The sequence below is a fragment of the Chryseobacterium sp. SC28 genome, assembly GCF_003932955.1.
GTDB lineage: Bacteria > Bacteroidota > Bacteroidia > Flavobacteriales > Weeksellaceae > Epilithonimonas.
Genome location: NZ_QOVY01000001.1, coordinates 115344 through 173014 on the forward strand (window position 1 = coordinate 115344; position 57671 = coordinate 173014).

At 40.5% G+C, this 57671-nt stretch carries 53 protein-coding genes (2 of these 53 cut by a window edge); 20 read left to right on the top strand and 33 right to left on the bottom strand.

Annotated features, from left to right (window positions below; genetic code table 11):
• From DTW91_RS00520 to DTW91_RS00540, 5 genes are all read left to right on the top strand, one after another.
• On the top strand, positions 1 to 93 hold the final stretch of the coding sequence (locus DTW91_RS00520; RefSeq protein ID WP_125201465.1) for a LysM peptidoglycan-binding domain-containing protein. Its footprint begins 1896 nt before the window's first position; the window shows 93 of its 1989 coding nt (coding positions 1897-1989); its start codon lies beyond the left edge, outside the window; its stop codon occupies positions 91 to 93.
• Positions 94 to 269: 176 nt separating this feature from the next.
• Complete coding sequence (gene fabD, locus DTW91_RS00525; protein ID WP_125201466.1) at positions 270 to 1145, top strand: ACP S-malonyltransferase; 876 nt, start codon at positions 270 to 272, stop codon at positions 1143 to 1145.
• 10 nt (positions 1146 to 1155) lie between these two features.
• The gene (locus DTW91_RS00530; protein WP_125201467.1) at positions 1156 to 2058 is read left to right on the top strand and encodes a GYDIA family GHMP kinase; all 903 of its coding nucleotides are present in this window, start codon (positions 1156 to 1158) and stop codon (positions 2056 to 2058) included.
• Between the two features lie 115 nt (positions 2059 to 2173).
• The gene (pckA, locus tag DTW91_RS00535; RefSeq protein ID WP_125201468.1) at positions 2174 to 3787 is read left to right on the top strand and encodes a phosphoenolpyruvate carboxykinase (ATP); all 1614 of its coding nucleotides are present in this window, start codon (positions 2174 to 2176) and stop codon (positions 3785 to 3787) included.
• A 346-nt stretch (positions 3788 to 4133) separates the two neighbouring features.
• A complete protein-coding gene (locus DTW91_RS00540) occupies positions 4134 to 4907 on the top strand; it encodes a dihydrodipicolinate reductase C-terminal domain-containing protein (protein WP_125201469.1) in 774 nt (257 codons plus the stop codon).
• A 42-nt stretch (positions 4908 to 4949) separates the two neighbouring features.
• On the opposite strand, the gene DTW91_RS00545 is transcribed toward DTW91_RS00540, so the two are convergent.
• The 8 genes from DTW91_RS00545 to DTW91_RS00580 form a co-directional block, all read right to left on the bottom strand.
• Positions 4950 to 5948: a 2-hydroxyacid dehydrogenase gene (locus DTW91_RS00545; protein ID WP_125201470.1), complete on the bottom strand. Its 999-nt coding sequence runs from the start codon at positions 5946 to 5948 to the stop codon at positions 4950 to 4952.
• Between the two features lie 55 nt (positions 5949 to 6003).
• Positions 6004 to 6345: a DUF3817 domain-containing protein gene (locus tag DTW91_RS00550; RefSeq protein WP_125201471.1), complete on the bottom strand. Its 342-nt coding sequence runs from the start codon at positions 6343 to 6345 to the stop codon at positions 6004 to 6006.
• Between the two features lie 56 nt (positions 6346 to 6401).
• Complete coding sequence (gene nadD / locus DTW91_RS00555; protein ID WP_125201472.1) at positions 6402 to 6992, bottom strand: nicotinate (nicotinamide) nucleotide adenylyltransferase; 591 nt, start codon at positions 6990 to 6992, stop codon at positions 6402 to 6404.
• A 62-nt stretch (positions 6993 to 7054) separates the two neighbouring features.
• The gene (gene ctlX / locus DTW91_RS00560; RefSeq protein ID WP_125201473.1) at positions 7055 to 7975 is read right to left on the bottom strand and encodes a citrulline utilization hydrolase CtlX; all 921 of its coding nucleotides are present in this window, start codon (positions 7973 to 7975) and stop codon (positions 7055 to 7057) included.
• A gap of 29 nt (positions 7976 to 8004) precedes the next feature.
• Positions 8005 to 8919: a dimethylarginine dimethylaminohydrolase family protein gene (locus tag DTW91_RS00565; protein ID WP_125201659.1), complete on the bottom strand. Its 915-nt coding sequence runs from the start codon at positions 8917 to 8919 to the stop codon at positions 8005 to 8007.
• A 185-nt stretch (positions 8920 to 9104) separates the two neighbouring features.
• Complete coding sequence (locus DTW91_RS00570) at positions 9105 to 10391, bottom strand: citrate synthase (RefSeq protein WP_125201474.1); 1287 nt, start codon at positions 10389 to 10391, stop codon at positions 9105 to 9107.
• Positions 10392 to 10617: 226 nt separating this feature from the next.
• Positions 10618 to 11910, bottom strand: coding sequence for a phosphopyruvate hydratase (gene eno, locus DTW91_RS00575; RefSeq protein ID WP_125201475.1), 1293 nt, complete (start codon positions 11908 to 11910; stop codon positions 10618 to 10620).
• A gap of 118 nt (positions 11911 to 12028) precedes the next feature.
• Entirely contained in the window at positions 12029 to 12442 is a 414-nt protein-coding gene (locus DTW91_RS00580) for a septal ring lytic transglycosylase RlpA family protein (RefSeq protein ID WP_125201476.1), read from the bottom strand.
• A 121-nt stretch (positions 12443 to 12563) separates the two neighbouring features.
• Here DTW91_RS00580 and DTW91_RS00585 point away from each other — a divergent pair, with 121 nt between their 5' ends.
• The 4 genes from DTW91_RS00585 to DTW91_RS00600 are packed head-to-tail and all read left to right on the top strand — an operon-like array spanning position 12564 to position 15297.
• A complete protein-coding gene (locus tag DTW91_RS00585) occupies positions 12564 to 13331 on the top strand; it encodes an enoyl-CoA hydratase/isomerase family protein (protein WP_125201477.1) in 768 nt (255 codons plus the stop codon).
• A gap of 9 nt (positions 13332 to 13340) precedes the next feature.
• The gene (locus DTW91_RS00590; RefSeq protein ID WP_125201478.1) at positions 13341 to 13772 is read left to right on the top strand and encodes a deoxycytidylate deaminase; all 432 of its coding nucleotides are present in this window, start codon (positions 13341 to 13343) and stop codon (positions 13770 to 13772) included.
• Between the two features lie 35 nt (positions 13773 to 13807).
• A complete protein-coding gene (gene xerD / locus DTW91_RS00595) occupies positions 13808 to 14719 on the top strand; it encodes a site-specific tyrosine recombinase XerD (protein WP_125201479.1) in 912 nt (303 codons plus the stop codon).
• A 59-nt stretch (positions 14720 to 14778) separates the two neighbouring features.
• Positions 14779 to 15297 (top strand): NUDIX hydrolase, encoded by a 519-nt coding sequence (locus DTW91_RS00600; protein ID WP_125201480.1) that lies wholly within the window; start codon positions 14779 to 14781, stop codon positions 15295 to 15297.
• 55 nt (positions 15298 to 15352) lie between these two features.
• Here DTW91_RS00600 and DTW91_RS00605 read toward each other — a convergent pair whose 3' ends face one another.
• Positions 15353 to 15928: a thioredoxin family protein gene (locus tag DTW91_RS00605; RefSeq protein ID WP_125201481.1), complete on the bottom strand. Its 576-nt coding sequence runs from the start codon at positions 15926 to 15928 to the stop codon at positions 15353 to 15355.
• Positions 15929 to 15994: 66 nt separating this feature from the next.
• Positions 15995 to 16894 carry a tRNA (adenosine(37)-N6)-dimethylallyltransferase MiaA gene (gene miaA, locus DTW91_RS00610; RefSeq protein WP_125201482.1) on the bottom strand — a complete coding sequence of 300 codons (900 nt, stop codon included), beginning with the start codon at positions 16892 to 16894 and terminating at the stop codon, positions 15995 to 15997.
• 219 nt (positions 16895 to 17113) lie between these two features.
• Here miaA and DTW91_RS00615 point away from each other — a divergent pair, with 219 nt between their 5' ends.
• Complete coding sequence (locus DTW91_RS00615) at positions 17114 to 18268, top strand: methionine aminotransferase (RefSeq protein WP_125201483.1); 1155 nt, start codon at positions 17114 to 17116, stop codon at positions 18266 to 18268.
• Between the two features lie 15 nt (positions 18269 to 18283).
• A complete protein-coding gene (locus tag DTW91_RS00620) occupies positions 18284 to 18850 on the top strand; it encodes a DUF2911 domain-containing protein (protein WP_125201484.1) in 567 nt (188 codons plus the stop codon).
• Positions 18851 to 18982: 132 nt separating this feature from the next.
• Here DTW91_RS00620 and DTW91_RS00625 read toward each other — a convergent pair whose 3' ends face one another.
• The 16 genes from DTW91_RS00625 to DTW91_RS00700 all read right to left on the bottom strand — a co-directional run bounded on the left by DTW91_RS00625 (position 18983) and on the right by DTW91_RS00700 (position 40989).
• Positions 18983 to 19756, bottom strand: coding sequence for a sulfite exporter TauE/SafE family protein (locus DTW91_RS00625; protein ID WP_125201485.1), 774 nt, complete (start codon positions 19754 to 19756; stop codon positions 18983 to 18985).
• Between the two features lie 3 nt (positions 19757 to 19759).
• Positions 19760 to 20191: a DoxX family protein gene (locus DTW91_RS00630; RefSeq protein WP_125201486.1), complete on the bottom strand. Its 432-nt coding sequence runs from the start codon at positions 20189 to 20191 to the stop codon at positions 19760 to 19762.
• 85 nt (positions 20192 to 20276) lie between these two features.
• Positions 20277 to 20612, bottom strand: a complete 336-nt coding sequence (locus DTW91_RS00635) for a helix-turn-helix domain-containing protein (protein WP_125201487.1) — start codon at positions 20610 to 20612, stop codon at positions 20277 to 20279.
• 290 nt (positions 20613 to 20902) lie between these two features.
• The gene (locus DTW91_RS00640; RefSeq protein ID WP_125201488.1) at positions 20903 to 21667 is read right to left on the bottom strand and encodes an HNH endonuclease; all 765 of its coding nucleotides are present in this window, start codon (positions 21665 to 21667) and stop codon (positions 20903 to 20905) included.
• A gap of 446 nt (positions 21668 to 22113) precedes the next feature.
• On the bottom strand, positions 22114 to 24390 hold the full coding sequence (gene bglX / locus DTW91_RS00645) for a beta-glucosidase BglX (protein ID WP_125201489.1): 2277 nt from the start codon (positions 24388 to 24390) through the stop codon (positions 22114 to 22116).
• A 33-nt stretch (positions 24391 to 24423) separates the two neighbouring features.
• A complete protein-coding gene (locus DTW91_RS00650; RefSeq protein ID WP_125201490.1) occupies positions 24424 to 25806 on the bottom strand; it encodes a sialate O-acetylesterase in 1383 nt (460 codons plus the stop codon).
• 9 nt (positions 25807 to 25815) lie between these two features.
• Positions 25816 to 27798 carry a cellulase family glycosylhydrolase gene (locus DTW91_RS00655; RefSeq protein ID WP_125201491.1) on the bottom strand — a complete coding sequence of 661 codons (1983 nt, stop codon included), beginning with the start codon at positions 27796 to 27798 and terminating at the stop codon, positions 25816 to 25818.
• An 88-nt stretch (positions 27799 to 27886) separates the two neighbouring features.
• A complete protein-coding gene (locus DTW91_RS00660) occupies positions 27887 to 29008 on the bottom strand; it encodes a glycoside hydrolase family 26 protein (RefSeq protein ID WP_125201492.1) in 1122 nt (373 codons plus the stop codon).
• Between the two features lie 39 nt (positions 29009 to 29047).
• Positions 29048 to 30067: a carbohydrate binding domain-containing protein gene (locus tag DTW91_RS00665; protein ID WP_125201493.1), complete on the bottom strand. Its 1020-nt coding sequence runs from the start codon at positions 30065 to 30067 to the stop codon at positions 29048 to 29050.
• A complete protein-coding gene (locus DTW91_RS00670; RefSeq protein WP_125201494.1) occupies positions 30064 to 31254 on the bottom strand; it encodes an AGE family epimerase/isomerase in 1191 nt (396 codons plus the stop codon). The genes DTW91_RS00665 and DTW91_RS00670 overlap by 4 nt, the downstream gene beginning before the upstream one ends.
• A gap of 78 nt (positions 31255 to 31332) precedes the next feature.
• A complete protein-coding gene (locus DTW91_RS00675; RefSeq protein WP_125201495.1) occupies positions 31333 to 32511 on the bottom strand; it encodes a glycosidase in 1179 nt (392 codons plus the stop codon).
• A 29-nt stretch (positions 32512 to 32540) separates the two neighbouring features.
• Positions 32541 to 33968, bottom strand: coding sequence for an MFS transporter (locus tag DTW91_RS00680; RefSeq protein ID WP_125201496.1), 1428 nt, complete (start codon positions 33966 to 33968; stop codon positions 32541 to 32543).
• Positions 33969 to 34075: 107 nt separating this feature from the next.
• A complete protein-coding gene (locus tag DTW91_RS00685) occupies positions 34076 to 35143 on the bottom strand; it encodes an IPT/TIG domain-containing protein (protein ID WP_125201497.1) in 1068 nt (355 codons plus the stop codon).
• Positions 35144 to 35155: 12 nt separating this feature from the next.
• Positions 35156 to 36757: a RagB/SusD family nutrient uptake outer membrane protein gene (locus tag DTW91_RS00690; RefSeq protein WP_125201498.1), complete on the bottom strand. Its 1602-nt coding sequence runs from the start codon at positions 36755 to 36757 to the stop codon at positions 35156 to 35158.
• Positions 36758 to 36769: 12 nt separating this feature from the next.
• Positions 36770 to 39718, bottom strand: coding sequence for a SusC/RagA family TonB-linked outer membrane protein (locus DTW91_RS00695; RefSeq protein ID WP_125201499.1), 2949 nt, complete (start codon positions 39716 to 39718; stop codon positions 36770 to 36772).
• 392 nt (positions 39719 to 40110) lie between these two features.
• Positions 40111 to 40989, bottom strand: a complete 879-nt coding sequence (locus DTW91_RS00700; protein WP_125201500.1) for an AraC family transcriptional regulator — start codon at positions 40987 to 40989, stop codon at positions 40111 to 40113.
• A gap of 152 nt (positions 40990 to 41141) precedes the next feature.
• Here DTW91_RS00700 and DTW91_RS00705 point away from each other — a divergent pair, with 152 nt between their 5' ends.
• Together DTW91_RS00705 and DTW91_RS00710 are read left to right on the top strand one after the other, a co-directional pair.
• A complete protein-coding gene (locus DTW91_RS00705; RefSeq protein ID WP_185144710.1) occupies positions 41142 to 42425 on the top strand; it encodes a glycoside hydrolase 5 family protein in 1284 nt (427 codons plus the stop codon).
• Between the two features lie 71 nt (positions 42426 to 42496).
• On the top strand, positions 42497 to 43606 hold the full coding sequence (locus DTW91_RS00710) for a glycoside hydrolase family 26 protein (RefSeq protein ID WP_185144711.1): 1110 nt from the start codon (positions 42497 to 42499) through the stop codon (positions 43604 to 43606).
• 188 nt (positions 43607 to 43794) lie between these two features.
• Here DTW91_RS00710 and asnB read toward each other — a convergent pair whose 3' ends face one another.
• On the bottom strand, positions 43795 to 45456 hold the full coding sequence (asnB, locus tag DTW91_RS00715) for an asparagine synthase B (RefSeq protein ID WP_125201503.1): 1662 nt from the start codon (positions 45454 to 45456) through the stop codon (positions 43795 to 43797).
• Between the two features lie 475 nt (positions 45457 to 45931).
• Here asnB and DTW91_RS00720 point away from each other — a divergent pair, with 475 nt between their 5' ends.
• The 7 genes from DTW91_RS00720 (at position 45932) to rplT (ending at position 52590) form a co-directional block, all read left to right on the top strand.
• Positions 45932 to 47218: an adenylosuccinate synthase gene (locus DTW91_RS00720; protein ID WP_125201504.1), complete on the top strand. Its 1287-nt coding sequence runs from the start codon at positions 45932 to 45934 to the stop codon at positions 47216 to 47218.
• Positions 47219 to 47350: 132 nt separating this feature from the next.
• A complete protein-coding gene (locus DTW91_RS00725) occupies positions 47351 to 47899 on the top strand; it encodes a YMGG-like glycine zipper-containing protein (RefSeq protein ID WP_125201505.1) in 549 nt (182 codons plus the stop codon).
• Positions 47900 to 47960: 61 nt separating this feature from the next.
• Positions 47961 to 49565, top strand: a complete 1605-nt coding sequence (locus tag DTW91_RS00730; protein WP_125201506.1) for an LIC_10190 family membrane protein — start codon at positions 47961 to 47963, stop codon at positions 49563 to 49565.
• 71 nt (positions 49566 to 49636) lie between these two features.
• Positions 49637 to 50659: a Holliday junction branch migration DNA helicase RuvB gene (gene ruvB, locus DTW91_RS00735; protein ID WP_125201507.1), complete on the top strand. Its 1023-nt coding sequence runs from the start codon at positions 49637 to 49639 to the stop codon at positions 50657 to 50659.
• Positions 50660 to 50715: 56 nt separating this feature from the next.
• Positions 50716 to 51681: a 2-hydroxyacid dehydrogenase gene (locus tag DTW91_RS00740; RefSeq protein WP_185144712.1), complete on the top strand. Its 966-nt coding sequence runs from the start codon at positions 50716 to 50718 to the stop codon at positions 51679 to 51681.
• 247 nt (positions 51682 to 51928) lie between these two features.
• Positions 51929 to 52126: a 50S ribosomal protein L35 gene (gene rpmI, locus DTW91_RS00745; protein WP_034965196.1), complete on the top strand. Its 198-nt coding sequence runs from the start codon at positions 51929 to 51931 to the stop codon at positions 52124 to 52126.
• A 119-nt stretch (positions 52127 to 52245) separates the two neighbouring features.
• The gene (rplT, locus tag DTW91_RS00750; protein ID WP_125201509.1) at positions 52246 to 52590 is read left to right on the top strand and encodes a 50S ribosomal protein L20; all 345 of its coding nucleotides are present in this window, start codon (positions 52246 to 52248) and stop codon (positions 52588 to 52590) included.
• 105 nt (positions 52591 to 52695) lie between these two features.
• Here rplT and DTW91_RS00755 read toward each other — a convergent pair whose 3' ends face one another.
• The 6 genes from DTW91_RS00755 to DTW91_RS00780 all read right to left on the bottom strand — a co-directional run.
• A complete protein-coding gene (locus DTW91_RS00755; RefSeq protein ID WP_125201510.1) occupies positions 52696 to 52995 on the bottom strand; it encodes an ATP-dependent Clp protease adaptor ClpS in 300 nt (99 codons plus the stop codon).
• 15 nt (positions 52996 to 53010) lie between these two features.
• Positions 53011 to 54366, bottom strand: a complete 1356-nt coding sequence (locus DTW91_RS00760) for a hemolysin family protein (protein WP_125201511.1) — start codon at positions 54364 to 54366, stop codon at positions 53011 to 53013.
• Between the two features lie 151 nt (positions 54367 to 54517).
• Positions 54518 to 55384 carry an ATP synthase F1 subunit gamma gene (gene atpG, locus DTW91_RS00765; RefSeq protein ID WP_125201512.1) on the bottom strand — a complete coding sequence of 289 codons (867 nt, stop codon included), beginning with the start codon at positions 55382 to 55384 and terminating at the stop codon, positions 54518 to 54520.
• 89 nt (positions 55385 to 55473) lie between these two features.
• Positions 55474 to 57051 carry a F0F1 ATP synthase subunit alpha gene (gene atpA, locus DTW91_RS00770; RefSeq protein ID WP_125201513.1) on the bottom strand — a complete coding sequence of 526 codons (1578 nt, stop codon included), beginning with the start codon at positions 57049 to 57051 and terminating at the stop codon, positions 55474 to 55476.
• A gap of 11 nt (positions 57052 to 57062) precedes the next feature.
• Entirely contained in the window at positions 57063 to 57599 is a 537-nt protein-coding gene (gene atpH, locus DTW91_RS00775) for an ATP synthase F1 subunit delta (protein ID WP_125201514.1), read from the bottom strand.
• 5 nt (positions 57600 to 57604) lie between these two features.
• Positions 57605 to 57671, bottom strand: the 3' end of a protein-coding gene (locus DTW91_RS00780; protein WP_125201515.1) for a F0F1 ATP synthase subunit B. It continues 431 nt past the right edge of the window; 67 of the gene's 498 nt are visible here — the last part of the coding sequence; its start codon lies beyond the right edge, outside the window — the gene reads right to left on this strand; the stop codon is at positions 57605 to 57607.

The window sequence follows — 57671 nt, forward strand, 5'->3', positions numbered from 1 at the left end:
ACCCAACTTGCCACAAAATTCGAATTCGCAAAAGCAAAACCCAATGGCGCGTACATCAACAAGGGTTATAGAGTGGTAAGATTGGTACAGTAATACCTACAAAATGACAGGAAAAATCACAGAGATGAAATGCGACCGCTTTTCATCATAAAAAAGAACAATTGCTGCTGAGCCAAAGAGCTTCAAGTTTCAATCTCCATCAAAAATCAATAAAAAAATCGGATGACACGCTATAGATGTTTCCATTTACCAAAAAAAGTAATCCTTAAATGAAAGCACTTGTATTTCCCGGGCAGGGGTCGCAATATGTAGGAATGGGCAAAGAATTGTATGATGCCCGAAAAGACGTAAAAGACCTCATGGATTCCGCCAACGAGATTCTCGGTTTCGACCTTGTTTCGATGATGTTTGGCGGCACGGAAGAAGATCTCAAAAAAACCAGCGTGACGCAACCCGCAATTTTCGTACATTCTGTTGCCGCCGTAAAAGTAGCCAATGGTCTTGGCGCTGAGATGGTTGCGGGACATTCTTTGGGAGAGTTTTCCGCCTTGGTGGCCAACGGCGTTTTGTCATTTGACGACGGACTGATTTTGGTGAAAGCAAGGGCTGAGGCGATGCAAATGGCTTGCGACAACAATCCCGGTTCTATGGCCGCCATTCTCGGTCTGGAAGATGCCAAAATTGAGGAGGTCTGTGCTGAAATAGAAGGCATTGTGGTGCCGGCGAACTATAACTGTCCGGGGCAATTGGTAATTTCCGGCGAAACGACCTCCGTAGAAAAAGCGTGTGAAGCCCTGAAAGCAGCAGGAGCAAAAAGAGCGTTGATCTTGTCCGTAAACGGAGCCTTTCACTCGCCTCTGATGATGCCGGCTCAGGAAAGGCTGGCAATTGCCATAGAAAATACCAAGTTTCGAAAAGCAACAATTCCGGTGTATCAAAATGTTACAGCCACGGCAGTCTCCGATCCGGATGAGATCAAAAAAAACCTGATGGCGCAATTGACCGGTCCGGTGAAATGGACACAAAGCGTGCAAAATATGATTAAAGACGGCGCTACCACCTTCGTAGAAGTTGGACCCGGGAAAACGCTACAGGGCTTGATCAAAAAGATCAATCCGGAAGTTTTTGTATCTTCGGCCATATAAAACTGAAGCTATGAACAGAATATTTTCGCCTGGAAAGCTAATGCTGACCTCAGAATATGTTGCTGTTGATGGCGCTCTTGTCTTGGCTCTTCCCACAAAGCTTGGACAGTCGTTTTTTTTTGAAGAAAAAAATGATGACCAATCGCTAATCTTTTGGATCGCGTATCATCAAGACCAATTGTGGCTGGAGACTATCATTGACTATAAAACCTGGACAATCTTAAAAACCAACGATCAGAAATCGGCGGAATTCATTCTAAAAGTTCTGAAAAACGTTCAAGATCTTTCGGAAACCAAATTCAAAACCAACGATTCTTATCATCTCAAGACCAATCTCGAGTTTCCGCCGGACTTCGGGTTGGGCAGCAGTGCTACTTTGATGAGCAATCTGGGACAGTGGGCAGCAGTAAATCCATTTCTTCTAAATGAGCAAAGTCTCGGCGGAAGTGGTTACGATGTGGCTGTAGCCAAGGAAAAATCTGCCGTTTTGTACAAGCGCTTTCCCGAAAGAATTTATAAAAGGGTTAATTATGAGCCGGCTTTCAAAGATGAATTAATTTTCGTTCACCTCAATCAAAAGCAAGACACCCGCGAGGGCATCAGGCATTACCAATCAAAACCGAAGTCGCAAGATTTGATTAAAGAATTTGATGTGTTGACCGAAGCCGTTTTTCGGAGTCAAATTTTGGAAGAATTTTCCGAATTAATGACGATCCACGAGCAAAAATTGTCCGATTTTCTCGAAATGCCGACTGCGAAAGAAAAATATTTTCACAATTATCCGAACTTCGTCAAAAGTTTAGGAGCCTGGGGAGGAGATTTCGTTCTGACGGCTAAATCCGGCGATTACAAATCCTATTTTAACCGGCAGGGCTATCACCAAATCTTTTCTTGGCAAGATTTAATGATGTGAGTTTTAACTAATTATGATATTTAGCTTTTCTGATGAATATCACTTAAAAAATAAGGCGATAATGCGCTGATATTTATACATTTGTCTTAGAATTTAATCTTCAAAAAAATATAAAATGGACAAGCTAAAATCTTACCTGGAACGTCAGGGCATTTCGAATCCCAAAGAAATTTTCTACAATCCAACCTACGAAGAAATTTTTCAGGCTGAAATAAATCCTAAAAACTCTGGTTTAGCGAGAGGCGTTCTTACCAAGTCCGGAGCTGTTGCTGTAAAAACCGGAAGATTCACCGGAAGATCACCTAAGGACAGATACATCGTCAAAGATGATATTACGAAAGATACCATTTGGTGGGATGGCGTCATCAACCACCCGACTACCGTAGAAGTTTTTGACGAGTTGAAGGACATCGTAACCCAAGACCTGTCCGGCGAAAGCCTATACGTCATCGATACCTATTGCGGATCCAATCAAGATACGAGGCTGAAAGTAAGATTCATAACAAAAGTCGCTTGGCAGGCACACTTCGTCATGAATATGTTCATCCGTCCTTCTCATTATGATCTTCAAAATTATGGCGAACCCGATTTTCTTGTTATCAATTCATCGGAATCTGTAAATCCCAATTGGAAGGAGCACGGCCTCAATTCCGAAGTTTTCGTGATGTTTGATTTGACCAAAAAAATTCAAATCATTGGTGGAACGTGGTATGGCGGAGAGATGAAAAAAGGGATGTTCTCTATGATGAATTATTATCTTCCACTGAGGGGAATGGCTTCTATGCACTGCTCTGCAAATGTGGGCGAAAAAGGCGACGTGGCGGTTTTCTTCGGACTATCCGGCACGGGCAAGACCACACTTTCTGCAGATCCTAAACGATATTTGATTGGCGATGACGAGCACGGCTGGGATCACAACGGCATCTTCAACTACGAAGGTGGATGCTATGCCAAAGTGATCGACCTAAGTCCTGAAAAAGAACCCGACATCTATGGAGCCATCCGGAGAGACGCCCTTTTGGAGAATGTGGTTATAGACGACGAGGGAAACGTAGATTATTCCGACGGTTCTATCACAGAAAATACGAGGGTTTCCTATCCCATTTATTATATCAACAAGATTGTGCTGCCTTCTAAAGCGGGCCACGCCAATAAGATTATTTATCTTTCCGCAGACGCGTTCGGAGTTTTGCCTCCGGTTTCTATTTTGACAGAGTCTCAGGCGCAGTACCATTTTCTTTGTGGCTACACCTCCAAATTGGCAGGAACAGAACTCGGCATTACAGAGCCAACGCCTTCCTTTTCTCCGGCATTTGGAGAAGCATTTTTGACGCTTCACCCAACGATGTATTCCAAAACCTTGATTGGAAAAATGAAAGAACACAACGCGAAAGCATATCTCGTAAACACCGGCTGGAACGGCACCGGCAAAAGAATTTCTCTCAAAGATACAAGAGCCATCATCGATGCCATCATAGACGGCAGCATCGAAGAAGCCGAGACAAGTTGCGTTCCAATTATGAATCTCACCTTCCCGGTTTCGCTACCGAATGTTTCCGAACATATCTTGGATCCGCGCGACACTTACGAAAATGCCTCAGATTGGGAAACCAAAGCCAAAGACCTGGCTGCCAGATACATCAAATATTTCGAACATTTTGCAGACAACGACGAAGCAAGAGCTTTGATTCCATCGGGACCTGTGCTCTCGGAGGCTCATCAATCTTAATCACCAAAATCCCGCCGTTTCTTGGAACTTGGCGGGATTTTTCTTTTAAAACTTTCCGTTCATCTGCTCGCTCGGTATGTGGCAGTTCTGAATCTAACGTAGCATTTTTCCAAGGGATTTCAACTTTCGCCGCTTTTGGGTGACGGTAGCTCGTTGCTGAATTGGAAATGGTTATAATTTGCCGATTCGAAGATTTTGTCATTATTTTTTTAAATTTGGTAGTTTCGGACAGAACATATATTTCGTCAATTCGCTGGGAGTCATCCGACTAAGTGTTTTCAATCCATTGATTTTTTTTTTGTATTATTATTTTCTAATTTCAGAACGGTTTCAAAAAATAATTATAATGAAGAAAATTGGATTAATAGGATTCGGCAAAGCCGGAAAAGCAGTTGCCAATGTGATACTCCGCAACAGCGATTTTTCTTTGGAATGGGTGTTGAGAGACAGTACAATAATGGAAAATTCATCGGCCAAAGAATTTCTAGGAATATCGGTGCAAGATCCGGGAGTAATACATTCACGGCAGAACACAGATTTGGACGACTTGCTATCGAGTCATCCGGTAGATTTCATCATCGACTTTTCCGGCGCCGAAAGCATCTTCGGCTATGGCAAGAAGGCTGCCCAAAAGAAGATTAAAATTATATCTGCGATCTCTCACTATGGCGATGATGAGATCAAATTACTGAAGGATTTGGCTTTAGATACTGTCGTTTTCTGGTCGCCCAATATTACCTTGGGCGTCAATTACTTATTGTTTGCAGCGTCCTTGTTAAAAAGTATTGCGCCAGGCGTGGATATTGAAGTTATCGAAGAGCATTTCAAATCCAAATCGGGCGTTTCGGGAACCGCCGTGAAGATTGCCGAAACTTTGGATATCGAAACCAAAAGCATCAACTCGATCCGCGCAGGCGGAATTGTCGGAAAGCACGAAGTCATTTTCGGATTTCCTTATCAGACGGTGAGACTCGTTCACGAATCTATTTCGCGCGAGGCATTTGGAAGTGGTGCCTTATTCGTTGCTGAAAACCTTAAAAATAAACTAAACGGATTTTACAGTTTTGATGACATCTTAAGACCGTACTTTTTCGGCCAAACGCAAACTATCCTGTCCTAAAAAAGTAGCGTTCTTTGCGAATCTGCATCCAAAAAAGCAATGTCAAACCAAGACCGCTTGGGAATTTTCAAAGTCCTTGTTTTGGCCGAAGTTTGAAAGACTCGTCAAAGTGGAACTTGCAATCTGAAGCAGCGCCTCCGACGTAAAGAAAGCCTGATGCGCAGTTACCAAAACATTGGGAAAACTCATTAACCTCTGGATGGTGTCGTCCTCAATAATCGTATGCGAAAGATCTCGGAAAAATAATTTCTCCTCCTGCTCATAAACATCAATACCGAGATAACCGACATGTTTGGACTTCAGCCCATCGATTACCGATTTGGTATCGATCAAAGCACCACGGCTGGTATTGATAATCATAACGTTTTCTTTCATCTGACCAATCGACTCTTTATTAATCAAATGATGCGTGGCCTCCATCAGCGGACAATGAAGCGAGATGATGTCGGACTGTGCCAGCAGATTGTCTAAGCTGACATACTCAATTCCCAACGCCTGCAAACCCTCGCTTGGTGCCACGTCGTAAGCTAAAACTCGAGCACCAAATCCTTGTGCTATTTTCGCAAATGCTTTCCCGATATTTCCGGTTCCGATGACTCCGATGGTTTTTTGGTAAAGATTAAATCCCATCAATCCGTTCAAAGAAAAATTTTGCTCGCGAACCCTGTTGTAAGCCTTGTGCGTTTTTCGGTTTAGCGTCAGGATCATTGCCATCGCATGCTCGGCCACGGCTTCCGGCGAATAAGCCGGCACTCTGCAGACGCGCAGACCGAGACGTTTGGCAGCCTCCAGATCTACATTGTTGAAGCCGGCACATCGCATGGCAATATATTGTACGCCCTTTTGAGACAGAGATTGCAAGACTTCGGCATTCAAATTATCATTTACGAAAGCGCAGACCGCATCAGAATGATCGATGACATTCAGAATGTGCGGACCAAGATGCGTTTCGAAATAATCGAGTTCAAAATTAAAATCCTTATTGACTTTGTCAAAGAATTCTTTGTCGTACGGCTTGGTAGAGAAAAAGGTCACTTTCATAATGTAAAGTTATAAAAATCGGTTCTAAAAGAAATTTTAGCGTATTGATTTTTCATCATTCATCCCTATTTTTCATTGCCAACTTTTTATCGATCCAAATGGTTGCGAAGGGGAAAAATGCTGCCATCAAAGCAAATACAAATTCCTCATCGTCCCAGGCAAAGATCTTCCTGCCGGGTAGCAGAAGCAAAAGGTACAAACTGAAAAATAATCCGTGGATATTGCCGATAATGATGATATAAATCGTTGGGAGCAACTCATCGTGATTGGTTCGGATCCAGATCATTGCAGTAAAAAGCAAAAACCACGAAATGGCTTCTGCAACGCAAATCTGGTGGAACCATTTGATGATTTTTTCTTCAGGATATTTTGAAAAAAATTTTTGGATGATGTTCATATCAAGGCAAAGATAAGGGAAAAACGGAGACTTCAGAACGAATTGCGATCAGCTTTTTATTTGTAAAACGAAGAACCATCGAGATATTCAAAAACTTCCGGAGGCAGCATTGGGCGCACGTTTTTGCCAGATTTTATCATATTACGGATCTCTGTGGCAGACAATTCTATAATCGGTGCATCGATGAGATGAATATTTTCGTGTTGCAGATAATCGTTTTTTGTTTTGTCATCCGAAATCCTCGGATACACGATTATTTGATATCTGTCCAACAACAATTCGTGGTTTTTCCATTTGTGAAGATTTCCCAGATTGTCTTCTCCCATAATTAAGGCGAAGGAATAATCCGGATATTTTTCTGTCAAATACGTCAATGTATCGATCGTGTAGCTGGGAACCGGCAACGAGAATTCGACATTCGAGGCACGCATTTTCGGATAATTTTTGATGGCCAATTGCACCATATCCAGACGATTATGGTCCCGAAGCAAAGATTTTTTGTCCTTCAGTGGATTTTGCGGGCTGACGACAAACCACAGCTCGTGCATATCAGAATTTTCAAGAATATAATTTCCCAAAATCAAATGCCCAATGTGAATGGGATTGAAAGTACCAAAAAAAAGGCCGATCTTCTTGCGGTTTTCCAAAATTTTAAGCGTTTTTTGAACCTCAAATTTAGAGAATTAAAATGTCTTGATAAAGTATTCTCTCACCATTTCTTCGGCAAGAAAACCTCAGCCAGCATACATCTCGCGCTGCCGCCGCCGTTGGTTTCTATGGTTTCCAAATCCGAATAGACGATTTGGCAATAATTTTTGATGGCCGAGATTTGGTTTTGATTTAAAGATTGATAAGCCCTTTGACTCATTACCAAAAATTTTTCGCCCGACCTATTTTGAACTTCGAGCATATTTCCTGCAAAATGCTGCATCTGCTCTTCTGAAATCTCCAATAGTTCTTTCCCCGATTTTTTGATAGTATCGGCCACCTTTTGACGTTCTGCTTCATCATCGATGCAATTCAAACAGATCACGACAAAATGCTCTGCAACGCTCATCATCACATTGGTATGGTAGATGGGCAATCTTTCGTTTCCGGCATTTTGGTAAGAATGGAAGACGACCGGTTGGAAGCCAAACTCGCTGCAGAATTTTCTGAAAAGACCTTCATCCAGCCGCAAAGAAACCGATCCGTACGCGATTTTGTTTTCGTGGTCGAAAATCATACTGCCTGTACCCTCTAAATATTTATTGTCTTTTTCCGCACTTGAATAATCCACCACTCTGCTGACCTCAAATTGTTCTTTGATCTTGTCGATAATATCAAGCCGCCTTTCCAAGCGTCTGTTTTCGGCAAACATCGGATAGAGAACGACCGTTCCGTCGTGGTGAAAACTGACCCAGTTGTTTGGAAAAATAGAATCCGGCGTTTCGGGATCTTGCGTATCTTTTATGACGATGACCTCAATGCCTTTTGAGCGCAGTTTCTCTACAAAAGCGCGGAACTCTGCAAGTGCTTTTTTCTGAACATCGCCTGTCTGCCGCTTCTGGAAGTAATTATTGACTGCTGTTTGCGTATTAAAACCGAATGCCACGGGCTCGATCATTAGAACCGTATCTGTAGTTTGCATTTTTAAAATTCAATAAAATATAAGTAAAATTATTCTCTAACCAGTGGAAGCGTAGAACATCGCAATAGTCCGCCCATTTTTGAAATCTCCCGATAAGGAATTTCTTCCACCGTGATGCCCCATTCGTTGCGAAAATGATCGTTCATCCGGGTGAAAGTTTCATCGGAAACCACAACATCTGGCGCAATGGAAAATACGTTGGGGAACATCTGAAACATCTCTTCAGTATTGATGTGAAAGCAGTTCTCTTCTCCAAAAATATCTATCACCAATTGGTAATCGTCCTCATCTACAAATCCGCCTTTGTAAATCACACATTTGTCTTTTCCGATGGGATTAAAAGTGCAATCCAAATGCAAAATGCCCTCGTACGGATCGGTATCATTTTTTTTAAGATCGAGGTCGATGATTCTTTTCTTTGGAAAATATTCTTTCAATATTTCAATGGCATATTCGTTGGTTCTGGCGGTTTTCAGGTTTCGATAATCCGGGCTGTAGCTGGTCCCGATGAACAGAAACTCGTCCCAAACGATGACGTCGCCGCCTTCGATGTGCGCTTTTTCCGGAAGATTGATGACGTTTCTCCAAGAGACTTTGTCGATGATATGCCGGTAAGCTTCCTGCTCATCGGCGCGATCTGGGATGATATTGGAAATAATCATTTTGTCCTCGATGACGAAGGCGACATCGCGGGCAAAAACCTGGTTGTAATCTTTAATAATTTTCGGCCGGAAGACCTCCACGTCATATTTTTTCAAGACCTTTTCGAATTGGGTCATCTCGAAAATGATGTCTTCTTCTTTGGGATAGGTATTATGGGCGATGCTGTAGTAGGATTTGGCATCGTAGCTTTCTGCAAGCGTAGGAATCGGACCGATGGATTTTGGTTGTCCTAGAACGACGGATTTCAGCTTTCCTGTTTCGTTTTTAATATTAAGTTGGATTGACATAGGATTGTAAGTGGAGCAAATATAATTAAAGCATTCCAAAAAAGGAAGAATGCGCAATAATATCTCATTACAAGCAGTATCGGGGGTTTCTGCGTGAAGAATATTAACTATGTTGACAAAAAATAATCCCCAAAACAGCGTTTCAGGGATTATCAATCGTTTCAGAAAGAGAATATCTATTATCTGTTATTCATATCCACATAATCTCTTGGTGTAGCACCTTGGTAGATTTGTCTTGGTCTGCCAATCGGGTCACCTTTGAGTCTCATTTCCCGCCATTGGGCAATCCATCCCGGCAATCTTCCTAAGGCGAACATGACGGTGAACATTTCAGTCGGGATTCCTAAAGCTCTATAAATGATTCCTGAGTAGAAATCTACATTCGGGTATAATTTTCTTTCGATGAAATAGTCGTCTTCCAGCGCCACTTTTTCCAATTGCATCGCGATGTCTAAGGCTTTATCGTGAACTCCTAAGGAATCAAGAATGTCGTCGGCCGCTTTTTTGATGATTTTCGCTCTTGGATCAAAGTTTTTGTAAACGCGGTGTCCGAAGCCCATCAGACGGAAGCCATCGTTTTTGTCTTTGGCTTTTTCCACCCATTTGCTCACGTCGCCCCCATCTTTTTCGATCAGTTCCAGCATTTCGATTACCGCTTGGTTGGCACCGCCGTGCAACGGACCCCAAAGTGCAGAAACGCCCGAAGCAATCGATGCGAAAAGTCCCGTATGTGCGGAACCTACCATTCGTACCGTAGAAGTCGAGCAATTTTGCTCGTGATCGGCGTGTAGGATCAGCAATTTGTCCAAAGCCGCTACCACGACCGGATCCATCTGGAATTCCTGATTAGGAAGTTTAAATGTCATTTTGTAGAAATTTTCTACATAATTCAGGCTGTTGTCTCCGTGGTTGATGGGCAGGCCTTGCGTTTTTCTGTACGTCCACGCACAAAGGTGTGCAAATTTTGCAATCATTAATTCCGAGGCATGATCCAGATCTTCTTTGGATTTAACATTCACGGCAGTGGGATTAAAAGCCGTAAGCGCAGAGGTCATAGAAGAGAGAACGCCCATCGGATGGGCAGAACGAGGAAAAACATCGATTAACTTTTTAAGCTCGTCGGCAACAAAATTATATTTCTTGATGCTGTTTTCGAAGTTGGCGAACTGCTCTGCGTTGGGTAATTCTCCGTGAAGCAAAAGATACATTACTTCCGTAAAATTAGAGTGTTCCGCAATCTGCTCGATTGGATATCCTCTGTACAGCAGTTCTCCTTTATCGCCATCCAGATAAGTGATTTCACTGATTGTAGCGCCCGTATTTTTGTAACCAAGATCCAAAGTGATTAGTCCCGTCTGATCTCTCAGTTTGGAAATATCTATGCCTCTGTCTCCGATGGTGCTTTCTACGATCGGGTACTCGTAATTTTTCCCGTCGTAATTTAATATAACCTTGTTGTCTGACATTTTAAAAACTTATTTTATTGTGTTAAATATAACACTTTATGTTGAAATAGTCAACTGAGAAAAGTCATATCAGGCAATTGATTTTATGGATGCCTGTAATTGAGCAATCTAAAGGACATCAACTCCTCAAACTTATAAGTATAATTAATTGATTATCAATTGTATTAAATTAAAAAAGCATTTGAAATATTCCAAATGCTTTCCATAGTGATTTTTGGTAAAAATCTTATCTTTTGATTTTGAAAGCGTCTAATCCCGGGAAAATGGCAGTTTCTCCCAATGCTTCTTCTATTCTGAGGAGCTGATTGTATTTCGCCATTCTGTCGGATCGGGAAGCTGATCCGGTTTTGATCTGTCCGCAGTTTTGTGCCACGGCAAGATCGGCGATGGTAGAGTCTTCCGTTTCTCCGGATCGGTGAGACATCACGGTGGTATATCTGTTCTGTTGCGCCATTTGCACGGCAGCCATCGTTTCGGAAAGAGAACCGATTTGGTTTACTTTCACCAAAATTGAGTTTGCAATGCCCTGATCAATACCTCGCGCAAGTCGTTCCACATTGGTCACGAAAAGATCATCGCCCACAAGTTGGACTTTGTCTCCAAGTTTGTCTGTCAGCAATTTCCAACCTTCCCAGTCGTTTTCCTGCATGCCGTCTTCGATGGAGATGATCGGATATTTATTTGCCAAGTCGGCCAAATAAGAAACTTGCTCGCTGCTGCTAAATTGGGCGGCATCCGGTGTTTGGAATTTTCGGTAATCGTAGATTCCGTCTTTGTAAAATTCTGAACTGGCGCAGTCCAAGGCAATCATCACATCGTCGCCGGGTTTGTATCCAGCCTTCTCGATCGCTTGCAACAAAGTATCCAAAGCGTCTTCCGTTCCTTTGAAAGTGGGTGCAAATCCGCCCTCGTCGCCAACAGCTGTGGACAAGCCTCGGCCGTGAAGGATAGATTTCAAGTTGTGGAAGATTTCGGTTCCTTTCCTCAAGGCGTGCGAGAAAGAATCTGCTTGCACCGGCATTATCATAAATTCCTGAAAAGCGATGGGCGCATCGGAGTGCGATCCGCCGTTGATGACGTTCATCATCGGGACGGGCAGTGTGTTGGCATTGACTCCGCCTACATATTTGTAAAGCGGCATTCTGAGTTCATTGGCCGCTGCTTTTGCCACGGCTAAAGAAACACCCAAGATCGCGTTGGCGCCTAATTTTCCTTTATTAAAAGTTCCATCAAGATCGATCATCACGGCATCTATCAAATTTTGTTCGAAAACCGGCAGACCTATCAATTCCGGAGCGATGATTTCCTTTACATTTTCTACCGCTTTCAAAACTCCTTTTCCAAGGAATTCCGGCGCACCGTCTCTTAGTTCGATGGCTTCGTGCTCACCTGTAGAAGCGCCAGAAGGCACTGCTGCACGGCCCATTGCTCCACTTTCTGTGAAAACGTCCACTTCTATCGTGGGGTTTCCTCGGGAATCTAATATTTGTCTTGCTTCGATAAATGAAATGTAACTCATTGTCTTGATGTTGTTTTAAGATTTTTATTTTTGACTTTTGTTTAAAGCATGACAAATTTAAGCATTTTTAGTGTTATGAACTGAATGACTTTTTACATTTTAATGCTATTTTCACGGACTATTTCAGTATTCTGTACTTCACTTTTACGATGCCGTCATTCAGATTTGCTATTTTTTTGAAGGCTCCTTGGCTGAGGTCGAATGCCCGGGAAGGCTTTAGAGGACCACGATCGTTTACTTTGATGACCACCGACTTATTGTTCGCAATATTGATGATTTCTACCCTGGTTCCAAATGGAAGTGTTTTGTGGGATGCGGTGAGTTTAGAATGCCGATAGGTTTCCCCGCTCGAGGTTTTCCGGCCGTCAAATTTATTGGCATAATAGGAAACGGTTGTGGTTTTATATCCTGAAAAGTTTCTGGAATCGCGGCTCGCACTGCAGGAAATAATAAGTCCTAAAAAAAGCAAGCAACACGTTTTAAACAAAGTTTTAAATAAAGTTTTTTTATTTTCAAGCAAGGTTTTGTTCATTGGAATTGGGATTAATATTGCAATCAGAGTTCAAGTGCGTGGTTCTATTTTGTTTATCTTGCAAAAACTTCTATCTTCGAGACAAAATTAAAGAAGAACCTCGAACATAATTATTTTTAAAATGAATTACGAAAGTATAAAATTAAGCATAGAAAGCAAAATCGCAGTGGTAACCATCAACCGGCCGGAGAGTCTCAACGCTTTGAATGCCCAAGTCTTCAATGATCTGGACAGCGTTTTCGATGATTTGGAATCGGAACCGAGCGTCAATTGTATCATTATTACGGGAAGCGGCGAAAAAGCCTTCGTGGCGGGCGCTGACATTAAGGAATTCCCTTCCTTGAACCAAGATCAGGCAAAACAACTTTCCAAAAGAGGTCACGATGTCTTCAATAAAATCGAAAATCTCAGCAAACCGGTTATCGCAGCCGTTAATGGATTTGCGCTCGGCGGCGGATTAGAATTGGCGCTTGCATGCCACATCCGATATGCCTCAGAAAATGCCAAATTAGGCTTGCCCGAAGTCACATTGGGACTGATTCCCGGCTATGGCGGCACCCAAAGATTGCCCCAATTAATCGGAAAAGGATTGGCAAACGAAATGATCTTCTCCGCTAAAATGATCACCGCAGAAAAGGCAAAATCTATCGGTCTGGTGAATGAAGTGTTTTCTCAGGAAGAGCTGATTTCCAAGACAAAGGAATTGGCAACGCTGATTGCAAAAAATTCGCCACAAGGGATTGCAAAAGCCATCAAAGCCGTCAATGCCAGCGACTCGGACAATGGAATGGAAACAGAAATCAATTCTTTTGGAGACCTCTTCGGCCAAGAAGATTTCAAAGAAGGTGTTTCGGCTTTTTTGGAAAAGAGAAAGCCCATTTTCAAATAAATTTTGATAATGGATTACAACAAATTCGATATCGCCTATCTCAAAATGGCGGCAGAATGGCGAAACCTGTCTTACTGCAAGCGGAAAAAAGTCGGCGCACTGATCGTAAAAGACCGGATGATCATCTCCGATGGCTACAACGGCACACCCTCCGGATTTGAAAATATATGCGAAGACGAGCAAGGCAAAACGCACTGGTACGTCCTTCATGCAGAGGCCAACGCCATCCTCAAAATTGCAAGCAGCACGCAATCCTGCAAAGATGCCACACTCTACATCACGATGTCGCCCTGCAAAGAGTGCAGCAAACTGATCCTGCAAGCGGGCATAAAAAAAGTGGTTTATATGACCAATTATTCAGACGACAGCGGACTGGAGTTTTTAAAAAATGCCGGAATCGAAATTCTAAACATTACGGAACAGGAACTTTATCTTTTGTGAACAAAAACGCATAAAAGAAAACTAAAAATCACAAAATGAACTGGGCCGAAAAAATAAACGATTTCTCCAATTTCCTTCGGTTTGAAAAAAATTTTTCCGACAACACTATGGATGCTTACCTTCGAGACATCAAAAAACTCGAAAAATTCGCGAATACGGATTTGGACGAGATTTCTCCGCAAGACATCAGCTACGAAAACCTGCAAGAATACCTTTATCAATTATCAAAAAAAAGGATGAGCGAGCGCTCGCAAGCCCGCGGCATCTCCTCTATTAAAGCATTTTTCAAATTTTTGCTGGAGGAGGAATACCGAGAGGACAATCCGGCGGCACTCTTGGAAACCCCGAAACTGGGGCTCTACCTACCCGACACCTTGAGCATAGAAGATGTGGACAAAATCATAGACAGCATAGATACCGACACCGATATTGGAATAAGAAATCATTGTATTTTGGAAGTGCTATACGGCTGCGGTCTTCGCGTTTCGGAGTTGGTGAATCTCAAAATCTCCAACATCAACTTCAAAGAAAACTATCTGCTGGTAGAAGGAAAAGGCGACAAAACACGGCTCGTGCCACTGGCGACCACCACCGCCGGCTATATTCTAAATTATATTAAAACCGTCAGAAGCCAAGCCAAAATCAGCAAAAAATCGCAGGATATATTATTCCTGAACAACCGCGGAAACCGTATGTCCCGCGTCATCGTCTTTATCATTATAAAAGATTTGGCGCAAAAAGCAGGCATCAACAAAAATATTTCGCCGCACACCTTCCGGCATTCTTTCGCCACGCATCTGCTGCAGAACGGCGCCGATCTTCGGTTTATTCAGGAAATGCTGGGCCACAGCAGCATTACAACCACTCAGATTTACACGCATCTGAAAACCGAGGAGTTGAGAGACGTCATCATCCAATTTCATCCTCGAAACAAAAAAGCGATCTAAATTCTGAGGAAATCGGCTCAAGTGGGATTTTTCGCATTTTTTTTCAGTAATTTTATACGATGAAAAATCTGACATTCTGCCCCAAATGCGGACAAGAAACTTTACAATGGGATCACATCAGCAAGTTCAGTTGCAGCCACTGCGATTTTGTGTTGTTCCACAATACCGCCGCTGCAGTAGCCGTGATCATACAATGTGAAAACGAAATATTTTTTACCGTGCGAAATCAGGAACCGGGCAAAGGAAAACTCGATCTACCGGGCGGCTTCAGCGATCCAAAAGAATCTGCCGAAGAAACCTGCGCCAGAGAACTAGACGAAGAATTGGAACTGAAAATTGATATTCGAAAGCTGAAATATCTGGGCAGCCGACCCAACATTTATCCTTATAAAAACGTCGATTACAACACGATGGATTTATTTTTTCTTTATAAAGTGGAAGAAAAGTTCGAGATCCAGTTGGAAGAATCTGAAATATCAGCCGGCACTTGGATTGCAATTTCTGAAATCGAAATTGACAAGATTGCTTTTGAGTCGCAGAAAGATTTTATCAAAAATAACTTGGAAAAGTTTCAATAAAAAAACCGGCTCGTAGGAAAACGAAACGGTTTGCTTTTACCGAAAAAATTCCAAATTAATTTCGGGCTTCTTTCTTTTTCCACTTAATGTTGCAGCCCAAGCTCGGTCTTTGCAAATCTTCTTGCGCTTGTCCTGCCAAATGATTTTCGAAGGCGATAATCAAATCTTCGCCGGTGATTTCCTTTTGATTTCCGGGTCGCGAGTCGTCCATCTGCCCGCGGTAGATCAGTTTTAAATCGTCATCGAAGAAATAAAAATCGGGCGTGCAAGCGGCATCATAAGCCTTCGCAACATCCTGACTTTCATCAAATAGATAAGGAAAGTTGATGTTTTTTTCCTGTACAAATTCCACCATCTTCTCCGGAGAATCCGCCGGATATTGATCCGCATCGTTGGCGTTGATGCCAATAAATTCGATGCCTTGCGATCGATAATCTTCGTACAATTCCTCCAGTTTATCAATGATATGAAGCACAAACGGGCAGTGATTGCACATAAAAACTATTAAAGTTCCTTTTTTTCCTTTCAACGAATCCAAACTTTGAATTTCGTTGTTTTTCGCGGGATTTGGAAGGCTGAAGTCCGGCGCTTTTGTGCCTAAAGCCAGCATATTGGATGGTGTGTTTGACATAAATTTTTTGTTTAAAGTAAGATATAACAATTTACCAATTCGCAAAATGGTCTCACTAATAAGTATTTAGGGCATAATGGATGGCAAAGATAAGGCTTCTGAAAGAGAATTATCAAAACGGACCCAATTCACATTTTCCAATTTGCGATTCCAAGTCATTTGACGTTTGGCGTATCGGCGCGAATTTTTCTTGATTTCGGAAACGGCGAACTCCAAATCCCATTCGCCATCAAAATATCGAAACAATTCCGCATAACCGACGGTTTGCAGCGCCACTTTATCTCTGTCTGCAATTAATCCTTTAGCCTCTTCCAGCAAACCTTTTTCCATCATTTGATCCACACGGCGGTTGATTCTTTCGTAGACGATTTCTCTCGGCGCGTCGATTCCGATTCTGATGGTTTCGAAATCCCGTTTTGGTTTTGGCAAACTAAGATTTTCGGTGTAGGTTTTTCCCGTTTGCCAGATGATGTCGATCGCACGCAGAAGTCTTCGCGGATTATCTTTATCTACCGTTGCAAAATATTCCGGATCCATTTCTTGTAGTAATTTTTGCAAGGCTTCGATGCCTTGATTTTTTAAAATTTCATTCAATTTTTTTTGATGATCTTCGTCCGCTTCTGGCAGATCGTTCATTCCTTCGACCACGGCTTTTTCGTACATTCCGCTGCCACCGACCATTATGGCGATATCTTTTTCGGCGAAGATTTCGTTGAGTTTTTTCAAAGCATCTTGCTCATATTGCCCGATGGAATAATAATCATCAATGCTCAAATTGCCCACAAAATAATGTTTTGCCTCTTCCAATTCAACTTCGGTTGGCATTGCCGTTCCGATTTTCAGTTCCCGATAGAATTGTCGCGAATCGCAGGAAATAATCTCTGTGTCCAGACGCTTTGCCAAATCGATGGCCAATCTGGTTTTGCCGATTCCGGTAGTTCCGATGATGGATATGAGACGCTTCAAGCAAAATATTTTTGCAAATTTACAAAATGAGATTCACTTTTTTAATCAGCACAACAGTCGCATAAGACATTTGTAGATAAGCCCCAAAAAGCATAGTTGAAACTTTTTTATAACTTTTTGGTTGCTATTATTGATAAAAACTTTGTGACTTTTAGGGTAGAAAAACATCGGTAATATGATTAGAAAGTTTCTCAATTATTACTTAATTTTACCGTCATTATGGCTTTAAGACTTCCCAATTCCAAACTTCCAAATGTTGGAACCACCATTTTTACAGAAATGTCTATGTTGGCTCAGCAGGAAAACGCCGTGAACCTTTCGCAGGGATTTCCGGATTATCTGCCGGATGAAAATTTATTAGAATATTTGGGTGATTTTGCAAAGAAGGGTTACAATCAGTATGCGCCACTGTTCGGGATTATAGAACTGCGCGAAGCGATTTCTGCAAAATTCAATTCGCAATATCAAGTGGATTATCATCCTGCTTCCGAAATTAATATCACGGCTGGCGGAACGCAAGCCATTTTCACAGTGATTTCTGCTTTTGTGGAAAAAGATGACGAAGTGATCATCTTCGAACCCGCTTACGATTGCTATGAACCGGCGATTATTCTGAACGGAGGCGTTGTCAAAAATGTCAAAATGCATTATCCGGATTATGAAATCCGTTGGGAAGAAGTGAAAAATCTAATAGGCGAGAAGACAAAAATGATCATCCTCAATAATCCCAATAATCCAACGGGGAAAATCTTGAAACAAAACGATATTGATGAATTAATCAAACTGGTAAAAAATACAAACATCATAATCCTTGGCGACGAAGTTTATGAAAGCATTACTTTCGACGGGAAAAAGCATTTGACCTTAGCCCGATATCCCGAGCTGAAAGAAAGAACCTTTGTTGTAGGCTCTTTTGGAAAATTACTTCATATTACCGGCTGGAAAATTGGATATCTTGCCGCGCCCGAAGAGTTGATGAAAGAGTTTCGGAAAGCGCATCAGTTCAATGTTTTTTGCGTGAATACGCCGGCGCAATATGCGATTGCGAAATATTTGGAAAATATGAAAGATTTTTCCGAAATTTCTACTTTCTTCGAAGAGAAAAGAAATTATTTCAGGAGTGCATTATCAGCAACGTCTTTTCAATTGTTGGATTGCGAAGGGACTTATTTTCTATCCGCCCACTTTGGTTCGATTTCTGATAAGCAAGACAAGGATTTCTGCCATTGGCTGACGAAGGAATATAAAGTTGCGACCATCCCATTTTCGGCGTTTTACCAAGATCAAACCGACGAAAAAGTGATTCGGTTTTGTTTTGCAAAAAAACAGGAAACGCTGGACAAAGCGATAGAAAACTTATTAAAAATAAACTAAAAACAATCAAAATTTATGAAAAATTTACTTTTAGCTGCCGCATTACTGATCGGCGTCAGCGCTTTTTCTCAAAGCAAAATGAATCCTACCAAAGTATCCTACCCGCCTGCCGATGCGAGTCCGATGGATGCGACTTATTTTCCACTTCAGGTGACGTCTTCCAAAACAGAAACCCCGAAAGTGAAAGTCTTGTACTCGCGACCGCAAAAAAAGAACAGGGTCATCTTTGGAAACCTCGTGAAATATGGAGAAATCTGGAGAATGGGTGCCAATGAAAACACGGAAATCAAATTCTACACACCGGTAAAAGTGGGCGGAAAAGACATTGCTGCCGGGACTTACAGCCTCTTCGCCATCCCCAATGAAAAAGAATGGACCATTATCCTGAATTCGGACATCGATAAGTGGGGCGCTTATTCCTACGACAAGAGCAAAGATGTCGTACGGTTCAATGTGCCGGCTGAGAAAGTGTCCTCGCCTATTGAATATTTTTCGATCTCGTTTGTACCAACCAAGTCGGGAGCCGATTTGTACGCCGCTTGGGACAATACGCAAGTGAAGTTCCCCATCGAGTTTCAGTAATATTTTTGAGCTTAATCATCGATAAGTCTTATCATTTTTTGATAGGACTTTTTTATTTGTTAAAGCACTGAAAACTTTTGTCGATTTTTGCCAAGGGGCAGCTGTGTTGCATTTATCTTCGAACCAAAAAGGTCAAATAAGTCCCGCTCCTAAGGCTAATGAAATTATGATTAACATTACTGCCACGAGTGTCTGTATAAATTTCAACGTCACCTTTTTCAGAAGGCGGTTTCCAATGAATGCGCCGAGAATTCCTGCGAGGGTCGCCGGTATTACGACCTTAAGATTTTCAGTAAGTCCCGCTTTTGTGAATCTTGTTGCATAAACAGATAGGCGCGTGAAGTCCACAAATGTGGATACGACTACTGCTGTGGCAACAAAAGATTCTTTTGATAGCCCGGCTCTAATCAGAAATGCACTTCTCAGCGCGCCCTGATTGCCCGACAGTCCGCCGAAGAAACCGCTTAGAACACCGCCCAGCGCTAATTTGTCTCTACCAAATTGAAGTTTGCCAAAATAAGGAATAAGATCCATGCTCGCAAAGATGATGAGAAGTACGGAAATAATAAATTTGACGGGATAAACTTCAAATGTATTTCCGTTTATTTGATAAGTGAACAAAGGATGGCTGTCGGGAATGTGCAGTAAAAGCAAAGCACCTACAAATGCCCCCACTACTGCAGGAATACCAAAGCGCAACAAGACTTGCTTGTCCGCATTTTTGCCAACCAAAACCAATTTGAAAATATTATTAAAGAAATGCACGATGCCCGTTAAGGCGATGGCTAAATCTACCGGAAAGAAAATCATAAACACAGGCGTAAGGATGGTTCCCAAACCAAAACCTGAAAAGAAAGTGAGAATGGCCACTAGAAATGCGGCAGCAGAGATGATAATAATTTCCATTTTCTACGAATTCTTGAGTTTTCTGTCAAGAGACCAATAGCCGGCGCCTTTGATTATTAAAAAAATAGTACCGATGGTCATCGCGAAGTCTGCTCGGTATTCGTGTGCCATCGTCCAAAAACCCTTATCTATGAGAATGGGATATTTGGTGGTGACGAAGGCGACGAGCATAATGATCAAAAGAGGTACGGAGGCAAGCCGCGTAAGGAAGCCCAATAAAATCATAGTGCCGCATAAAATTTCAAAAGAGGCGGTGAACTGCGCCCAAAACCCGGGATGGCAAAACCCTATTTTTTCAAAACGACCCGCTCCCAGAAGCTCCGGGAACGTCAATTTCTGAATACCTTCCGACAGAAAAACGGCTCCTACGAGCAACCGAATCAAAATCGTGCTTTTTGAATAATCTGTACTAATGATTTTATCGAAAAATTTCATTATGATTTGTTTTTTGAATTTAGTCGGGGCGGAATAACTTAGTTTTTGCCGAAATTAAAAAAAATAGCTGTTGGCAGTAGTAGTTTTATCCTGCAATTTTTACCTTGCTGTTTAAGATTTCTACATTAAAATTCACTTTAGCTTTTAACGCACTAAAAACTCTCAAAATTGTTTCGACTGTAACGTTTGTAGGATTGTTTTCAAGTTTTGATATTTGTGCTCTTTGAACTCCGATTAATTTTCCCAGTTCTTCTTGCGTCATATTTTTTTCAAGGCGGACTTTTTTAATTAAATCCCCGAGAATTTCCATTTGAAGTTCTTGTTCGTAAAGCGTTCTTTTTGCAGTTCCAACTTCGCCCATAAATTCATCTTTTATTTTGTCGAAAGAGAACATTTCTAATTCTTTTTCTTTATTTTTCATTTTGCTTATTTTTAAATTTAAAATATCTCAATCTTATTTTTTCTGCTTTTTCTATTTCTTTTTCAGGGGTTGATTTTTTTCGTTTTGTAAGAAAATGTTCTTTAGGGATTCTGAGAAACTATTTCTGCCAACATTTACGAACTTGCTTACAATGTAGATCCCTCAACATCAAGCCATTACAAATATACACCAAACTTTAATGTTGTGCCAAGTTCAATCCGAGAACTGCAGTTGAATTTTGCACTGAACCCGCAACTTTTACCACACCGCTGTTGGCCGGTGCTGTTCTATCAGTCGTCATTTTGTTTAATAATGTTTTTTAGTTCGTCTATTGTCAATGGTGGTTCTTGCCGGTGTAGCATTGAATGACAATTTGGGCAAACTGGAATTAGGTCGTTAATTGGATTCACTTGATATGCTTTTCCAATTTGCGAAACAGGTGTCAAATGATGAACGTGTATAAAACCTTTACCAATTTCTCCATATGTTTTTTCGAAGTCAAAAGTGCAAACGGCACAAATGGCTTTCCAATGCTTTACGCAAAGTTGTCTAGCCTTTGAATTTCTTTCGTATGAGTTTACCGTTATTGTCCGCTTAATACCTTCAAAGAGTTCTTCTGTAATTTCTGTTGGAAGTTCGTCCGGATAAATTTCCTCTCCTGTCAAGCCTGTTGCTATTAAGGCTTCAACTAATTCAGGTCGTAATTGCCAAACAAATTTTGTCCCTTCGTACCAGCCGTTAAAAAACAAATCCCAAAACTTGAATTTTCCAGAACTTCTTGCCGTAAATTCTATGTGATAATGTTTCGCAATACGTTTTGCATAGCGTCCAATTTCAAGATTTAGTGGGGGGTGAGTTGTTTCTAAAATTAAGGCAATTTGACTTGCATAAGCTTTGTAATCTTGAAACGAATACAAGGCTTGAAAAATTGCTAAATCAAGTTCATGCGTTAGTTTTTCGTTCCGCAGTATTTCAGTCCATTCCAAACTGTTTGGTTCAGCTGATTTTGAAAATATTGTCTTTAAGTTCTTTTGTTCGCTCTTCTTTCTCGTCATTTTTTTCAAAGATTGGTTTGGATAGTGTTTCCTTAATTGTAACTCTCATTTGGCTTCCAAGTTTTAGCTTTCCCGAATGGAAAAAGCAAAGCAAAGTTTATCATCAAAGTTTGGTTTTTCGTTTTCAATTTTACGCAAAACTTTTCAGCCTTCAACTTTAAGAAAATATAATGCGTATGGCCTCTTATTCGAAAGTTTATGATTTTAATTTAGGACTTAAGCCCTAAAAATTGCTGGGTATTGCGAAATCTTAATAAAATACACGAGCTAAAAGTGCGTTAAACTATATTTTTTGTAATTATTTTTTACCTGCTAACTCAGGCTTGTGATCTCAATTTTGTTTTTAAAAATGATAATTTAGGCCAGCGGCAGGGAAAGTAAATTTGTCGCTTAAAAAGCTATTAGCAATAAACTGAAATATTACTAATCAATTTTTTTGGGAGCGACTAATTACCATATTCAAATTTCATTGATAATCCGGCATTAGAACTTCCTCCAACCATGACCTTGAAAGTTCCGGCTTCGACTACAAATTCGTGCTGATGATTGTAAAATCCAAGTTCTGCATCTGTTAGTGCAAACGTTATCGTTTTTGTTTCGCCAGCTTTCAGTTCTGCCAGTTCAAATCCTTTAAGTTCTTTTACAGGTCTTACCACAGAGGCAAACTCGTCGTGCAGATATAACTGTACCACTTCTTTACCCGTAACTTTACCTGTATTTTTCAGATCTACACTTACAATGATTTTTTCTCCTTTAGCAAAAGATTTTTTATTGACTTTCAGATTAGAATATTCAAAAGTTGTATAACTTAAGCCGTACCCAAAAGGGTAAAGCGGAGTCTTGTCGACATCGGAATAATGGCTCCAAAACACATTATTATCCTTGTCCATAAATCTTCCGGTACTGTAATGGTTGTAATAGATGGGAATCTGACCAACATTTCTGGGGAAAGTCATGGGTAATTTTCCACTCGGGTTATAATCCCCGTATAAAACTTCTGCCACGGCATTTCCTGTTTCTGTGCCCAACTGCCAGCATTCTAATATTCCGGGAATTTTCTCTGCTGCCCAGGAGATTGATAATGGGCGACCGTTGGTAAGGACTAAAACAATATTGGAATTAACTTTATAAATTTCTTCTAAAAATTCCTGCTGAAGACCGGGCAGATCAATATTGGTTCTGCTTCTAGCTTCCCCGGACGAAAAACCGTGCTCTCCTAAAACCATAACGACGATGTCGGCCTCTTTCGCCGCTTTTTTTGCTTCTTCAAAACCACTTCGGTCTGTCATATTATATTGCACTTCGGTTAAGAACGTTGGTTCTACTTTTGTGATTTCGAGCCCTTTGACATACTTTAAAGAATTGCCTTTATATTTCTGTAAACCCTCTAATACTGAAACGGCAGTATCATCGTCTGCTGCGATCCTCCAACTTCCCAAAGGCGAGTTTTTACTTTCTGCCAAAGATCCTAAAACCACAATGTTCTGCCCCGATTTTTTGAGCGGTAGAATGTTCTGGTCGTTTTTAAGTAATACAATAGATTTTTTTGCGATATCCAGAACCGCTTCCCTGTTTGCTTTGCTTCCGATGATTTCCTTTTCTCGTTTTTCATCCAGAAAGCGGTAGGGATCATCGAATAGTCCCAATTCAAATTTAACCCTCAAAATTCGGCGCACTGCATCATCTACGTGCTCTTGTTTTACTTTTCCCGTTTTTACTAAATCAATCAGATAAGGAACATAAATGCCACCTTCCATATCCATATCCGTACCCGCTTCTACCGCCGATTTTGCTGCTTCATTTTCGTCTTTTGAAAATCCCCAAGGAATCATTTCCTTAATGGAAGCCCAATCTGAAATTACAAATCCTAAAAATCCCCATTTCTTTTTTAATACATCCCGCAAGAGATATCTATCTGCGGTAGCGGGAATTCCATTGATGGTATTAAAAGAGGTCATCACACTTTTTATGCCGGCATCGACGGCGGCATTAAACGGGGGCAAAATCTGGTTATAAAGAGTATTGGTACTGATTTCAGCTGCATTGTATTCCAAAGCGCCGTCCACAAAACCATAGCCTGCGAAATGTTTCGCAGTTGCAGCAATTCTCAAAGGCGATTTAAATGTATTATCGCCCTGAAAACCTTTAACCCGTGCAATGGCAATTTTACTTCCCAGAAATGGATCTTCTCCCGCGCCTTCCATTACTCTGCCCCATCTTGGATCCCGGGAAATATCCATCATAGGACCGAATGTCCAGTTGATCCCAGACGCTGCAGCTTCGGAGGCTGCTATTTGTGCAGATTTTTCTATGGCTTTCAGATCCCAACTTGCAGCTTCTGCAAGAGGAATAGGACTTAGGGTTTTATAGCCGTGAATGACATCAAATCCAATAATCAAAGGAATTCCTAATCTGGTTTGTTCTACTGCAATTTTTTGGACGGCTTTCACCTCTGAAACCCCTCGCACGGTAAGCATAGAACCCACCAACCCTTTTTTGATATTTTCATATTTTTGTTCAGCGGTTCCGCCCACCGGCGCAGGACCCGTCACGTCCCAGAATCCGTTGTACTGATTCATTTGACCTACTTTTTCTTCTAATGTCATCTTAGACATCAAAATATCGATTTTCTTTTCTGTTTCGGGATTCAGCTGTTGTTGTGCATTTATCATAGTTGTCAAGCTCATCATCATTGTTATGGTAAAAAATTGGGTGAATTTCATTTGTTAAGTGTTTGTTAAATGTGTATTTAAAAATTATTTGATGGTTTCATTGCTGTACACCGAAGCTGGCAGACCGGCCTTGTTGAAAAGATCGGGAAATGCGTCGTTGCTCCAATTGTAGCGTACCAAAGCAGGATCTTTGACGCTTTTTGCTTCTAGAATAATTTGGTTCCCAATGATTTTAGCTTTTGCTTTCACAAAGTTTTTGTCACTTCCGGCTATTTCAAACTGGTCGGATGTCTTGTTTTTAAAATGTAAGCCGTCTGCAAAATCTAAAGTTAAGATGGCTTTATTACCTTTAAATTCTAAGGACTTCCAAGTAGGAAAACCAGCAGGAAGATCTTTATGATAAACATCTTTCAGCACCAAATTAGCAAGTCTAATGCCCACAGGCTTTTTTTCCTTTGGGTGAATATCGTCGATCATAGAATAATCTGAGATAACTACCAAACCTGAATTTTCTACATTTTGAGAAACTTTTCTTTGGATATTTTTAATCTGTGCTGTCGCGTCTCCAAATCCTTTGAAAGATGCTATCTGGATAATATAAAATGGAAATTTATAAGCTCTGTTTTGACGCCAGGAACCGATAAGAGAGGTCAAAAGCTTTTCGTAAGAATTCGGATTTGCGGTATTGGTTTCACCTTGATACCAAGCCGCTCCTGCAATTTTGAAATCATTAAAAGGTGCGATCATTGCATTGTACACAACAGAAATGTTGCTGGGGCAATATTCGTTTTTTGACGATTGTATCGTCTTGAAACTTTCCGCCAAATCGGGTTGCTGATCAAAAATGTATTTTGGCGTCCAAATTTCCGCTGCACTCCCTCCCCATGCCGAACAGATAACGCCGACCGGAACACCGACCAATTCGCTGTGGAGCTTTTGGGCAAAAAAATATCCGACTGCGCTGAAATTTTTAGCTGTCTCTGTTGAACAGATATTCCAATTTCCAATAATGTCTGTCTGCGGGCAATCGGCGGCAGATTTTCCGACGGTAAATAGACGTATATATGGGTAGTTGGCATTTGCCATTTCGCTGTCGCCATCTTTGATTCCCCAAGCTGCGCTCATTTCCATATTGGACTGCCCCGACATGAGCCAGACCTCTCCCAACATGACGTTCTGAAGAACCACCTTATTGTAACCTACTAAAGAAATAATGTAAGGCCCACCCTCGGCGGGGGTGTTGAATGTAATTTTGAAGGTGGCATCACTTTTTGCTGTCGCGCTGTACTCCTTGTCTAGAAAGTCTGCGTTGAGGGTTATTGTTTCTGCAGGATCTGCGTGACCCCAAATGGTTACTTCGGCGTTTCTTTGCAAAACCATATTGTCGTCGAAAATAGCAGGGAGATGGATATTTGCAAAAGCGAACCCGGTAATGATCAAGAATGAAAGTTTAAGAAATGATTTCATTTTAAAGTTTTAATTTTTGAGTAATTTTTCATAAAAAGGAAAAAGCAATTCTGCCATTTTTTTGTGGTCTGATGCGCTTGGATGATGGCCACAGCCTTCGGTTTTCATTTCCGGAAATTCAAAGATTTCGACAGGAGGATGCAGCTTATCATTGATAAAAAAACTTTTTATTTCACGGAGACATTCTACAAAAAGTTTGTTTCGCTCGCCGCCAACCATTGGGCTATTGAGTAAGGCAATTCTGGTGTTAGGATACAGCTTATATATATTTTGGATGAATTCTATATACTCCAGAACAAATCTACCCCTATCGAAGGGAGAGCGCTGTTTCGTACCATCGCCAAGGGACAAATCGTTTGTTCCCAGACATATGCTTACGAGATCAGGTTGGTAATCATTTTCAAATTTTTCTGGATTGTCTTTTCTTAAATATAAATAAGGATAGACTTCCGGTAAAGTATTTTCTTCTTCCGGCTCGGAATTCCAATTTCGGTATATGCCATATCCTGAAACGGAACTCAATAAAAAATTAGTCCCCAACATTCTTGAAACCACAGGGCCATAAGCCAAATAAGCGTTGTGCTGGTCAAACCACTGTCCTTGTCCACAAGGAAGCGCGGTTTCATCATTTCCAAATCCGCAGGTAATGGAGTTTCCTATGAACTCGATTTTCTTTTTAGCGAGTGCTGGGCTCGGAAGCGCTTCGATCTCGGAAACATCTACTATAACTTCTCCCATTGCGGCTTCAGTCGCTTTGAAGATCTTGATGTCATGGATATTTGTAGATTTATTGGCCTCAAAAGTAAATAACTTAAAATCATTGTTATCAACTTTGATTCTTCCAATATAAATTCCGTCTAATTCTACTGAAATATAATTGTAATAATTTTGATGTGGATTGTTTTTCAGTTTGATACCGGTGGAATTTCCTTTGAAACTGAATTCAACTGATGAAGCAGACCCCGAGAGTGTAGCTGTTGTATTTGATGTTTTTTCCACTCGGCCTTTCCATTGAAATGTCGGAATATACTCGCCTCTTCGATTGAATTGTTTTAAGTATTCTCTGGTTTTGATACCTGATTCATTCAGATCTGACTGTTTCCAGTTTCCGGTGGATGAAGCTGTGGGCAAAAGCATGGAACAGGTTTCTTTTTTGTCAGATATCGACCAAGTGATCCAGCTCAGTTTTCTTTTTTCCATCCAGTCAAAATATTTCTGCCATTCCCGATAATCAATTTTTCCGTCGCCGGTTGCTTCCATTCCTGCAGATTCTGAGACAAAAACGGGAATTCCGGAATTGATAGCAGCATCGGCCAGATCACGAAGTTCTTTTTTGTGGGTGCCGGCATAGAAATGCAACGTGTACATTATGTTGGAAACATTTTTTATGGGATTTTTTTGGACAAGATCAAGCCTTTGATCCCATTCTGGGGAAGGGACCAAAATCAAATTGTGGGGGTCATTTTTTCGGATGGTTCTAATAATTTCTTCGGCATATTCTTTTACCTCTTGCCAAGATTGTTGTTCGGGCTCGTTGAATATTTCGTAAATGACATTTGGATATTTACCGTACTTTTTAGAAACTTTGTCGAAGAATGTACCTGCTTCATCGGGGTGGATTTTATGGGTATGCCAATCGATAATAACATAGACACCTTCTTTGATGGCAGCTTCTACAACGGTTTCTATGTTTTTATAATTCTCTTTTGGATTTTGGAGATAAGCACCTTCTGGATCTATTCCTAATGCTGCACGAACTACATTGACATTCCAATCGTTTTTAAGCCATTTGACGGTACCTTTCGTGTAGAATCTGGAGTGCCAGTTGTTCCATCCGAAACTTGTGCCTACCAATCTTATCGGCATTCCTTTATGATCCGAGAGCTGAGTTCCGATAACGCGTAATTGCCCTATTTCGTCCACCGGCGTTTGTGCTAACTCGAGAGAAAAAACGAAAACATATAAGAGTAAAATTATTTTTGAAAATTTCATAATCATTGATTTTTTTTCAAAGTTTTGCGAGGTTTTCAGGTACCATAAGCGCGTATTGGGTCTTATGCAAATAAAATTGAAATCTGAATTACTGATAAAGTTTCATCTTTCTGGCATCCTTCTCAAACCATGTATTTTTGTCTTTATAGAATTTTATAAAATCCTTTTCTGCCGGGTGACCTCTAAATGGGAGATAATATTCCACTTCATTACGATCGGGTTTAAAGCCAGCGTTTCTCCAAAACAACACATACGAAAACTCATGCTTATCAAAAATAGGTTTTAAAATTTTCGTAAACCAATATTTGTCAGGTATTTTATTATAGCCTATCTCACCGATTGCGGAAATTTTCTGATGCTCTTTGGCTGCAATGTTCATCACTGAAAGCAGTGTGTCCAACTGTTGCAAAAATTTGTTTTCATCTTCTGATGCCGATCGTTGATAGGTATCAAATGAAAAAACATCTACATACTTATCACCCGGATATCTTCTAATAAATTCCTCCACCGTAGAATAATCTGCACTTGTATTATATTCGATAATGAGATTGTGTATTTTTTTTGTTATTCTTAAATAATCGACAGAAAACTTGAAGAGTTCTTTGTATTCATCATCCGAAGCAGAATTGACACCCCACCAAAACCAAGTTCCCGTGTGCTCATGAAATGGGCGCCACAAAATGGGAATCGGTTCTCCATTTTTTCCTTTTAAATCAAGGAAAAATGCAGCCACTTTATCTAGATAATCTTCTAAAATTTTGTTTTTACTACCTGCAGGCAAAATATCTTTTATTGAGGTGCAGGAGGTGTCCCACGCGTTATTCCCTGTAATCGGATTATTGGTATGCCAGCTGAGTGTAATAATTCCACCCCTCTCATATCCTTCCCGGATATATTGTTTTATTTTATCGAAAGGAACACCGTCAAGATTTTTATCTCTTCCTAATTCCAGATCGCCTAATTCCCAACCGTAAACAGCAGGAAAATCTTTCACTACATCTTTTACATCGCTTTTCCCCTCCTGATATTTCCAATAAACGCCATACGCCAGATCATCCTGATGCCCCACAAAATAGCCCTCAGCCTGAGCTTTTACCAAATTGTTATAAAGGTTTACAGTTTCTTTGGTGGCTTCCGGATCCGACAGTCTGTATTGCGCATTAATGATCGACAATAGATTGATTGATATGATGGTAAAGATGGTCTTCAAAGTATTTGGCTCTCGGAGCTCCTTTTATTTGGTTTGTCCTTATGGATTAAATTTCACCTGAACGTCATCCACATACATTATTCCAGTAGCTTCGTTTAAAGCAATCATAATTCTATATTTTTTAGAACCATTTGGGATTTCCAGAGTTTTGGAAAACATCTGCCAGTCCCCGGAGCCCAAAACAGAGAATATCGTCTGATCTTGAGAGGTCTTTTTGCTTCCGTCTGAAGTGAATTCTACAATCATTACGCCTTTGTTCCAATCGTTCTTGCCTTGTTTTAGATCTTGGGGCTTAGCATAAGCGGAAACACTTATGGTTTGAGCATCCGCAGGAATGTCAGCTATTTGATCTATACCCGTCCACACGGGATTTTGCGAGGAAAGCTTCAGGCTTTTTTGACCTTCATATTTTTCTTCAGAAACTACTTCCGCACCTCCTCGCCATCCTTCTAATCCTTTTTCAAAGTTTCCGTTGCTTAATTTTAAAAATTCTAACGGGGTAGCATCTTTAATGACAGCTACTGGATATTGGTTAGTTTGCTCTTCCAAGATTATGTTATAATCTTGCGTTGAAAGTGGAATGACCTGAATCTCATCAAAATAGAAAGTCCCTGTGCATTCGGATAATGCCAGCATCAATCTTCCTGAACGGGAGTGGTCAACGGGAATTATCTTTTTTACCAATTGCCATTGCGTAGTTCCCTCCAATTCTGCAATATTTTGATTTTTGCCGGCCATTTCAAGAACCATTACCGCTTTGTTCCAACTGTTTTTCCCTTTTTCTACTCCGTCTGCTTTTAGCCATGCGGATACTTCTACAGCAGCTGTATTTTTTGGAATGATGAATTCCTGATCTATTCCTTTCCACTGCGGCGAAACAAATTCGGAAATACAGCCTGCATTTGCGCCATTTTTTTTGGTGTAAGGATTGATGGTGAGGATATTTTCGCCACGCCAAAACTCTGAATTAAGTTCAAATCCCCCATTTTTGATTAGGTTTTTCTGTCCGAATGTGAAAAGTGAGGATGCCAACGCGATTGCACAAATTATTTTTTTCATTGGTCTTCTTTATTTCTTTTTAGTATCTCTAAGCAAGCTCTTCCATTGTGATATGGACATTTCCAAATACCTGTTTTGTCTTTATTCAGTCTTTTGTGATTCTCGTCGATTCCCCAAAACCACTCTCCATTTTTGTGATCGATGATATATTCATCAACGAAGATCCAATTTTTATAAACAATGTTCAAATAATTTTTATTTGCTGTCAGTTGGTAGGCATTCATAAATCCGATCCATAGTTCTGCCTGCGGCCACCAGTGTTTCTCGGCAATAAGTTGATTTTTCTGGGGGTCATATTCATACCAAAGACCACCATCTGCGTCCAAACCTTCGAGAGTGGCATCTGCCATTTTTACAGCGTAAGACTTAAAAATATCTATTAGCCGATTGTCTTCAGAAACTTCTGCACACCACTGCAGGAGCCAAGAAGCCTCGATATCGTGCCCATACGAGATAACATCTTTTTTCTCTACCCAGTTTTCATCAAAAAAAAGTTTGAGGTGCCACTTTTCTTTATCAATGAAATAAAGATCGATAATATCTAAAAGTTGAGTCGTATTCTTTTTTAATTCCTCATTTTTCCAGACCGTATAAAGATTGGCAAAAGCCTCTGCGATATGAAGATGTGTATTCATTGTCTTTTTTTCATTGGCGTCTTTATCACTGAGTCTTACATCTTCAATCGCTTCCCAATCTTTCGTATAAGCCTCAAAATAACCACCTTTATACCGGTCGAAACTATGCTCTTGAATACTGTGGTATAGACTAACTGCCAAATCCAAAGCGTCGTGATTTTTGGTCACCTTATAAAATTCGCTAAGACCATATATGGCAAATGCCAAGGCGTAAATTTGATTTTTAGTTTCCTTTGGCGTTCCGTCTGCATTAATGCTCCAATAGATTCCTTTCTGGAAAGGATTATAGAATTTAGTTCTAATTTCTTCAAAAGCCCTCTGTGCTATTTTAAGATGTTCGGAATTTTGTGTTATAGGATAGGCTGCAGAGAAAGTCCATAAGATCCTGGCATGCATTACCGAACCTTTTTCAGCTTTTGGATTTTTGCTTTCGTCACTGTCAATTTTTCCGATGAATCCTCCATTGGCATCATCGAGGGTGTTCTGAGCCCAATAATCAAGGATATGATGAAGTTCTTTTTCGACTTCTTTGATGATTGCTAATGATGACATTTTAATTGAAATTTTAAAAATGCAATGTTTTGGTTTCCAAGCCTGTACAAATTGAATAAGAACTAACTGACGAAAAGTTTAATTGACAAGATTATTTTCTATAATTCTCATAATGGTTTGTACAGATTCGTAGGAAGACAATTTGTCTTCCGGCGTATTAATGCAATAATCCAATAGCTGGTCGACAGATGAGAGGGCAACATGCATCCTCGTGTCTGCAGAAGCATAATAGATGAAGACTTTGCCATCATCATCCGCGATCCAACCATTCGAAAATAATACATTTGAAACATCTCCCACCCTCTCAATTCCTTCGGGAGCCATAAAGTAACCTGCGGGTTTATAAATTACTTTTCCTAATTCATTAAGATCTGTCATAAACAGATACAATACATAGCGCAGTCCGGCGGCTGTATTGCGAACACCATGTGCCAAATGCAACCAGCCTTTTTCTGTTTTAATAGGTGCTGGACCCAATCCGTTTTTCAGTTCGTAAACGGTGTGATATTTCTTTCCATAAATGATGGCTTCATCCTGAATTATGGGATTTTTCATATCCTGAACGTAACCTAATCCGATGCCGCCTCCCTTACCCACATCAATGAATCCATCTTGTGGGCGGGTATACAAAGCATATTTTCCATTTGAAAATTCCGGATGGAGAACCACATTTCTCTGTTGGCCAGTGCTGGAAACCAGATCGGGAAGTCTTTCCCAATCTAATAAATTTTTCGTTCTTACAATTCCGGCGTTTGCAGTTGCTAAAGTGGTATCGCCTTTTGGTGCTCTTATATCTTTGCGCTCCGTACAGAAAATACCGTAAATGTAACCGTCTTCGTGCTCTACAAGACGCATATCATAAACGTTGGTGTCCGGATTTCCTGCAATTTGTGGAATTACAATTGGTTTTTCCCAGAATCTGAAATTATCTATTCCATTGGGAGACTCTGCTATAGCAAAAAAAGATTTTCTGTCATATCCTTCTACTCGTACTGAAAGCAAGTATTTATCTTGCCATTTCATCGCCCCTGCATTAAAAGTGGCATTGATCCCAAACCTTTGCATGAAAAACGGATTCCTTTCGGCATCAAAATCAAAACGCCATTCCAAAGGAGTGTGGGCAGCTGTCACCACAGGATTTTTATAACGGGTAAAAATACCATTTCCGGCTTCTTCGAAGGGAAAGTTTTTTATTGTAATTAAATTTTCAAATTCTTCCTTTACTGCATTCAAGCGTGTAGTGAATAAATCGCTCATTGTACTTCTATTGTTTTTATAGGTGAAATTTATATAAACTGCTTCTTGGAAGTCGTGTGGTCTTTCTCCACGACTCTTCTTTCGTTTAATTCTTTGCTAATGTTTTTTAATTTTTCTTCACTTAAAGGATAGATCGATATAAACAGCATCGATATGCCTGCGCCGATTGCGGGTAAAACACTCAGCATCAAGCGGATACCCCACTGGGCGGATTCTGATTGTGGAATATTGGCCTTAAATCCGAAATAAGCCAACAACCAGCCTGTTGCCGCGCCCCCGAACGCCCAGCCTAATTTCTGGGACATTGATGAGGCAGAAAAAATCAATCCGGTTGCTCTTCTCCCTTGCTTCCATTCCGAGTAATCGGCCGTATCGGCGTACATAGACCATAAGAGCGGGAAGATGCATCCTGCGCAAATGCCTATGACAAATTGAAATATTAATATAAGAACCATTTCATTTTTGGTCAAGAAATAAAAAGCAAGACTTAAAATTGCAGCTAATAGCATGGCGCCGAAAAATGTATTTTTCTTCCCTACTTTATTGGCCAAGGGAGTAGCTAAAACTACACCTATAATATTGGCTGCCTGACCCAAAACCAGATAGATCGTGAGATAGGACATCCCTGTCCCCATTCCAAATATAGCGAATGTCTCGTGGTCGGCTTTACTGAGAAAATATTTGAAATAGTAGATAGCGCCTCCATCTCTAATAGTATTGAAAAGTAGCGTTGCAACGCCGGCTCCCAATAGAATCCACCAAGGTTTGTTGCTCAGAAGATCCTTCAAGTCTTCCTTGAGAGGAGATTGCTCTTCCCGTATGGGTTTTACTCTTTCGCGAGTCCCTGCAAAACAGCCCCAGAACAACAGAGTAGTAATAACTCCGAATACCATAATAGTATAAAACCAACCTTGGGGCGAGGTAAGTGTGCCGTCTCCAAAATATTTTACCAACGGCTCAATGAGCCAAAGGGCAAACAGGCTCCCACAGAAAGCAAAAACCATGCGATAAGACGCTAAAGTGGTTCTTACTTTCCCATCGGCTGATATCACACCCAGCAAAGAAGCGTAAGGCACATTTATTAGAGAGTAAACCATCATCATCAAAGAATAAGTGATGTAGGCATAAATGAGACGGCCGTTGTATGAAAAATTGGGCGTGTAGAAAGTAAATACACCGATTACAGCGAACGGAACAGCTACCCAAAGCAGAAAAGGCCGGAACTTCCCCCATCTTGTCTCGACCCTATCCGAGTAAATACCCACCAAAGGATCAAAAAGCGAATCCCAAACTTTTGTTACCAGAAACATCGTTCCCACAGCCGCCGCGGTAAGACCGAAAACATCGGTGTAGAAAAACAGCAGATACATACTGAATATCTTCCAAAACATAGAGGATGCTGCATCTCCGAATCCGTAAGCTATTTTTTCTTTTAATTTAATTTTTTCAAGATTCATATTATTTACCTTCTATGCTGGGTAATTTGATTTTTGTTTAAACTTCGTTATAACTAAAAAAATAAGGTAATGTGATTAGGATTTGTACGTCTCGATGATGAAAAAGCTTAGTAATAATAACCAATATCGTCGAGATAGATTTCGTACTCTGAGCCCGATGCGTTATTGAATGTCAGATTCATTGTTGAAGGTGTTCCCGATAAGCCAAAACCAGCAGATCCCTCAAAAGGTATCTCGTAGTATTTGTAAACTTCTCCAATGGTAATAGTTGGCGTTGTCCCCCAGCTATAATTTAAAATTAGTTTTATGGCATTAGTAGCCGTGGCGACTTTCGCTTTAGCATAGAATCTGATTCCCTTGGCATTAGCCGGTATTTCCGGAGAATTATCAATCTGCAATGCGGACCAAGTCTTAGCATTCCATTTTATTGCTTTATCACCTTGCATAATATTAGTTGGATCTTCACTATAAGCGATGTCATATACATCTCCTGCCCAAGTGGAAACGCTTATGCCGCCGTAAAAGACATCATCGTATATAGATGTTCCCACCTGCGAATTGTAGGTAGCCGTCCCGGAGAGCGTAGATACAGAAACCTTTTTACCTTGAGAACCCGCCGGCAAAGTCGCTACAATATGGGTAAGATCGCTTGATACAATTGTTGCTGAGGCATCCCCTACTTTTACCTCCGGGTTGACAAAATAGTTTCCTTTGATAGTAATATTGGTTCCGTCAGCAGTATTTACCGGTTGGAAGCCATTGAAAACTGGCGCAGGTGGTGCGATTACAAAATCATATTCTACCGTCCCGACGCCTGTTACAAGCTTCAATTTGTTACTTACGTTAGAGTACGGCGTATTTTCATTAATGCTTACAATGATATTAGTATCTGTCACCAAAGTTGGATTAAAATAGGACTCATAATCATTAAAATAAATATGTTTTAGCGAAGAAAAATTTTTTCCTCTTATAACATAGGTGTTGTTAGCAAATCCTACGTTTGTCGGAGTAAGATCGCTTGGCATTCCGTTGGCATCTACTGCAGGTGCAACAAATTCTATGATGGGAGCTCTATCAATGCCGCTCGTATCATCATCATTACAGGCGGACCAGAGTGTCACGGCAAGTAGCGCTAAAAATACTTTTTTATAACTGTTTCGAATTAAAGTTTTCATTATTTTAAAATTTTAAAATTGATATGGAACAGGTGGTTCTAATAATTTTGGATTCTTGGCAACATCATTTGCAGGATAAGGCAGAGTAAAATCGCTCTCGTCTGGCGTGAAATATTCAGGGCCGTACATATTACCTCTGTTTTGTGCGGCCATTATCGCAATAGCCTGAGCACGAGGCAGTCTCCCTAAATCAAACCAAAAATCACCTTCGAAAGCTAATTCCTTTCTTCGTTCTCTGAATATATCATCAAATGTAAAAGAAGTAACAGCGGAAAGCCCCGCTCTGTTTCTAACTGCATTGTAGGAGGCAAGTGCAGCAGCATCAGATGTTGAGCCAGCTCCTGCAAGAATTGCTTCTGCATGGATCAGTAGCAATTCGGCATATCTCATAATATAAGTATTATTATTCATCATTCCCCATCCATCTACAGGGCCTGTATATGTCCCGTTTTCAATACCAATGCAATATTTTTTGATGGCCGCGCCGGCGCCCTGACCTCCGATTTGATCTGCCGCTGGCACGGTAAATCCAACTTGGAAAGAAGTTCCATTCTTTACTTTTATATCTGGATAAGTATTGCCCGGAAGCATCAGCGTTTCATTTCTTCTGACATCATTTGCATCATACAGAGTAAGAATGTCTTGGGAAGGGCCGAATACACCGCCGTAGGAAGCATTGGATGTAGAGAGTGTTCCGTTGCTGATTCCAAATTGCGTATTGCTATTATTACCAGATCCATAATTGGCGTCGGTCTTCCATTGCAATGCAAAGATTGATTCTTCGTTATTGTTATTTGAATATTTAAAGAGATCGCCAAACGATTTCGATGTGACAGAGTATTGCGAGGTACCCCCCAAAAGTTTGAATTCTCCACTATTGATAACCTCTTCGGCCAATTCTTTTGCCTTTGCATAGTTTTTATCGTATAGATAAACTTTAGCCAACATTGCTTTTGCTGAACCTTTTGATACTTTGGCATTATCCGCATAGTTGGATCCCCGTACTTTGTTGTCCAAAAGCGCAATAGCCTGCGTGTAATCTCTTCTAATCAATTCGTACACATCTTCAACCCGGTTTGTGTTAACTTGCGGACTGGAAGAGGTCGCCAGATTATCAATAATAATAGGCACCGGTCCCCATAATCTCACTAAATAGAAGTAGGCTGTTGCCCTCATAAAATAGGCTTCTCCCAACACGTTATTGATAGTGGACAGGCTGACGCCCGGTTTTGCCAATGTTTTCAGATTATTGATCAAAAAATTTGCTTGTGCTACGTTGGCCCAGAGCGATTGCCACCCCGAATTCAGTTCAGGATCTACAGCGGTTATAGAAAAATTTCTCATCGCGTTCACATCAGAAGAATTGGTATACATATTACCAGAACCGACTTCTGAGATGGCATAGAAAAATTTATTATTAAAGGGAAACCAAGTTTTGTAGTATAGTGCATCGGTAGAGGCTTTTACCTGCTCGTCTGTTTGATAGAAATTACTCGTATCAATAGAATCTTCTGACGGCCTGTCCGTAAAATCATTGCTACAGGAAATTATCGCACCGAATAGTAGTGCTGCCGTCACTATTTTTTTTACGTTTAAAATATATAAGGTTTTCATAATTCAAAAAATTTAAAAATCTAAGTTAACACCAAAAGTATATGTTCTGGGAGATGGATACCTGCCGTTGTCAATTCCTGACAGTAAGATATTTTGGTTGAATGATCCAATTTCCGGGTCGTAACCAGAGTAGTTGGTGATGGTAAAAAGGTTTTGAGCCGTCGCATAAATTCTTAATCTTGTGAGCCCAATTTGCGACACAAAATCAGAGGACAATGTGTATCCCAAGGTCACATTTTGAATCCTCAGATAATCGCCTTTCTCGACATATCGATCAGAAATCATAATATTAGGATGTGTAATGCTGTTGATTAGTCTTGGTTGGCTAGCATTGGGATTGTCTGTGCTCCAATAGTCTAGAGCTTCTACTAATTGATTTTGATACATCATGGCATTTTGAGTTCCATTTCTTTTAGTAAGATTCATAACGTCATTTCCTACAGATCCCTGCACAAAAACAGATAAGTCAAAGTTTTTGTATTTAAAATTGTTGGTAAATCCAAAAGTAAAATCCGGATGGGGATTTCCAATAATCGTTCTGTCCGAATCATCTATTTTTCCGTCACCATTGATATCTGAATATTTTACGTCTCCTAATTGCGGAGCCGAGCCGAAGACACTCGTTGGGGCACCGGCCAGATCGGCATCAGTTCTGTAGATTCCTTCGCTTTTCAAGCCATAGAACATCCCGATAGGTTGCCCGATGGTGGTATTTGTAGCAACCATTGGAAGATAGCCGTTTATATTGACTTGTTCGGAGATATTTGATATGCCATCTACCAGACTAAGAAGTTTGTTTTTATATTGTGAAAACACCAAATTGGTGCTCCAGTTGAACGTTTCTCCTTTTAATTCGTAACCTGCGGTGACATCCACACCTTTGTTTTGTAAACTTCCGATATTAGAATAGGGTGCCTCTATACCACCGAAAAAGGAGGAATTGCCCGTAAGATAATCTGGTAAAGGCACTTTGAACAGGAGATCAGAAGATTTTTTATTGTAGAGATCGACATTAATATTTAATCGCTTAAATAAAGTAATATCAACCCCGAAATTAGATTGCTTTACCGTTTCCCAAGTCAGATTCGGATTGTTTTGGTAAGCAGGATTATTATAGATTGTAAGTTGGGAAGCATATAAATTATTTGGAATCTGCTGGTTTCCGGTTTCTCCATAGCCTGCTCTGAATTTCAAATTACTTATCACATTTGCTGGAATCCAATCCATAAATTTTTCATTGGTCACCCGCCAAGACCCCGTAATTCCCGGAAAATATCCTATTTGATTTTCTCCATCATTATAATTCGGATCAAATTTAGAGGACTGGTCTCTTCTGATTGAAGCGGTAATGCTATATCTATTGTCAAAATCATAAATTAATCGTGAGAAATAAGAATTCATAGATGAACTTCCTTTATAACTAGTCGCTTTGGTCGTGGTAGCCATTGATAGGGTGTAAACATCATTGGATTTGAAACCGTGTCCCTCGCCGGTATTCCCTTTCCAGTGCGAATCTTGAGCCTCCTGCCCGACCAATAAAGTCACTTTGTGCTTTCCAAATGAGCGGTCGTATGTTAAGAGGTTTTTAATGTTGGTGGAATACCAATCATTATTTCTCAACCAGAGGTCTGCATCAATATTGTATTGGGAACCGCGGTCGAATTGGGGGGCAAATTCAGTGTTTTCTGCAAACTCTGTGCTGGCAGAGATTTCTAAACGGTACTTCAAACCCTTAAAAATATCAGCTTCCCCATAAATATTACCTACGAAATTTTTTCGGATTAATTTGTTTACTTTAGTAAGCGCTTCAGCTACAGGATTGAAGTAATTGATATTTTGTCCTGCCGGAGGCGAAGCAAAAGTGCCATCGGCATTATAAACAGGTAAGTCGGGCGCCTGGAGGAGCGTGTTGGATATTAAGCCATTATAACTTTGATTGATGGTGTAGTTTTGGTTGGTAAATCCACCGGAAATATTAGCTCCTGCTCTTAGCCAAGGTTTTACTTTGGCGTTGAGATTCAATCTTACTGTATATCGTTTCAAGCCCGTATTGATAATGGTACCTGTTTCATCCAAGAAGCCTGTAGACAAAAAGTAGTTGACATCATCTTTCCCTCCGGAAAACGACAACTGATGGCTTTGGCTAATGGCGGTCTGGTAAATGGTCTTTTGCCAATCTGTTCCTTCTCCAAGTAATTCAGGGTGTGCAAATTCCGGGCGCAAGGGAACATTGAAAACCGGTGCCATTGCATTTTGGAGTTGTGCATATTGACGAAGATTGAGAACATCGAGATCTTTATAGTTTTGTGCCATTGAAGTATAGCCCTCGTAGCTTATTCTTCCTGCTCCTTTTTTACCAGATTTTGTGGTAATGATGATAACCCCGTTTGCACCTCTTGATCCATAAATTGCAGTAGCAGAAGCATCTTTAAGTACATCAATAGATTCAATATCATTTGGGTTGAGGAATGAGACGGGAGAAACCGCCACACTTCCAGAACCGCCGGTTGAGGAAAAGTCGTTACCCGCAATCGGCCTTCCCGAGGTAGACCTGCCTGTTGCATCGCCTGAAATCGGTACTCCGTCAATGATATAAAGGGGTTCATTGGTGTTGTTGATCGATGCGGCACCACGGATTTTAATAGAAACGGCCGCACCCGGTTGTCCATTTCCGTTAGTAACTGTCACACCGGAAAGTTTCCCCTGTAACATCTGATCGACAGAGGTCTGCTTGATGTTTTCCAAATCCCTTGATTTGATGGAAGAAATAGCTGAATTTACTTCGCTTCTCTTTTGCGTTCCATATCCCACAATCACGACTTCGTCGATCTTACTTTCTCTCAGAGTGTCACTTGTGATCTGTGCATTGGTAAGCCCAAATGGTAACAAAGCGAGCGCAAGAAAAAGCGCTGCCTTATTTTTCGCTATTGGATGGCTCACATTTTGTTTTATTAATCTCATAGTCCATGAAGAATTAATTGTTAAAATTGAGTTAATAATTAGTTTACAATAATGACAAATCTAAATTTTGGCAGCAACAAAGGTTAATGTTATTTTGTCAATATATTATCTTTTTTTTACAGGATTTAATTAATTTATTTTAAACGCAGAAGAAAAAGGCTATGGATAGCGGTTTTAGCTTGTTTTGTAAAAAGCAAAAAATAGATATAGAGTATATGCTATTTTTATCTGTCAGCCAGCAGTGGTTCAGCTTACGGAACTCAAGCTTTACATTATGAACGTATACCAGCTGATTGTGGATTCTAGAAATAACCGCATAAAGATGTCAGAAGAGGTATAATTAATGAGAGAATCGTAATGCCTTGGCTTTGTTGTTGAAGCTGGCACTTTTCTTATTGAATCTTTTTAACCCCGTTGAATTTTGCTTTAAATTCCGATGGTGTAGACTTTTGAATCGATTTAAATATTTTATTGAAATTTGCAATATTGTTGAATCCTGATTCAAAAGCAATTTCTGAGACAGTCAGATCCCTTTCTATCAGCCATCTTGCAGCATAGCCCACTCTGATCTCGTTTAAATAGCTTACAAAGGTTTTACCGATTCTTTTCTTAAGGAATCTATTAAGAGTCACGCTACTCATATTGGTCAAAGAGGCTACTTCATCTAATTTTATTTTTTTGTCGAAATTATTATGAACATAATCGTGAATCAGCTTCATGCTATCTGTGTCAATAAAAGTCTCTTGTTCTACACTGTAAGACGAAAGGACGGTTGTATGCTCAGCAATTGAAAGCTCATATAATATATTCAGCATTTCGAGAAAGGTTTCAAAACCGTTCAGCTTGGATAGGTTGAAGAAGCGATCTTTTAGTTTTTCAGCTGTCTCACGCGAAAACAGAATGCCCCGTATTGATTTTTGCAACAGCTCACCAATTGATTTCATAATCCTTCTGCTCATCAGCGATTCGTCAAAAAAATCCTGATTAAACTGAATGGTGATTTCGTGAATCCTTTTATATTTGCATTTGTGATTGTTCCAGTAATGCGGAAGATTGGGACCAATCATCACTAATTCCAAATCATCAATTTCGCCTATATGATCCCCGACAATCCTTAGATTACCCTTTCCTTTGGAAATAAAATTTATTTCGATCTCAGGATGATAATGCAAAGGGAAATCGAAGATTTTTTTGACCCGGTCAAAAACCAAAAATGTCTCATCGGGAAGGATGGGCGGTATCTCTCGTATAATAGGTTGATTCTTGTTCATTTTGTACCTTTACTAAATGCTTGCAAAACAGGTTGTAGCAATGCTATTGTTTATTTTTAATGTGAAATTGACAAAATAGTATTATACAATACAAACTTACATAAAATAAATTTGATATTAAGCAAATGTTAACAAATACAAACAAAATCTTAATGAAATTAATGACAAGAGGTCTTTGCTTTCTTTCTCTATGCGCATTAATCCAAATTAATGCACAAAAGTTCGTCTCTGTAAAAGACAATCAGTTTCAATACGAAAAAAAAACATATTACTTCGTTGGAACCAATTTTTGGTATGCGTCTTATCTCGGTCTGGAACCAAATCAAAAAAAGGGGATCGAAAGACTTAGAAAAGAGCTAGACTTCCTGAAATCCCAGAATGTGACCAATATTCGTGTACTGGCGGCAACCGAAGGCACAGGTAAAATAAACGGTGTCAGCCGTGTGGATCAATCCTATCAATATGATAAAGGCAAGTTTAATGAGGAAAACTTGAAAGGACTGGATATCTTAATGAATGAAGTCTCCAAAAGGAATATGAAGGTGGTGCTTTTTCTTTCAAATAACTGGGAGTGGAGCGGCGGATGGCTGCAGTATCTCAATTGGAACGGAAAAATCGACGATGCAACAGTACAAAGGGCTCTTAATTGGGATGAGTTAAGAGATTATACCAGCCAATTTTATTCTTGCGAAGCATGTATCAATCAATATAAGGAGCAGGTGAAAAGAATCATCAACAGAAGAAATACCGTTACCAAAAAATTATACAAAAAAGACAAAAACATAATGGCGTGGGAGATTGCCAATGAACCTCGTCCAATGCGCCCTGCCGCCAACGAAGCCTATAAAAAATTTATTTCTGAAAGTGCCGCTTTTATAAAGTCCTTGGATAAAAATCATCTTTTAACTACCGGTAGCGAAGGCGAAATGGGAACCGAAAATATGCATCTTTATAGAAGTAATCACCAAGATAAAAATATAGATTATTTAACCATCCACCTCTGGCCAAAAAACTGGGGCTGGTTCGAAAAAGATAAAATGGAAGCAGGATTTGAAAATGCAAAGAACAAATCTCTCGAATATATCAATAAACATATCAAGGTTGCAGACGAACTCAATAAACCTTTGGTACTAGAAGAATTTGGTTTCCCCCGAGATCGGCATTCCTATGACATTAATAGTACAACGCATTTGAGAGATCAATATTTCGAGGCCATCTTCCAACTTTGGCAAGCCAACAAAAATATTAATGGTAGTTTTGCGGGTTGTTCATTTTGGGCTTTCAACGGATATGCAAAGCCAATCCCCGGGCAGATCTACTGGAAAAAAGGAGACGAGTATATGGGAGATCCGCCAATGGAAGAGCAAGGCTTAAATGGCGTTTTTGTCTCCGATAAGTCAACTTGGCAGATAATCCAAAAGTATAGCAAGCCCTAATTTTTTTAGACTTAAAATTACTCGCCCAACCTTCAAGATATCTCCCTTTTATAATGAAAATTTATCAAAAAATGCTTGTTTGTATTTTAACTTATTTTGTTTTATTTGGCAACGCGCAGGTCACGCTATTATCCGATCCCAAAGCTACTCCGGAAACCCAAAATTTGTATCGTAATCTTTGGAAAACTCTTGACATAGGTATTATGTTCGGTCATCAAGATGATCTTGCCTACGGAGTAAACTGGAGAATGCAAAAGGACAGGAGTGATGTTTTGGAAACTGCCGGAGATTACCCTGCTGTGTTCGGCTGGGATATTATGAATATGGAACTTGACAAAGCAGGCGCTATTGATATCTTTACTTTTAAGGAAATGAAAAAAATGATTGAAAAAGTCTATGATAAAGGAGGTGTCAACACCATCAGCTGGCACACTTCTAATCCTAAGACTGGAAAAGATGCCTGGGACAATTCACAGGAAACCATTGCGACTATTTTACCAAATGGCGAAAAGCATGATCTTTATAAATCTTGGCTAGACAAAATTTCGCACTACTTCTTGAGTATTAAGGGAAAAGACAAGAAGCTTGTTCCGATAATTTTCCGCCCTTATCACGAACTTACCGGAGGTTGGTTCTGGTGGGGCAAAGGAAAATGTACTCCCGAAGAATTCAAGTCTCTATGGAGGTTTACTTATGATTATATCACCAAAGAAAAACAAGTCCATAATCTTATTTGGATGTATAACACCTCCGATTTCAATAGTAAAGAAGAATTCCTAGAAGCGTACCCGGGAGACAACTACGTAGATATGATAAGCTTTGATATCTATCTGACGACCAATCCGGTGTACGACAACTCGTTCGTGCAAAACGCACAAAAACAGTTCTCCATAATGGACGAGATAGCCAAGCAACATCATAAAGTGCCGGCATTAGCAGAAACAGGATTCGAACAGATTCCTTACAATAAATTCTGGATGAAGACTCTTATGGAGGCCATCGGAGAATTCCGAATTTCGTACGTCTTAGCTTGGCGAAATCACGGACTGACTCAGGAAAATAAAATGCACTATTACGTCCCCTATAAAGGGCATCCTAACGAACACGATTTTAAAAATTTTTATAACTTAGACAAAACTCTTTTCTTAAAAGAAATTCAAAAGCTAGAGATGTATAAATAGATATGTACTAAGGAGTACGGCTATATGCAAGTATCTAAATTCCGAATTTTATTTAGATACACTCTCTTAAAATCATAGAATAAGCCCTGTCAAGTTTTGCTAAAAATAACTGCAAACTCCTCAAAATAAAACAGTTTTCTATTTCATTTTGAGGGTTTTATGCCAAAAGTCTTTTTCAGACAAACTTCCTAATACGCCGTCTCGTGTACTTTTACCGCTCTTCCGCTTGGGTCGTTGGCATTTTTAAAAGCTTCATCCCATTCCAATGCAACTGGTGTAGAACAAGCTACTGATGGAACCGAAGGAACACAACTAGCGGCAGAATCACTCGGGAAATGGCTTTCGAAGATCGTTCTGTATCGGTATTCCTCCTTGCTCATCGGCACGTTGATCGGGAATCTGTGTTTCGCATTCGCCATCATTTCGTCCGTCACTTCATCTTCAGCCACTTGCTTCAAAGTATCGATCCAGGAGTAGCCCACGCCGTCGCTGAACTGCTCTTTCTGTCTCCAGACAATACTTTCCGGCAATAAGTCTTCAAAAGCTTTTCTAAGAACCCATTTCTCCATTCTTTCCGGGGTGATCATTTTGTCTTTCGGATTGATGCTCATCGCGATGTCCATAAATTCTTTGTCCAGGAAAGGCACCCGGCCTTCGATGCCCCAAGCCATCAGAGATTTGTTGGCACGCAGGCAATCATAAAGATGCAGTTTGCCCAATTTTCTTACAGTTTCCTCGTGAAAAGCCTGTGCCGACGGCGCTTTGTGGAAATAAAGATAGCCTCCGAACAATTCGTCGGAACCTTCGCCGGAAAGTACCATTTTGATGCCCATAGACTTGATGACTCTTGCGAGAAGATACATCGGAGTAGAGGCGCGTACAGTAGTGACGTCGTAGGTTTCCAAATGATAGATCACATCGTTGATTGCATCCAGACCTTCTTGAACGGTGTATTTGACTTCGTGATGCACCGATCCGATATGATCTGCCGCCTTTCGCGCTGCTGCCAGATCGGGAGATCCTTCCAGCCCGACCGCAAAACTGTGCAATCTCGGATACCAAGCTTCCTGCGTATCGCCACTCTCGATTCTTTGTCTTGCATATTTTGCTGTTACAGCTGCGATTATTGATGAATCCAAACCGCCCGAAAGCAAAACGCCGTAAGGAACGTCGCTCATCAATTGTCTGTGAACTGCTTCTTCCAATCCTTTTCTGATGGCCGCGATGTCGGTTTCGTTGTTTTTTACATTATCAAATTCCGCCCACTCACGTTTGTACCATTGCTGCAGTTGCTGCCCGTCTTTGCTGTAAAGGAAATGTCCCGGCAAAAATTCTTCAATTTTGTTGCAAACACCTTCCAGAGCTTTTAATTCAGATGCAACATAGAAACTTCCGGTTTTGTCCCAGCCCATATAAAGCGGCACAATTCCCATATGGTCTCTGCCGATGAGGTAGGCATCATTTTCTTCGTCATAAAGAGCAAAAGCGAAAATGCCGTTGAGTTTTTCCAAGAAATTTTTTCCATCTCTTCTGTACAAAGCCAAGATGACCTCGCAGTCCGATTGGGTGAGGAATTCGTAATCCGGAAATTCTGATCGCAGTTCTTGATGGTTGTATATTTCTCCGTTCACGGCCAATGCCACTTTTTTATCCTTTGTGAACAGCGGCTGTTTGCCCGATGTCGGATCTACAATCGCCAGCCGCTCGTGGGAGAAGATGACGTGGTCGTGCTGATATATCCCCGACCAGTCGGGACCGCGGTGTCGTATTTTTTTCGACATTTCCAAGACTTGGGGTCTTATGGTTTCATTTTTTTGTTTGATGTCAAACACGCATACAATTCCACACATTATTCTTTTATTTTTGATTAAAATTATATTGCAAAATTAGAATTCATTATTTAAAAATAAAATTAATTTTGATTTATATTTAAAATATTTTATTAAAATAATTAAATATATGAATAATTTCCCGAAATTAATCTCAGTTCAACCATTCTGCTTAAAATTTTTTAGAAACGCCGAATTTTTCCTTTTATCATTAAGGATGTCCGGCCGTGCAATGGACAAAGATTGAGCATTTATGACCAGTAGCCAAAATGTCGTTTTTAAAATAATTTTGAAACAATTATCAGAATAGTACGATTTTTGCTACCAAAATTGATTATAAATGCGCAGTAGGACTATTGAGCATTTATAATTTTTTTTCATCATTTGTGTTTTTGCCCTCTTACTTTCATTGGTAAGAGGGTTTTTTGTGCCGCCAATTTTGCCAGCCAATTTTTAAAATTTAACTTTGCCGATGAATCTAAAATAAGTAAAAAATATGTCAACTTACGTCGTTGTCGGTCTTCAGTATGGGGACGAAGGAAAGGGAAAAATCACAGATGTTTTGTCGGCCAAATCAGATTATGTCGTTCGTTTTCAGGGCGGAGACAATGCCGGTCACACCGTTTATGTAGGCGATGAAAAATTCGTGTTGCACCTTTTGCCTTCCGGCGTTCTCCAATGCAAAGGCAAATGCATCATCGCAAACGGCGTGGTGGTAAATCCGAAAGCTTTTGTGAAAGAAATCAATCAAATCGAAAGCAAAGGAATGCGCACAGACCACGTCTTCATCAGCAGAAGAGCCCACGTGATAATGCCATACCATATTCTCCTTGATACCTACAGAGAAGAAGAGCAAGGCGGCACTCAACTCGGCACGACGAAAAAAGGAATTGGCCCTTGCTACGAAGACAAGATTGCCAGAGTCGGCATCCGGATGATTGATCTTTTGAATCCCGAAGTGTTGCGCGAAAAAATAGAGAAAAATCTTAAAACCAAAAATTCACTGTTCGAAAAATACTTCGAGAAACCCACTCTGGATGTCGAGGAGATCTATCAAGAGTTTATCGCCCTCGGCGAGCTGCTGAAAGACCGAATCGTGGATACAGAGCTGGAACTGAACGAAGCAATAAAGGAAGGAAAAAATATTCTTTTTGAAGGCGCTCAGGCTTTGATGCTGGACATCGATTTTGGGACTTATCCTTTCGTCACTTCGTCTTCGCCCTCTACAGGCGGCGTTTGCACGGGCGCAGGGGTTCCGCCGACGGCGCTGCAAAATCTGATTGGCGTTGCCAAAGCCTATACCACGAGGGTAGGAAACGGGCCTTTCCCAACGGAATTGGATGATGAGTTGGGAGAGAAAATCAGGCAAATCGGCGCCGAGTTTGGAGCCACTACCGGCAGACCAAGAAGAACCGGCTGGCTGGATTTGGTCTCCCTGAAACACGCCTGTATGATCAACGGAATCAATAATTTGGTGATCACAAAATTGGATGTTCTCACAGGAATTCACCCTTTGAAAATCGCAACGAAATACAAAACCGAAGACGGAAAAATAATTGATTATTTCACGTCGTCCACCACCAAACTGAACGATTATGAGCCTCAGTATGAAGAATTGGAAGGCTGGGACGAGGACATCAGCAATGCCCGAACTTACGAAGAACTACCTCCCAACGCCAAAAAATATATTGAATTCATAGAAGAGCATTTGGGAATCAACGTTTATTTGGTATCTGTAGGGCCGGAGCGTTCGCAAAATATCATCAGAAAAGAACTTTTCTAAACACTCTTAAGACAAACTTTCTCCTAGCCGGGAAAGTTTTTTGTTTATCAAACTTTGATGATGGATTTTTCTTTTGGAATAAAAATTGAATAGGTAAGATATTAATTCACTTTCGGTGGAAAATTGAACATCATGAAAAATTTATTCTTATTAGGATTTGCAGCGATGCTTACTTTTTCCTCTTGTAACAAAGATGAAAAAGTCCAAACTGCTTCCCTCGAACAGCAAAAATTAGATTATCAAGCAAGACAAATCGCTCTCGAAAAACAAAAATTGGCGATTGAAAAAGAAAAAATAAACTTTGAAAAGCAAAAAGACAGCCTCGAAAAAGTAGCACAAGAAAAAGAAGCTGAAAGAAAAGCACAAGCGGCGCCGGTAGCTAAAAAATCCAGCTCTGCGGGAAGCTCTTCTTCGGGAAGTTCCGGCGGAGGATCAGCTTCTGGGACAACCGCTTCCAGTTCTGGATCCAGCAGTTCCTCTGGCACTACAACGGCTAAGAAAGAAGGATGGAGCAGCGCCGCGAAAGGTACTGTAATCGGCACAGTTGGTGGCGCTGCCGCCGGCGCCATTATCTCCAAGAAAAATCCCGGTCTGGGCGCAGTCATTGGCGGTGTGGCCGGTGGCGCCACAGGCTATACCATTGGGCGCTCCAACGACAAAAAGACAGGACGGGTAGAATAACTTTTCTCCACATATCTTATTAGACAAAGAAAGATTGCTTATTTTTAAGCAATCTTTTTTTATGCTGTCGATTCTGCCAACTATTTTCGTTTTGCTTGTTGTTAATTTCGGAAACGGAATCATCATCAGAAATGTGCTGCAAATCAAGAATCCGGGCTTTGTTTTGACCTCATTTTTAGGAATAATGGGCATTACTATTTTGGAAACGATCGTCGCATTTTTCTTTCCATTAACTATTTTTGCGGAAGTCGCCATCGCATGCACCGGAGTTCTGGGCTTCGGGTGGTTTTTGAAGCGTGAAAAATTCTCTCAGTTCAAGATAAATTTTGATTTTTGGTTTTACTTCTTTTTAGGTGTCATCATTTTTGCTGCGTCATTTTCGCCATATCTTTTTGATCATTACAGCTATTACGTGCCAACGATTTCTTATTTGAGAGACTTTGGTTTTGTGAAAGGCATTTCCAACTTAGATTTGTTGCTTGGTCAAAGTTCTTTTTGGCATATCTATCAGACTGGTTTTTCGCACATTATCGATCCTTTTTTGAAGATCAATTCCTATTTATCGGTCCTTTTTTTGATTTATATTTATGAAAAAAAGCAACTCTTTTTGCTCATTTTTCTACCAATCTTTTTACTTTTTGTTCAGCAGCCCAGTCCCGATTTGCCGATTTTAATCCTCAGTTTGATTGTCATTAATGAACTAATCGCCGGAAGAGAAAATCCGATACTTTTATATTTGTCATTATTCGCTGTGTGTGTGAAACCGATTGTTTTTTGGTTGCCACTTTTTGTGATTTTAAACAACTTTGGACAGAAAAAAATCATTTTCAAGGCCATTATTCCGGTTTTTATTTTTGGATTTTTAGTTATAATGAAAAATCTCTGGCTGTTTGGATTTCCGATATTTCCTGTTGCCGTCTTCGATTTCAATCTACCTTGGAAACCGAGTCATGAGATTTTGACTTATTCATCGCAGATCGGGCAGATGAAATCTTATGATATGAAATACTCCTACCAGCAAATTTCCGGATTTAATATTTTTGATAAAATATTTCATTGGTTTACAATCGGTTACAAATCCGTCTTCAATGTTGGGATTCTCATTTCGTTGTCAATCGTGGGATTTTTCGCATTTAGCAAGAAAAGCCGTTTTTATTATTTTTTATTTATTTGTTTAATCATCAAATTTATTTTGATTGTTTCATTTTCTGCGCAATATCGGTTTTTCTTGGATGTTTATATTGTGGCTATGTTTTTACTTTTCAAAAATTTAGCTGCATCGAAGTCCATTTTTGCCACGCTGCTTCTCTCCATTATTATTTTGATGATGTTCATTTTTCCCGGATCTTTCAAAAATAAATTTCACTCAGGAAGTTGGATGTTTGGTTTCCATTGGTCACAATTCATCAAACCAAAAGAATCCGCATCCGAAAAAGCACAATCGTTTCAATTAGGAAATCTTAAATTCCAAACCACCAAAGGCTTGATTTATAAAAATTCCTTTCCCACAATTCCGCTTTATTGGTTGAAAATCTATCAATATTATCACATCTTTCCGCAGTATTCCAATGGTGGATTGATTCAGAAAAATCTGAACGAAGGCGAAATAAAGGAATTGGAGAAGATCATCTCACAAACCGAAAAACAGCATTCCCAAATCCCCTAATTTTTCATTATCTTTGAGTTTAAAGTTTGAAACCGATTTCAAGATTCATTTTTAATTATTAGCCCATCGAAATGCCCGATTTTTTACATCCAGATAAGGAAAACTACTCCGACGACGATTTGATTCAGGAAGAAAAAATTCGTCCGCAGACATTTAGAGATTTTGCCGGACAAAGAAAGACGCTGGACAACTTGGAAGTTTTTGTGGCTGCCGCGAAAAATCGGGGTGGCGCTTTGGATCACGTTCTGTTGCACGGCCCGCCGGGCTTGGGAAAAACAACTTTGGCGCACATCATTGCGAATGAACTCGGCGTAGGATGCAAAATAACGTCCGGTCCCGTTCTGGACAAACCCGGAAGTTTAGCAGGACTGCTGACCAATCTGGAAGAAAATGATGTGCTTTTCATAGATGAAATCCACCGCCTGTCGCCGATTGTAGAAGAATATCTCTATTCAGCAATGGAAGATTACAAGATTGATATTATGCTGGAAAGTGGCCCCAATGCGCGATCGGTACAAATTGGACTGAATCCATTCACCTTGGTGGGAGCCACCACAAGAAGCGGAATGCTTACCAAACCGATGCTCGCGAGATTCGGGATTCAATCGAGATTGGAATACTATACGATAGAACTACTCGGGATGATTATCGAACGAAGCGCCAGGGTTTTGGGCGTCAAAATCTATGAAGATGCTGCGCTGGAAATCGCGAGAAGAAGCCGTGGAACGCCTAGAATTGCCAATGCGCTTTTGCGCCGGGTTCGGGATTTTGCCGAGATCAAAGGCAATGGCGAAATCGAAATTGAAATCACAAAATTTGCTTTAAATTCTCTAAACGTCGATGAATTTGGCTTGGACGATATGGATAATAAAATCATGCGGGTAATGATTGAGAATTTCCGTGGAAAACCTGTTGGAATATCGGCTTTGGCCACTTCTATTGCAGAGAATCCCGAGACGATAGAAGAAGTTTATGAACCGTTTTTGATCCAAGAAGGGTTCATTATCCGCACGCCACGCGGAAGGGAAGTGACCGAAAAAGCCTACAAGCATTTGGGAATCGCTAGGCCTAAGAATTTGGGAGAATTATTTTAAGTCGAAATTTCAAAGAAAAAATGATCGGCAGTTTTTGAAAAAACCACATGGAAAGTATGAAAATAATAGTAACTTTTGTCACAGAACCTCGGCAAAGACAATGGATGGAAGAATTTTTTAAATCAAAAGCAGAAATTGAGTTTTTGGAAGATTATCCGTCCGAAAAGAGATCCGACATCATTTCTGAAGGCGATGTTTTGTTAGCTTGGAATCCCGAGAAAGAAGGGCTTTATGATTTAGACGCCAATATGTACGGTAATATCCGGTTTATTCAGCTTTTATCTGCCGGCTACGATCATATCAATCTGGATATTTTTCCGAAAAAAACAAAAATAGCGGCCAATCAAGGCGCTTATGCAGAGCCGATGGCCGAGCATTCCGTCGCTATGATGCTGGCACTGAGCAAAAAATTATGGATCTATCACAACGAAATGTCCACGGGCGCTTTTAAACAAACAGAAAGTGTGACAAAATCTATAAAAGGTTCGGTGCTCGGAATTGTGGGCTTTGGCTCGATCGGGAAACGAACCGCAGACTTATTAAGACCTTTTGGTGTAAAAATCCTGGCAATCAACACGTCGGGGAAAACCACCGAAGAAGTCGAATTTGTAGGTGTTTTGAAGGATCTGGATTTTGTCCTGAAAAGTTCTGATATGCTTCTGCTTTCTTGTCCTCTGACCGAGGAAACCCACAATCTGATAACGAAGCAAAAGCTGGAACTGATGAAAGACGATGCGGTGCTGATAAATGTGGCGCGGGGATCAATCATCAACCAAAAAGATCTGTACGACCATCTAAAAAACCATCCGAATTTTTATGCCGGGATCGATGCTTGGTGGGTAGAACCTTTTAAATATGGAAAATTTGAAATAGAACATCCCTTTTTCGACCTACCAAACTTACTTGGCTCGCCACATAATTCGGCAATGGTAAAAGATTCTATAAACCTAGGAACCCAAAAAGCAGCTTATAATGTGGAGCGTTTTTTAAATAATGAAAGCATTGAGGGATTAATAAATTAAATGGGCTTTTTTATTAAGGAAAGGTTTAGGTGTCTGCTCGGGGTTTAAATAGTCGTTTAGATTCTGCGGTTGGGTTTTGTGTTGAAAAATTGTACAAATAGTTGCGCAGTTTCAAATGGCAACAAAAATTTCTCTTCTGAATTTGAGAAATTTTTTGTAATTTTGCAGCCTATTATTCCAGAATCTCTAATATCTAATAATAGATCTGCCAACAGCTATTGATAACAAAAACATAAAAAGCAAAACAATGCCAAAATTAAAAACGAAATCGGGTGCTAAAAAGCGTTTTGCTCTTACCGGAACCGGAAAGATCAAAAGAAAAGGAGCTTTCAAAAGCCACATCTTGACGAAAAAAGAAACAAAGCAGAAGAGAAATCTGACGCAGACGTCTTACGTCGCAGAGGTGGACAAAAAAAGCGTACTGCGCCAATTAGCGTTAAAGTAGTTTTTTATAAATCATTTCGGTTTATAAGAATTAGAACAATTCAAAAATTTAACCCTGAGTTGGAGCTCCAAAGAATGCTGAAACATAGCATCGCACAATTCAAAAAAACATTTTAAAATATGCCAAGATCAGTCAATTCTGTAGCGTCTAGAGCGCGAAGAAAAAAAGTATTAAAAAAGGCCAAAGGTTTTTACGGTAGAAGAAAAAACGTTTGGACAGTAGCAAAAAATGCGGTAGAAAAAGCAATGCAATATGCCTACCGCGGCCGAAAAGAGAAAAAGAGAAGTTTCCGAAGTCTTTGGGTAATGCGTATCAACGCAGGAGCCCGGGAGAACGGCCTTACTTACTCCCAATTGATTGGAGGCTTGAAGAAAAACAACATCGAGCTCAACAGAAAAGTTCTTGCAGATCTTGCAATGAACCATCCTGAAGCCTTCAAAGCGGTGGTAGACTTAGTAAAATAATTACAAATCTTTGTTATCAATGTAAAATCCTGAGAAATTTCTCAGGATTTTTTTGCGTTAGGCTAACTACAATATGATAGTTTGGACTATTTTAAAGTGATTCAGTCACACGATTTCCGAACTGAGCCCTCTGTTTAGCAATTTCTGATGCATCGGTTTTAGTTTTTCCAGGGCGCCAGTTTTTACGGTACATTTTCCTTTGTAATGAACCAGCATCGTGCATTGCTCGGCCTGTTCCAAGGTATGCTCGCAAATCTCCATAAGGCACATAATCACGAAATCAAAAGTGTTGACATCGTCATTATGGAGAACCAGTTTATAAACTTCATCTTCCAACTCCAAGGTCAGAATATCCTCCTCGTACCGCCGTTTCGGCTCGTCATAGCTTTTAATATGGTTTTTCATCACAATAAATTTTAATTATTCGATGATTTCGTCCCCGGATTCTTCTGCAGAAGGCTGGTTGTATAACAGCTCCACCAGTTCCACACTTTTGTTCTGCATTTTGAGAATCTTGAAATGATAATTTTCATAATCAAACTCCTGATTTTCTTCGGGAATATCCTGCAACTCGTTCAGAATAAATCCTGCCAACGTGTTGTAATCTCCTTCTTCCGAGGGTGGTATTTTTTTTGGGAGCTGTTCGTTGATCTCGTCCAGTGGCTGTGTGGCTTTTACCCAATAAATATTTTCGCCCACTTTGTCCACAATTTTTTCTTCCTCATCTTCTTCATCTTGGATTTCGCCCACCAATTCTTCAAGAATATCTTCTAAAGTGATAATCCCCTCCGTACCTCCAAATTCATCAATGACAATAGCCAGATGCTGCTTCTTGAGCTGAAACACCTTCAGAAGATCGGAAATTTTCTTGCTCCCAACTACAAAAAAAGGCTCTCTCATAAAGGATCTCAGAGTCTCGTGGGTCACTTGTCCCTTGCTTTTGATATATTCTCTGATGATTTCTTTGGTATAGAATATGCCGATGATATTATCAATAGAACCTTCATAAACGGGAATCCGCGAGTAGCCGCTGTCCATAATCTGATTGATAATGTCCTCGGGATCATCATCAATATCGATGGAGGAGATATTCTGTCTTGTGACCATAATCTGCTTCGCATTGTGATCTGTAAAATCAAAGGCATTTTTTATGATCTCATAATTTTCTTCTTCTATTTCGCCACTGTCTGCCGATTGTTTTACCAATAATTGCAACTCCTCGGTGGAGTGAATGTCCTGCTCAGATGCCGGATGAATCTTTATCAGTTTCAGAAATGCGCTAGATAAGGAGTTCATCAGCCAGATAAACGGCCGGAAGATATTGTAAAATAAATGCAGCGGATATGCGATGAAAAGCGTAGTAGCCTCCGATTTCCTTATTGCAATTGACTTAGGGACTAATTCTCCAAAGACGATATGCATAATGGTAATCAGCAAGAAACTACAAACTACAGAAATAGTGGTCACACTGGCTGCGGCAAGTTCGATATTCAAAGAATGGAAAGTTGCTTCTATGATATGATGCAGCGCGCTTTCTCCCACCCAGCCTAATGCCAAGGAGGCGAGCGTGATCCCGAGCTGAGTTGCAGAAAGATAAGCATCAAGATTTTTGATGATCCCTTCCGCTTTTTTGGCCATCGTGTTGCCCTCGGCAGCTCTCACTTGGATTTGGGAATATCGCACTTTTACTATTGAGAACTCGGCGGCCACGAAAAAACCGTTCAGAAGGACTAAAAAGAATGCAATAAGTAGATTGACTAAACTATCGGAGTCCATTGGTGGTTGCTATACAATCTCTGCAAAGATAGATATTTTTTTTCACTTTAAATTTAAGTTTAGACTGGAGAGCAACTCAGAAAATAAAAAGCATTGGGATTTGACTCTCAATGCTTTTTACAACTAACGATAACTTTAACTTTTATTTTGATCAACTGTTCTGCAGAGCTTCGGCTCCGGAAACAATTTCTAATATTTCGTTGGTAATAGCTGCCTGTCTTGCTTTGTTGTAGTAGATCTTAAGCTCATTTCTGAGGGCTTCAGCATTGTCGGTTGCCTTGTGCATAGCGGTCATCCGGGCGCCGTGCTCGGCTGCAACAGAATCCAAAATAGCTTTGAAAATCTGCGTTTTGATGGCTTTGGGGATTAACTCGTCGAGAATTGCTTGTCTGCCGGGTTCGAAGATATAATCTACATTAATTTCCGAAGCCATTTTATCTGCCGGTACCGAAATGGGCAGAACCTGCTCCATCACCACTTCCTGCGTGGCCGCATTGATGAACTTATTGTATACGACATAAACTTTATCAAACTTTCCGGTTTTGAAGTCGGACATTATTTTCTCTGTCATATTGGAAACGCGACCGAAGGAAAGATTGTCGTACAGTGAACTGTGATTTTCGTACACCGTTTTGTTTTTCCGCAATGCCTCGAAGGCTTTTTTACCCACGGTCAAAACTTCGATCTCTTTGTCTTGGTGAGCAGCAAATCCTACGTTGAGTTCTTTGATCACGGACGAGTTGAATGCGCCGGCCAAACCTCTGTTGGAAGTTACGGTGATGAAAAGAACTTTCTTCTCATCTCTTTTCAATGCAAATTCCGAGATATTGTCTGCATCCGAGGCTGCAACCACATTTTCTATGATTTCCTGAAGTTTTTCCGAGTACGGTCTCAACATGATGATGGCATCTTGCGCCTTCTTCAGTTTCGCTGCAGAAACCATTTTCATTGCGCTCGTAATCTGCATCGTTGAAGATATAGATGCGATCCTGCCTCGTATTTCTTTTAAGTTTGCCATATTATATTCTTAGTTGTTGGTAGTCGGTTGTTGGTTGTCAGTTCAAGAAAAAACATCTATCAGTATCCACCAAGAAGCCTCAACTAATTTTAATTATATTTTCCGGAGAGTTCTGTTGCAACTTGCCTCAAAACCCCTGTCAATTGATCGTCTATTTTACCGGCTTTTAGAGCCGCCATTACTTCCGGATGTTTATTTTTCAAGAAATCCACATATTCTACGAGGAATTCTTTTACTTTTCTGATGGGGATATCTCGCAAAAGATTCTCGGTGCCGGCGTAGATCATTGCAACTTGATTTTCCACAGGAAGTGGCGAGTTTACCGGTTGTTTTAGAAGTTCTACGTTTCTTTCTCCCTTAGAGATTACCGCCATAGTAGCCGCATCCAAATCGGAACCGAATTTGGCAAAAGCTTCCAGCTCTTTATATTGAGCCTGATCCAATTTAAGTGTGCCAGACACTTTTTTCATAGATTTGATTTGAGCATTACCTCCCACCCTGGATACGGAGATCCCAACGTTGATCGCCGGACGGACTCCTGAGTTGAAAAGATCTGTCTCCAAGAAGATCTGACCATCGGTGATCGAGATCACGTTTGTCGGGATATAAGCAGAGACGTCACCCGCTTGAGTTTCAATGATAGGAAGCGCAGTCAAAGATCCGCCACCTTTTACCAATGGCCGAATAGACTCCGGCAAATCATTCATTTGGGATGCAATGGTATCGTCTTTGATGATTTTGGCTGCTCTTTCCAATAATCTGGAGTGTAGATAGAAGACGTCTCCCGGATATGCTTCACGACCCGGCGGTCTTCTCAGCAAAAGTGAAAGCTCGCGGTACGCCACTGCTTGTTTCGACAGATCATCGTAAACGATCAAAGCAGGACGGCCGGTATCTCTGAAATATTCGCCGATAGAAGCACCGGCCATCGCCGCATAAACCTGCATCGGCACCGGATCCGAAGCGTTGGCAGCCACGATTACCGTATAAGCCAAAGCGCCTTTGTCCTCCAATGTTTTCACGATCTGGGCTACGGTTGAAGCCTTTTGGCCAATCGCCACATAGATGCAGTACACCGGTTGTCCGGCGTTATAAAATTCTCTTTGATTGATAATGGTATCGATGGCTACGACTGTTTTACCGGTTTGCCGGTCTCCAATGATCAATTCTCTTTGTCCTCTTCCAATAGGAATCATAGAATCGATGGCCACGATGCCGGTTTGAAGTGGCTCGGTCACCGGTTGGCGGAAGATGACGCCGGGCGCTTTCCGCTCCAACGGCATTTCGTAAAGTTCGCCAGTGATGGGTCCCTTGCCATCGATTGGAGCGCCTAACGTATCGACTACTCTGCCAAGCATTCCTTCACCCACGTTGATGGAGGATATTTTGTTGGTTCTTTTTACCGTGTCGCCTTCTTTTACCAGTTTGGATTCGCCAAGAAGTGCCACCCCCACATTATCCTCTTCCAAGTTTAGCACGATCCCCTCTACACCCACCTCGAATCTTACCAATTCTCCGTATTGTACATTTTCCAAACCGTAAACGCGGGCGATGCCATCCCCGATTGTAAGCACAGTCCCAACTTCTTCTATGTTAGATTGTGTATCGAAATTAGCTAATTGCTGCTTCAGTATCGCTGATACTTCTGCCGGATTTATTTCTGCCATTATAGGTTATTTTAATTAAGTTGAAATTCTTTTTTGATGTTGTTCAGCTTTGTTCGCACAGATGCGTCGATCTGCTGATCGCCAACTCTCAGGATATAACCTCCCAATATTTCCGGTTTCACGTTGGTCTTCAAATCATAATTGGAAACGTTGACCATCTTGGAATCGGTGATGATGCGCTGAATGTTTTTTTCCGATAAAGCCGAGGCAGTTACCAAGGAGACACGCTGCGTGCCATTGATGTCTTCTACTTTATTGATAAATTCCTGAGCGATGTTTTTCAGATGAGATTCTCTCCCATGTTTGATGACCAATCGGATAATGTTCTTAGAAACCGGAGAAAAATCTTTGAAAATCTGCAAAGCGATTGTTTCTTTCTTTTTTGCATCGATGATCGGCGAATTCATAAATCGATTCAGTTCTTTGGATGAAGACAATATTTTCACGATGGCCTTCATCTCACCGAAAATCACGTCCGTATTTCCGGATTCTTGCGTGAAATCCAACAGACCTTGAGCGTACCTTTTAGCGACTTTGGAGTTGGCCATCTCGATTAGTTTAAGTTTGAGTTGTTTAGAATATTTTCGACCAAAGCATTTTGTGCGCTGTCAGTGCTCAAT

Coding starts and splice junctions, on each gene's coding strand:
- DTW91_RS00545 (WP_125201470.1), bottom strand. CDS start 5,948: ATGAAAGTGACCTTTTTCTCTACCAAGCCGTACGACAAAGAATTCTTT.
- rpmI (WP_034965196.1), top strand. CDS start 51,929: ATGCCAAAATTAAAAACGAAATCGGGTGCTAAAAAGCGTTTTGCTCTT.
- atpG (WP_125201512.1), bottom strand. CDS start 55,384: ATGGCAAACTTAAAAGAAATACGAGGCAGGATCGCATCTATATCTTCA.
- atpH (WP_125201514.1), bottom strand. CDS start 57,599: ATGGCCAACTCCAAAGTCGCTAAAAGGTACGCTCAAGGTCTGTTGGAT.
- DTW91_RS00620 (WP_125201484.1), top strand. CDS start 18,284: ATGAAAAATTTACTTTTAGCTGCCGCATTACTGATCGGCGTCAGCGCT.
- DTW91_RS00675 (WP_125201495.1), bottom strand. CDS start 32,511: ATGAGCGATTTATTCACTACACGCTTGAATGCAGTAAAGGAAGAATTT.
- DTW91_RS00665 (WP_125201493.1), bottom strand. CDS start 30,067: ATGAAAAAAATAATTTGTGCAATCGCGTTGGCATCCTCACTTTTCACA.
- DTW91_RS00760 (WP_125201511.1), bottom strand. CDS start 54,366: ATGGACTCCGATAGTTTAGTCAATCTACTTATTGCATTCTTTTTAGTC.
- xerD (WP_125201479.1), top strand. CDS start 13,808: ATGAACTGGGCCGAAAAAATAAACGATTTCTCCAATTTCCTTCGGTTT.
- pckA (WP_125201468.1), top strand. CDS start 2,174: ATGGACAAGCTAAAATCTTACCTGGAACGTCAGGGCATTTCGAATCCC.
- DTW91_RS00625 (WP_125201485.1), bottom strand. CDS start 19,756: ATGGAAATTATTATCATCTCTGCTGCCGCATTTCTAGTGGCCATTCTC.
- DTW91_RS00685 (WP_125201497.1), bottom strand. CDS start 35,143: ATGAAAACTTTAATTCGAAACAGTTATAAAAAAGTATTTTTAGCGCTA.
- eno (WP_125201475.1), bottom strand. CDS start 11,910: ATGAGTTACATTTCATTTATCGAAGCAAGACAAATATTAGATTCCCGA.
- DTW91_RS00580 (WP_125201476.1), bottom strand. CDS start 12,442: ATGAACAAAACCTTGCTTGAAAATAAAAAAACTTTATTTAAAACTTTG.
- DTW91_RS00635 (WP_125201487.1), bottom strand. CDS start 20,612: ATGAAAAATAAAGAAAAAGAATTAGAAATGTTCTCTTTCGACAAAATA.
- DTW91_RS00755 (WP_125201510.1), bottom strand. CDS start 52,995: ATGAAAAACCATATTAAAAGCTATGACGAGCCGAAACGGCGGTACGAG.
- DTW91_RS00650 (WP_125201490.1), bottom strand. CDS start 25,806: ATGAAATCATTTCTTAAACTTTCATTCTTGATCATTACCGGGTTCGCT.
- DTW91_RS00530 (WP_125201467.1), top strand. CDS start 1,156: ATGAACAGAATATTTTCGCCTGGAAAGCTAATGCTGACCTCAGAATAT.
- DTW91_RS00570 (WP_125201474.1), bottom strand. CDS start 10,391: ATGTCAGACAACAAGGTTATATTAAATTACGACGGGAAAAATTACGAG.
- ctlX (WP_125201473.1), bottom strand. CDS start 7,975: ATGCAAACTACAGATACGGTTCTAATGATCGAGCCCGTGGCATTCGGT.
- atpA (WP_125201513.1), bottom strand. CDS start 57,051: ATGGCAGAAATAAATCCGGCAGAAGTATCAGCGATACTGAAGCAGCAA.
- DTW91_RS00540 (WP_125201469.1), top strand. CDS start 4,134: ATGAAGAAAATTGGATTAATAGGATTCGGCAAAGCCGGAAAAGCAGTT.
- asnB (WP_125201503.1), bottom strand. CDS start 45,456: ATGTGTGGAATTGTATGCGTGTTTGACATCAAACAAAAAAATGAAACC.
- DTW91_RS00600 (WP_125201480.1), top strand. CDS start 14,779: ATGAAAAATCTGACATTCTGCCCCAAATGCGGACAAGAAACTTTACAA.
- DTW91_RS00705 (WP_185144710.1), top strand. CDS start 41,142: ATGAAATTAATGACAAGAGGTCTTTGCTTTCTTTCTCTATGCGCATTA.
- DTW91_RS00590 (WP_125201478.1), top strand. CDS start 13,341: ATGGATTACAACAAATTCGATATCGCCTATCTCAAAATGGCGGCAGAA.
- DTW91_RS00725 (WP_125201505.1), top strand. CDS start 47,351: ATGAAAAATTTATTCTTATTAGGATTTGCAGCGATGCTTACTTTTTCC.
- DTW91_RS00605 (WP_125201481.1), bottom strand. CDS start 15,928: ATGTCAAACACACCATCCAATATGCTGGCTTTAGGCACAAAAGCGCCG.
- DTW91_RS00710 (WP_185144711.1), top strand. CDS start 42,497: ATGCTTGTTTGTATTTTAACTTATTTTGTTTTATTTGGCAACGCGCAG.
- DTW91_RS00670 (WP_125201494.1), bottom strand. CDS start 31,254: ATGTCATCATTAGCAATCATCAAAGAAGTCGAAAAAGAACTTCATCAT.
- DTW91_RS00550 (WP_125201471.1), bottom strand. CDS start 6,345: ATGAACATCATCCAAAAATTTTTTTCAAAATATCCTGAAGAAAAAATC.
- DTW91_RS00730 (WP_125201506.1), top strand. CDS start 47,961: ATGCTGTCGATTCTGCCAACTATTTTCGTTTTGCTTGTTGTTAATTTC.
- DTW91_RS00680 (WP_125201496.1), bottom strand. CDS start 33,968: ATGAATCTTGAAAAAATTAAATTAAAAGAAAAAATAGCTTACGGATTC.
- bglX (WP_125201489.1), bottom strand. CDS start 24,390: ATGAAATTCACCCAATTTTTTACCATAACAATGATGATGAGCTTGACA.
- DTW91_RS00585 (WP_125201477.1), top strand. CDS start 12,564: ATGAATTACGAAAGTATAAAATTAAGCATAGAAAGCAAAATCGCAGTG.
- ruvB (WP_125201507.1), top strand. CDS start 49,637: ATGCCCGATTTTTTACATCCAGATAAGGAAAACTACTCCGACGACGAT.
- DTW91_RS00655 (WP_125201491.1), bottom strand. CDS start 27,798: ATGAAATTTTCAAAAATAATTTTACTCTTATATGTTTTCGTTTTTTCT.
- DTW91_RS00690 (WP_125201498.1), bottom strand. CDS start 36,757: ATGAAAACCTTATATATTTTAAACGTAAAAAAAATAGTGACGGCAGCA.
- DTW91_RS00700 (WP_125201500.1), bottom strand. CDS start 40,989: ATGAACAAGAATCAACCTATTATACGAGAGATACCGCCCATCCTTCCC.
- fabD (WP_125201466.1), top strand. CDS start 270: ATGAAAGCACTTGTATTTCCCGGGCAGGGGTCGCAATATGTAGGAATG.
- rplT (WP_125201509.1), top strand. CDS start 52,246: ATGCCAAGATCAGTCAATTCTGTAGCGTCTAGAGCGCGAAGAAAAAAA.
- DTW91_RS00740 (WP_185144712.1), top strand. CDS start 50,716: ATGAAAATAATAGTAACTTTTGTCACAGAACCTCGGCAAAGACAATGG.
- DTW91_RS00720 (WP_125201504.1), top strand. CDS start 45,932: ATGTCAACTTACGTCGTTGTCGGTCTTCAGTATGGGGACGAAGGAAAG.
- DTW91_RS00695 (WP_125201499.1), bottom strand. CDS start 39,718: ATGAGATTAATAAAACAAAATGTGAGCCATCCAATAGCGAAAAATAAG.
- DTW91_RS00615 (WP_125201483.1), top strand. CDS start 17,114: ATGGCTTTAAGACTTCCCAATTCCAAACTTCCAAATGTTGGAACCACC.
- DTW91_RS00630 (WP_125201486.1), bottom strand. CDS start 20,191: ATGAAATTTTTCGATAAAATCATTAGTACAGATTATTCAAAAAGCACG.
- DTW91_RS00640 (WP_125201488.1), bottom strand. CDS start 21,667: ATGACGAGAAAGAAGAGCGAACAAAAGAACTTAAAGACAATATTTTCA.